Here is a 57,671-nt window from a genome sequence, read left to right as displayed (position 1 = left end):
CGAGCACCTGCTGGGCGGGCGCACCTCGTTCCTGATCGCGCACAGGCTTTCCACCATCCGCCACGCGGACATCATCCTCGTCGTGCAGGACGGGCACATCGTGGAGCAGGGCAAGCACGAGGAGCTCTTAAAGAAGCGCGGCTACTACCACGACCTGTACGTCAAGCAGTTCGAGCAGGAGGCGCAAAGCCGGGTGATCGGATAAGAAGCGCGCGGGGCGAAGCCGCCGGGCGCACACGCAAAACGGGGCCGCTGCGGAAATCCGCAGCGGCCCCGTTCATAACATCAACAAAGCAACGGATTGTCAGATGGGTTGCGTGAAAGGGCCCCCCATCATACGGGCTCTCTGCGCCCCCTCAGATCGCGCCGACGATCCTGTGCGGCACGTAGGGCTCCTCCAGGTAGGCGACATCCTCCGCCGTGAGGGGAACGGAGAACGCGCCCGCCGCGTCGTCCAGGTACGCGGCCTTCGTCGCGCCGACGATGGGCGCGGTCACGCCCTTTTGGAACTGCCAGGCGAGCGCCACCTGCGTCATCGTGACGCCGTACTTTTCCGCGACCTCGCTCACGCGCAGCACGATCTGGTAGTCCGTCTCCTGCGTGCCGTCGTACTTGGAGATCGCGGTCTTGTCGGTCTGGCTGCGCAGGGTGTCAGTCTTCCACGCGAGGCGGGAAAGCCTGCCCGCCGCCAGCGGGCTGTAGGGCGTGCGCGCGACGTCCATCTGCTCGCAGATCGGGATGAGCTCGCGCTCGTCCTCGCGGTAGAGCAGGTTGTAGTGGTTTTGCATCGACGTGAACGGCGTAAACCCGCCCCGCTCCGCCGCGAGCTGCAGGTTGTAAAACTGATACCCGTACATCGCGGAAGCCCCCAGCGCGCGCACCTTGCCCGCCTTCACGAGGCCGTGCAGCGCCTCCATCGTCTCCTCCACCGGCGTGCCGTAATCGAAGCGGTGGATGATGTAAAGGTCCAGGTAGTCCGTGCCCAGCCGCCTGAGCGTGCCGTCGATCTCGCGGCGGATCGCCTCCGCGCTCAGGCGCCCTTCGTTAAAGTACACCTTGGAGGCCAGCACCACCTTGTCCCGCGCGACGTTTGCGCGGATGGCCTGGCCCAGGTACTCCTCGCTCGTGCCCGCCGAGTAGGTGTTCGCCGTGTCGAAGAAATTGATGCCCAGGTCGAGCGCGTGGCGGATGATCGCCCCGCTCTCCTGCGGATTCAGCGTCCAGGCGTGCATCTTGCTCGCCGGGTCGCCAAAGCTCATGCAGCCGACGCACAGCCGCGAAACCTCGATGCCCGAATGCCCCAATTTTGCGTATTCCATAAAGGTCCTCCTTCTGCGGCCGACGCCGCCTCTGTTCTGCTTTACAGGATACACCCTGGAGCTTACTCCAGCGCAAGGGAAAAAACGCGGCTTTTTCGTAAAACGTAATATGAAATTCTCGTTTCACCGACAAAATCCGCGATTAAAAACGATATAACCGTCTTAAAGGGGCGGGACGCCGCACCCCGAAGGCGGCCTGCCGGAGCCTCCTGCCTTCGACTCCCCGTCCGCACGCTTTGAATGAAGTGGAAAATAGGGCGGAGATAGTGTACAATCTACTCAGGAAAAATCGCATGGAACCTAAAATAAATGTCCTGCACAGGAGGACAGATTTCCGCAGAATTGCCCATTTGCGCCGTGGAAGACGACCGCGCTGTCTTTGTGGCCGGCGAAAGCATCGCGTATACGGAGCAAATTCACTGGATCGACAAAGGGAAAATCCGGCCGCTTTCGCAGGGAAGCCCGACGAAGAAATTCTTTGCGGAAACGCAGGCAGGGTTTTACAGGATGGGGAGGAATGCTTGCGATGAAAAAGCTGAATTTGTGCGTCGATCTGTACGGCTGCCCCAACAGATGCAAACATTGCTGGCTGGGACAGCCGAAACATGTGAAAATGGAGGACCATGCCGATACAGATATCGTGGATTTCTTTAAACCGTATTTTGATCGGATAGCGTTTTACAGCTGGTTCAGAGAACCCGACATGACCGATCGTTATGAAGAAAGGTGGGAAATGGATCAAAAAATATCGGTCAACGCCAAGCCCCAACGGTTTGAGCTCGCCAGTTTTTACAGGCTTTGCAGAGACAGCGCATATGCCGGATTTCTCAGCAGGATCGGCGTAAAAAAAGTTCAGCTGACATTCTTCGGCATGGAAGAAATGACCGACAGATACGTTGGGAGAACGGGCGCTTTTAAGGAGCTGCTGTCCGCTACGGATATTCTGATAAATCACGGAATCGCGCCCAGGTATCAAGCGTTCCTTAACAGGGAGAACAAGGACGACATTGTCAGGCTGTTGGATTTTATCGAAGAGACAGATTTGAAAAAGAGATGCGAAACCACGGGGGTGCCGTTCGAGTTCTTTGTTCATGAAGGGTCCTGTGAGGGCGAAAACAGGAAACTATATGATATACGCATCGCAAAAGAAGAGATTCCGCGGGCGCTGATCGAATATCACATCGGATATGACCGCCTTCGCGCGGAAAAAGAGTTCTGCGAGCTGCTAAAGGACGACGCCTCCCCGTATGTCTATCATAACGAGGATGAAATTACGCTGTACATTACATCCGATTACAATGTGTATTATCATTTTACGAACCTGTCTGAAAATTGGAAAATCGGAAATATGAAGAGCGATTCCGCGGAAAGCCTTGCCGCGAAAATCATCCTTGAGGATACCTTCGCGCTAAATGAGGCGAGAAAAATTTCAATCGGCGAGCTCGCTGAACGATACGGGGATTTTCGGTCGGATAAAGCGTTCGCCTTGAACGATTACAAAAGTTATCTGCTGAACAGCCATATAGAATCGCTGGTTCGGTAAACCGAATCCACAAAGGTAAGCATTTACGGGCATTTTCTATTGACGCCTGGGCCTGCGAATCCCGTCCATGAAATCAAAAAATTCCCCGTCCCGCAGGAAGTGCGGAGACGGGGATTTGGGGCTTTGCTTACAGGCCGAAGTGGGCGTTGAGCAGTTCGACCGCCTTCTGGGCCGCCTCGCCGGTGACCGCCGCGCAGCGGGCCAGGCGCTTGGGATCGCTCATTTCCTTGATGCCGTTCTCCGACATGAACTTCGTGACGGAGTCTGCGCAGTTGACGGACTTGGCGACCGTCTTGGTGGGGGCGTTGCCGTCCGGATCGTAGGCCGGGAACTCATGGTCGCGGTACCAGGCGAACAGTTCCGCCGTCACGGCCTTCGCATCGGCGGGCTCGCACACCAGCGCGATCGCGCCCGCGCAGCCGCCCAGGGAGCCGCAAAGCGAGGCCGCGCCGTAGCCCGCCGCGCCGTTCGCGTACATCCGCACCGGGATCTGGTTGAAGGGATAGCCGACGTCGTCCGCCAGCTGGCCCACGATCGCGTCGAACGCGCCCGCGGCGCAGCCGCCCAGCTCGTAGAAGGACTTGTAGCCGCGCTCCAGCGCCTTCTGCGGATCCAGCTTCTGATACGTAAACGGATGCTCCGGCGCGGTCACCGCGTCGTCCGCCAGCGCCTTGTCGTACGCGCCGAGCAGGGGGCTCGCGACGCCCATCGCCGCCGCGCCCGCAAAGACCTTGCCAGCCGTGCGCATAAAGTCGCGGCGGCTCTGAAGCTTTTCATTGTTCTGCATGTGAATCTTCCTCCTCCGATTCAGGCGGCGGTGCGCCGCCTTGTTTGAGTGTGTTAACATTATAACACTTTCCCCCTGGAAGGGCAAGGGCAATTTCGGCATATGCCACAAAAGCGGGCGGCATCCGCTACGCCGCCGCCTACACCCTCAAGAGGCGCGGCAGGGGGACGCGCGGCATCGACGGCTTCTTCGGCTTCGTCGTGCCGCCCCCGGAGGGCTTCTGGGGGCAGGAGGGCGCGGACGGGGCAACCGAGCCGCGATAGCCCCCCGGACAGCAAAGCGCGGCGTCCGCACCGGCTTCATCCGGGGGCGGACGCCGCGCCTTAACATCCTCCGCGACCGATCAGCGGCCCGCCGCAAGGCGGCGGAACAGGTCCTCAAACACGCGGTCGCGGTCGATCTGATAGACGTACTCCATCAGGGGACGGTCGGGGCTGAAGCTGTAGTGGTGGTCGTACTGGGCGATGGGCCGGCGCTCCGCGCGCGAGCGGACGGCCTCCTCCTCCGCGTCCAGCAGCCAGGCGACGACCGAGATATCCCAGATCACGCGGCTCCAGGGCTTTCCCTTCGCGTAGCCTTCGGCCTCCTCCACCGTATGGGCCACCAGGTAGTCGCACAGCGCGCTTTTGCCGCCGAGCCAGGCGCGAAGCTCCGGCTCCGTGGTGCGCAGCGCGTCGACCACGCCGCCGCAGGGAAGCTGCACGAGCTGCGCGCCGCTGTTAAAGACCACGCGCACGGCCGCCACGTCCTGCTGGCAGTTGAACTCGCGGTTGTGCGGGTAGTGGAAGGCGTGGCCGCCCAGCCAGACGACGACCGTGCTGCGCGCGATTTCCGGCGCGGCGAGGAAGGCGGAGGCGACGTTCGTGATCGCGCCGATCGCCAACACGTAGAGCGGGTTTTCCGGCGTATACGCCCGTGCGCGCCCGATCAGGTCGCGGACGGCGTCCGACATCACGGGCGTGCGCTCGTCCGGCAGGTAGCGCTCCGCGCCCCGATACGTCACGGCGCACAGCTCCTCGCGCCCGGCGAGGCGAAGGAGGTTGTGAATCTCCCGATAGCTCTTCTCCATGCCGTCCGCGGGCGACGTGGACTTTTCGTTGAGGAACGGCGCCGCGTACAGCGCGCGCAGGTTCACCCGGTCCCCCGCGCAAAGCAGGTAGGAAACGGCGAACTGGTCGTCGATCTCGTTGTAGGCGTCGGTGTCGATCACCGCGTCCACGATTCCCCGCGGACGGTCTACGTTGTGCATGTTGCTCCTCCTCTTTCATTGCGATTCAGGCCCTGCCCCGACGCCTACAGACGCGAGAGCACCTCCTCGTGCAGCGCGCGGCGCACCTTTGAAAAGTCGCCCGTCTCCGGGCACTGCACCGCCACGACCAGGCCCGCGCGCGGCAGCACGGTGGTGATCTGGCCGAACGCGCCGTCCGCGCGGTAGGCGTCCGGATAGGGCGAGCGCCAGAACTGATAGCCGTAGCCGTAGCGCCACAGGTTTTCCACGCGGCGCTCCTCGCTGCCGTCCTCCGGCGCCGGCGGGGTGTCGATGTGCCTTGCCGTCGCCTCGCGCAGCCAGGCGCTGTCGATCAGGCGCGCCCCCTGCCAGCGCCCCTGCGCGAGGCAGAGCTGGCCCAGCTTCATCATGTCCGTCAGCCGCATGAACAGGCCGCTGCCGCCGTTGGGATGGCCCCTGGGGCAGCACTCCCAGACGGGAAGCCCCTGCCCCAACGGGCGAAACAGCCGCTCGTACAGGTATTCGAGCAGGTTCACCCCGGTGCGCCGCTCGACCATGCGGCCCGCGAGCACGCTGTCCGCCGTGGAGTAGGAAAACGCCTCGCCCGGCTGCGCCGTCATCGGGCGCGTGAGCATGTAGCGCAGGTAGTCCGGCGCGCCCTCGCCCTGCCGCCGCCCCGCGATCATGAGATAGGGCCGGCCAAAGCCGCTGGACATGGTGAGCAGGTCGCGCAGGGTGACGCGAAGGAGCGCGGGCGGCGCGCCGTCCGGCACGGCCTCCGGGAAGCAATCGCACAGGCGGTCCGCAAGCGAGAGCTTGCCCTCCGACACGGCGAACCCCACGGCCAGGGCCATGTAGGATTTGGTGTGCGAGTAGATGCAGCGCGCCTGGTCGGGCGCGAAGCGGCGCTCCAGCAGCACGCTTCGCTCGTCGCCCACCGCGATGCCCTCCACCTGCAGGCCCTCGGCCTGAACGCGGCGGGCAAAAGCCTCCAGCAGCCTTTCCATCGTCAGTTTTCCTCCTTGCCGTCCTGCGCCCATGCGCGCGCGAGCGCCTCGTACAGCCTGCGCATGTCGATGGGCTTGGTCAGGTAATCGGTCATCCCCGCCTCGCGGGCGCGCGCCTTCTCCTCGGAAAAGGCGTTGGCCGTCAGCGCGAGAATCGGCACCGCGGCGGCGTCCGGCCGGGGCAGCGCGCGGATGCCGCGCGTCGCCTCCAGCCCGTCCATGACGGGCATGCGGATGTCCATCAGCACGGCGCTGTAGGCGCGGGGGGCGCTTTGCGCAAAGCGCTCCAGCGCCTCGCGGCCGTTGACCGCCTCGTCCACCACGAGGCCGCGCTCGCTGAGAAGCGTGCTGGCAATCTCCATGTTGAGCGCGTTGTCCTCCACGAGCAGCACGCGCTCGCCGTGAAAGCGCGCCTCCTCTTCGGCCCCTGCGGCCGGCTCGGACGCGACGCGCGAATGCGCGCGGTAAAGCGGCAGGCGCACGGTAAAGCGCGTGCCCCGGCCGGGCGCGCTCCTCACCTCAATGGCGCCGTTGAGCAGGTTCACCAGGCTATGTGTGATCGAGAGGCCCAGGCCCGTTCCCTCGAAGACGCGCCCGCCGCCCGCGTTCTCCTGCTCGAACGGCTCGTACATGCGCTTGAGGAACGCCTCGCTCATGCCGATGCCGTCGTCCTCCACCCAGACGGTCAGCATCGCGTCGCCGCTGGCCTCCTCCTGCACGTCCGCCCGGAGCGCCACGTGCCCGCCCTCGGGCGTGTACTTGACCGCGTTGGAAAGCAGGTTCATCAGGATCTGGCGCAGGCGCAGGGGATCGCCCACGTACATCGTCTCAAGGGCCCCCGGTATCTGTACCCGGAAGCGCTGACGCTTCTTTTCGGCCTGCCCGCGGATGATCTCCCCCACGCCGCCGAGCAGCTCGCCCAAATCGAAGGGCTCCTGCGACAGGCTGAGCTTGCCGCTCTCGATCTTGGACATGTCCAGGATGTCGCTGATGAGCGAGAGCAGGTAGCCCGCCGACAGGTCGATCTTCTTCAGGCAGTCGCGCACGCGCGGCGGGTCCTCCGCGTTTTGCAGGGCGATGGCGGTCATGCCCAGAATGGCGTTCATGGGCGTGCGGATGTCGTGGCTCATGCGCGAGAGGAAGTCCGTCTTCGCGCCGGAGGCCTGCTCCGCCAGGCGCAGCGCGTCCAGCAGCTCCTTACGCTTTCGCTCCTCCTCGCGGCGCGTGTCGTCCAGGTCCTTGAAGTAAAACATCACCTGCCGCTGATCGGGGCCGCAGGCCTGCGCCTGCATCGCGAACCAGCGGTATTCGCCGCCGTGCTCGCGGCGCGGGGCCTCGAAGTAGACCTCCGGCTGGCCCGCGGCAAACGTCGCCCTGAGGCGGTTGACGTCGAAGCGCCGCAGGAATTCCTCGCGGTAGTCCGGATGCAGGGCGCTTTGCGCGTCCTCGTGGATGTACGCGGAGAGCGACCGCTCGCCGCGTTTGCGGCAGACGCGCCCCTCCTCGAACGTCCAGACGTACACCTCGTCGCGCAGCAGGTCGCCTTCGAGCACGACGCTGTACAGCCTGCGCACCGCGTGCGCAAAGCGCTCGTTGGCCAGCCGCTGCTCCTCGCGCGAGAGGCGCAGCTCGTGGATGTCGCGGTAGGTGCACAGCACCTGCATCGCGCCGTCCGCGTCCTCCGGCATGGCGACCACGCACAGCTCCGTCCAGCGCCAGTCCCCATCCGCCGAAAGGTGGCGCAGCTCCGCGCTGATGCGCGTGCGCCCGGCCCCGACCGCCGCGCGCAGCGCGGGCAGGCTGAACTGCGCGCGGAACATCGCGCGGTCGTCCGGGTGAATCTGCGTGCGCTCGTACTGCTCGTTCAGCTCCGTGTACGCGCCGCCCGAGGGCAGCGAGGCCCAGGTGTCCGAGCGCTTGCGCAGGGTGAACTGCCCTGTCTTCAGGTTGAGCAGGATCAGCTCCTCAAACAGCGCGCTCGCGCCCGCGAGAAACTCCGCCCCCCTGTGCTCGACCGCCTTGCGCTCGTCGATCGTCTGCACCAGGCACATGCCCATCACGTCGCCCGCCGCGCTGTCCTCCATGCGCAGCAGGGTGACGTTCAGCCAGTGCCAGCGTCCGTCCCGCCCCCTGCAGCGCGCCTCCGTCGTGATCGCGCGCTCGCCGGAAAGAAAGCGGCGAAGCACCTCCTCGCTGTTCAGCGTCTCTTCCCAGGCCGCGCGGTCCGCCTCGTGCACCAGGCCGTATTGCGACGTGAGGCTTTCGTTGATGAGCGACTTGAGGTCGTACGCCCCGCTCTGGCGCAGCATTTCGATGCGGCGCTGCGTGAGGTTGAAATAGACGATGCCGTCGTACACGCGCTGCATCGCCAGCTCCAGGCTGCGATCCGCCATCTCCCCGCGCAGGCGCGCTTCCTGAATCTCGCTGATGTCGCGCAGGGTGGCGACCAGCGTGCGCGCGTCCCCCGGCATGCGCGAAAAGGAGAGCGCCGTCCAGCGGTAGTCCCCGTCCGGCCCGCGCAGGCGAAAGCGCAGCGCGTATTCCGCGTCGCCCCGGTCGAGCGACGCGAGGATTTTTTCGCGGGTAAAGCCGGAGAACGCGTAGTCCACGTCGTTCGGGTGCAGTTCGGGCAGGCCCTCCGGCCCGACGTCCTGCATGGTTCCGTCCTGCGGCATGCCCGGCAGCATGCCCAGCCCGCGGCGCAGGATGAAGTGGTACTGGCCCGTGGCCGCGTCCACCGTCGCCAGGGAGAGGTAGTCCTTGCGGATGAGAAAGCTGGTGAGCCGCTCCCAAAAGGCGCGTTCCTCGCGGCTCTTTTGGAACCTTTCCTCGATCTGGCGCTCGCCGGGCAGCGCCGCGTGCGGCGTCACGCAGACGAGGAAGGCGGGCACGCCGCCCTCCCACTCCATGCGGGTGGCGGAAAGATCGACCACCGCGCCGAAGGGGTCGTCATAATTGACGGTGACGTTGTACTCCTTGCCCTCGATGCCCAGGAGCGGGCAGTTGTCGCAGGTGCCGCGCCAGACGTCGTGACAGGCGTCCCCCAGCCGCACGCCGGGCGTCACCTCGCGCACGCGGTCGTTGAAGTAGAGCAGCGCGTGATCGTCCTGGCGTATCACGTATACCGCCGTGCCGGCCAGATGGTTGAGCATGGCCCTGACGTCGACGCCCATGCGGCCGCCTCCCTTCTTTCGTGTCCCCGGTACCGATAATCCACACACAGTGTAGACCTCAGAGCGGCGCCTGTCAATCGCTCGGGCTCTTCCTTTTGAAAGGAAAAAGCCGCCGGAAGGCGAATTTTCAAAAAAGACCCAACCTTTTCCCGCCGGAGGACGTCTAACGGATGAAAAAAGCGGAGAGCCGCGACGCCCTGTGCGGACGGCGCGGCCCGGGAAAGCGGTATGATTGCATGGACAAGGAAGAATTCACGCGCAGGCTGCTTCAAAGCGAGCAGATGCTCTATCGCATCGCGCGCACGCTGCTTTCGAGCGACGCGGACTGCGCCGACGCGGTGCAGGAGGCGGTTGCGAACGCATGGCAGCACCGGGATACGCTGCGCGAGGAGGCCTACTTTCAGACCTGGCTGACGCGCATCCTGATCAACGCGTGCCGCACGCAGCAGCGGCGCATGCGGCGGCTCGTGCCGGTCGCGCAGCTCCCGGAGCGCTACGAGGCCCCGCCGCCGGACCCCGGCGTGCGCGAGGCGCTCTTCGCGCTGCCGCCCGCGCTTCGCCTGCCCACGGTGCTGCATTATATCGAGGGGTTTTCCCTGGAGGAAATCGCCCGCAGCACGCGCACGCCGGTAGGCACGGTGAAGTACCGTCTGTATCAGGCAAGGCGGCGGCTGCGGCTGGAAATCCAGCCGGACGCCGCGATGCCCATCGGAGAAAGGAGCCGTTAAGATGAAACCCGAAGAATTGAAGGATGCATTCTCCCCCGCGCCCCATGCCTTTCACGAAGCGCTGACCCAATCGGCCGCCCGGCTTGGGGCGCCCCGCGCGCGGCACGCCCGCCGCCTCCGCCGCGCCGCGCTGCTCGCGGCGGCGCTGGCGCTCGTCTGCTTTTCAGCGGCGGCCGCGGCCATTGGCTTTGACGACTTCATCGCGCGCGGCTGGTCGCTGTTTGGCGGGCCCGAGGTTCGCCCTTCGGACGTGGAGGCCCACGCGCTCACGATTGAAAACCAGTCCTGCTCGCTTCAGACCGTGAAGGCCGAGATCACGCAGGCCATGTGGCTGGGCGGTCAGCTCCACTTCACGGTGCAGGTGCGGGCCGCGGACCCGGCGCGCGACGCGCTGCTCTACGCGATGGAGGTCGGAACCGACGGCGAGCGCGCGGACTGGGTCTTCCCCGACGGCCAGGAGGCGGGCGCGATGCCCATCGACGAGTGGACGCCGCAGGGCAAGCGCGCGCTGCTGTGTGCGGACGGCTACCGCATCTCCGCCCTCGCGCCGGGCGACGACCAGACGCCGCTGTACACCTGGGAGACGGCCTGGATTCGCCAGGGCGACGAGTTCGTGCTCCGGGTGAGCACCGCCGTGATGGGCGAGGAATCCTACGACTGGCAGGCGCTCACCCACGAGGACGGGCTGCTGCACCTGCAGTTCGGCCTCTACGCGGAATATTGGCAGGGCGAAATGGAGGAGGGCACACTCGACTTTTCCGTGCGCCCGCCGACGGCCGGGGAGATGGAGGCCTACGCCGAAGACCTGTAACCTACGCCCTCGCCCAGCGGTCGAGCACGTCGCGCGCCGCGCGCACGGCCTCGCGGTCGGTCCGAAACACGTCCTCCCCCAGGCCCGGCAGCCCCATGGGCACGCCGGGCCTTTGAAACGCCATGCCGCTTTCAACCCGCCGCTTGGCCGACAGGTGAAAGCAGGTGATGGCGGTCGATTCGAGCAATTCCCCGACGACCGCCGCGTCGACGCCCGCGCCCGCCATCACCGAAATGCCCCGCGCCCACTGCGAGAGCATCGCAAGCATTTCCGCGCCCGCCCGGGCGCTCGCCGCGCAGCCGGACGTCAGGATCGCCTCGACGCCCAGCTCCTGCGCCGCGCACAGCGCGGGCAGCGGGTCCGCGCACAGGTCGAACGCGCGGGAGAGCGTCACGGGCAGGCCGTCCGCCGCGCGCATCAGCGCCTCCATGCGCGGGACGTCCAGCGCGCCCTGCGGCGTGAGGCAGCCGAGGACGAGCCCGTCCGCCCCCGCCGCACGATACGCACGCGCCTCTTCGACCAGCACGCCAAACTCCGCCTGGGTGTACAGGAAGTCGCCCGCGCGCGGGCGCAGCAGCACCCGCACCGGCAGGTCCACCGCCCGGCGCACCGCGTCGAAAAGCGCGCGGGTGGGCGTGAGGCCGCCCACGGGCAGGCACGCGCACAGCTCCAGCCGCGTCGCGCCGCCCAGCTCCGCCTCCACGGCGGATTCCACGCTGTCCACGCAGCATTCGAGCACAAAAGATTTCATCACGGGCTGTACCCTCCTCCGCGGGCTGGGCCCGCCTCCGCCTCCGAACGTACGCTTCCTCCACATGCTTTTGCGCACGCGGCCGCGGCCTGTCTCTTATTCCGGCTTTGACGGGCTGGGTCCGCCTCCGAACAGCCGCTTCCGCGTCATGCCTTTGCGCACGCGACCGCGGCCTGTCTCTTATTCCGGCTTTGACGGGCTGCACCCGCTTACAGGCGCTGCGCCCACTCCGCCTCGCGGAAGCCCACCAGCACGAAGTCGTCCGCGACGAGCAGCGGACGCTTTACCAGCATGCCGCTCGAGGCGAGCAGCGAAAGCTGCTCTTCCTCCGGCATGTCCGACAGGCGCTCCTTCAGATTCAGCGCCCGATACTCCAGCCCGCTCGTGTTAAAAAAGCGTCTGAGCGGAAGGCCGCTGCGCTGCTGCCAGGCGGAGAGCTCCTCCGCCGTGGGCCTCTCCTCCTTGATGTCGCGGACGGTAAACGAAGCGCCGCGCGCTTCCAGGAAGCGGCGCGCCTTTTGGCAGGTGGTGCACTTGGGATAGCAGACAAACAGCATGGCGATTCCTCCGGTCTTGGTTTTGTTTTCTTATTATATCCCGCCGTCTGGGCCTCTGTAAAGCGTTTACAGCCGTCTCCGGCGCGTTCATAGGTCTGTTCTGTCTTTTTTCGTATTTTTTATGCCTAATTATGACGAATTTGGTCTATTTTTGCGAGAATTATGTATCCTGTAAGCACCGATACAAAGGATGGTGCTTTACAGATGAAAAATACCCTACCGATCGTCATGACGTTGGGCGGGCATATCTCCCGCTGCGGGTACGCATATCTCGCCACGGCCGTCTCGCTCACCCTCGAGCGGGGACAGTATCCATCCCGGGCGTTGATGCGGCACCTTTATCCGGATGTGGCGGCCCTTCACAGCACGACCACCGCGCAGGCGGCGCGCAACATCGCGCGCGTGGTCGAGGACATCTGGATGCACGGCGACCGGCAGCGCCTATGCGAAATCGCGGGATATACGGTGGTCGAAAAGCCGACGCCGGGCGAGCTGATCCTGATGCTTGCCAATTACATTTCCGGCGGGGACATGGCCGCGATGTAGCGGGCAGTACCCGCCCCCCTTTCCGAACCGCTCCTTCCGCGCCGCGCGTGGCCGCGGCGATCCCTTCCCGATACGCGGCTCGTGCGGGCAGTGCCCGCCCCCTTTCCGAACCGCTCCTTCCGCGCCGCGCGCAGGTGCGCGTGGCTGCGGCGATCCCTTCCCGATACGCGGCTCGTGCGGGCAGTGCCCGCTCCCCTTTCCGAACCCCTTCTTCCGCACCGCGCGCGGGTGCGCGTGGCCGCATCCCTTTCCGATACGCGGCTCGTGCGGGCAGTGCCCGCCCCCTTTCCGAACCGCTCCTTCCGCGCCGCGCGCAGCCCATGTTTTCATAAGAACCCGACGACAAAGGCGCCCGCCCCGCGAAACGGTTTTCGCGCGGCGGACGCCTTTTGATTCGGTTCAGTTGAGGCCCAGCCAGCCGAGGATCGCCTGCTTCGGCCGCGCGCCCACGGCGGTGGATACGGCCTTGCCGTCCTTCAGGACGACCAGCGTGGGAATGCTCATCACGCCAAAGCGCGCCGCGAGCTCCGGCTGCTCGTCGATGTTGACCTTGCCGACCTTGAGACCCGGGTGGTTCTCCGCCGCGATCTCCTCCACGATGGGCGAAAGCATGCGGCACGGGCCGCACCAGGGCGCCCAGAAGTCCACCAGCACCGTCTCCTTCGCCTGAACGGCCTCCCGCTCGAAGTTCTGCAAATTGAGTCCCATCGCTTTCATATTCCATGCATCCTTTCTTCGTCTCTGTTGACTTTCCCGCTTATCTGCGCACGCCCGAGAGGGTCTGCTCGACGATGTCGTCCATGATGTCCGCCGTCAGCGTGCCCGTGATGTATCCGAAGACGTTGCCGTCCCGGTCGATCATGAAGGTCGTGGGGAACGCGCTGATGCCGTACTGGGCCAGCACGTCGCCCGTCACATCCATCACCGTGGGGTAGGTGTAGCCGCCGTCCGAAAGGAACTGCGTGATCTCCGCAATCGACTTGTCCGAATTGTACGGCCCCTCTTCCGTCTTGGGGTTGGCCACGCCCAGCACCACCACGTCGTTTTCGTTCAATCCATGCTTTTCGTACAGCGCCTGAATCTCCGGCATCTCCTGGCGGCAGGGGCCGCACCACGTCGCCCAGAAGTTCAGGAAGACCACCTGCCCCTTGTAGGCGGAGAGCGTGTGCACCTTGCCGTTCTGGTCCGTGAGCGTGAAGTCCGGCGCGGGAATCTTCTCCGGCGCATCCGTGGGGGCCTGGGTCGGGGCGGGGGGCAGCACCGCCGGGGCCTGCGCACCGCCGGGGCCTGCGTCGCGGACGGAGCCTCCGTCGGGGACGGGGCTTCCGTCGGGGACGGAGCCTCCGTCGGGGACGGAACTTCCGTCGGGGACGGGACTTCCGTCGGGGACGGAACTTCCGTCGGGGACGGAACCTCCGTGGCAGCGGCCGTTACCGCCGGGGACGCAGACTTCGCCGGGGTGGGCGCGCTGCCGCCGGTCAGGCCGGAGAGATAGCCCGTGACGCCGTTCATCCAGCCGGTGATCATCATCACGCCCATGAGCACCATCAGCACGCCGCCGACCTTGACCGTGTAGCGCACGACGTTGCGGTGGCGCTTGAAGAGGTCCAGCAGCGAGGAGGTAAACAGCCCCACGCCCAGGAAGGGCAGCACGAAGCCCAGGGTGTACACGCCGATCAGCCCAAAACCCGCCGCCGCCGAATTCGAGGAGGACGCCATCAGCAGCACGCTCGCCAGCGCCGGGCCCACGCAGGGCGTCCAGGCGAAGCTGAACGTGAAGCCCATCACCAGCGCCGTCACCGGGTTCATCGTGAGCTTTTCCAGGTGCAGCGGCAGCCGGTGTTCGCGCCCGATTTCGCGTCCGCCGAAGAGCCCGAGCTGGAACAGGCCGAATACGATGACGATCGCGCCGCCGATGCGGGCGAACAGCAGCCGGTTTCCGCTGAAGAACCGGCCCAGAGCCGTGAACCCGAAGCCCAGCAGGAAGAAGGCAAAGGAAACGCCCAGCACGAAGAAGAGCGTGTTGACGAGCACCTTCTTGCGCCCGAAGCGCACCGTGCCGTCCGCGTCCACCGTCTGCGTGCCGCCCGCGAGGTAGCCGATGTACAGGGGCACGAGCGGAAGCACGCACGGGGAAAAGAAACTGACGAGTCCCTGCAAAAATACGGTCATGGCCGATACGCCGGCCTCGATGGTAAAGCCCATAAGCGCCTCCTTAGATTGCTTTTTCGCCCCGCGTGGCCTCAGCAGAGCATCCGAACTGCATTTTCTTTTGTTTCAGTTCTTTACTGCAATTTTACCAATTACAGTTTCATCTGTCAACCCCTTTTCCAATCTTTTTTCAAAAATCTTTTCGTCCGTGCGCGCCGGTTGACAGGCCGTCCCGGTATGCTATAATGCGAAACGGCAGGCCCGCGCGGCGCGGGACAATACCGGGAAAGCGGGGATCAGCATGGGTTTACGGCAAAAGCGCCTTTTTCTGCTGGACATCGACGGCACGGTGTCGCTGGACGCGACGCTGCTGCCCGGCAGCATGGACTTCTTCCGCCACGTCCTTGAAAGCGGGGGCAAGTACGTCTTCATCACCAACAACTCGACGCGTTCGGTCGCGGACTACGTGGAGAAGTTCCGGCGCATGGGCGTACCGGCGGACGAGAGCAGCTTCGTCACCGCCTCGACCGCGACGGTGCAGTACCTGAAGGCGCGCCACGCGGAGGACAGAATCTTCGTCGTGGGCACGCGCTCGTTTCGGTCGGAGCTTGCGCGCGCGGGCCTTTCGGTGACGGAGGCGCTCTCGCCGGACGTCTCCTGCGCGCTGGTGGGCTTTGACGACGAATTGACGTACGAAAAGGCGCGCGCGCTCTGCGAGCTGCTCTGCACCCGGCCCGGCATGCCCTACCTCGCGACCAACCCGGACCTCGCCTGCCCGGTGGGCTTCGGGGCGATTCCCGACTGCGGGGCCATCTGCGGGATGATCCGCTGCGCGACCGGGCGCGAGCCCGTCTACATCGGCAAGCCGAACCCGATCATCGTGGACATGTGCCTCGCGCAGACGGGCTTTTCAAAGGAGCAGACGCTGGTGATCGGGGACCGGCTGTACACGGACATCGCCTGCGGCATCGCGGCGGGCGTGGACACGGCGGTGGTCTTCACGGGCGAGGCGAAGCCGGGCGACCTTGCGGACACGGCGTTCCCGCCTGCGTTTGCGTTCCCCTCGATCCGCGAGCTGGACGAGGCGGTATTCTAATCCGATTCTCATGATGCTTTCAGCCTTTTCCAAAGCAGTTTGTCCGATTTTGCGGTATCCTATAGTCATTCCAAGGAACCAAGAAGTACCGCATGAAATTGCGAGGAGGAAAGACCATGACCACTTTTCAAAATGACCAGCTTGAAAGCATCGAATACCTGCGCAGCCACGCGAACGTCACCTACGCCGAGGCGGTGGAGCTGCTCGAGCGCTTTGACGGCGACGTGACCGCCTGCCTGATCGAGCTGGAGCGCCAGGGCCGCATCCGCGACGAGGCCTCCACCGCCCAGCAGGAATACCAGAAGACCGAGGAAGAGAGCGAGCAGCGCAGCGCCGCCCGCCGCCGCGTGCACGGCATCCTCTCCACGCTGCTGCGCAACCGCGTGAACATCGTGGCCGACGACGCCAAGATCGCGGACTTCAGCGTGCTGTTCATCATCGTGCTCGCCATCCTCTTCCCGCAGTTCATGCTGCTGTGCGCGCTGCTCCTCCTGCTGCTGGGCTATCGCTACAGCCTCAGCCGCCTGGACGCCGAGGACATCGCGATGAACGTCGGCGAGGTGCTGCGCGGCACGGGCCGCTCGCTGTGCACGCTGGGCCGCAGCGTGGCAGGCACCGTCCGGGGGCTGTTTAAGACGGAACAGCCGAACGGTTGATATAGATTTCGGTTTCTCCATTTTCCCCTTCCATCTATTTTGCCCGCAGCGGAAATCCGCTGCGGGCGCTTTTTATGTGGAAATGGCAGACGATCAGCGTCCCTCGAGCGCGATGATTGCAAGCTTCTGGTCGAGCGCGGAGGTGAACGCCCGCGCGTCGATCTGGCGCGCCGCGTACTGGTCGATCAGCATTTTGACGGAGCGGTAGCCCTCCGATTCGGGCGATCCCAGCGGATGATAGGCCGGAACGAAGAACATCCCCGCCCGCGCCTCGTACGCCTCGATGTCCGCTTCGGAAACCCGCCAGCGCCCTGCCTTAAGCCGTTTCAGCCGCGCCGTCGCCTGCTCGATCTGCCCGGCGATTTCCTCCGCCTGCTCCTCGTCGGCGGGCTTAGCGGCCTGCAGCGCCTCTACCTCCGCCTGCGCCGCATGAATCTCCCGGCGCACGGAGGCGTCCTCCACCGGCGCATGCGGCCCCTTGCAGGCGGCGATCGTGAAGGTTCCGTCGAGGCCGCACAGGTACGTTTGCAGGTACAGCGCCGCCTCGTCTGGATGCGGGCTGTCGGCGCTGATGAAGAAGAGGCGGATTTGCACGGGGATGCGAGGTTCCTCCCGCTCGTCTAGTTGAAGAACCATCGGTTGAAAGTCGCCGGCTTCCGCGTCGGATTCCAGCTTCATGACGTCGTAGGCCATGGCAAACAGGGCGGGCTCGCCGTACTGATCTCCCTCCTGCAGGGAGGAAAGGTATTCGTCCAGCCGCGACGTGTCGAGCGCGTCCAGCTTTTCATAGATGCGCAAAACCTCCGGCGAAGAAAAACGCTGCGGCTCCGGCGCGCTGTAATACCGGTCGATGAGCGCGCGCGTCATCATGTTCGCCAAGGTGCCGCGCAGGTTCGCCGTGCCGTACACCAGATGGACGCCATCCGGCATCTCCTCCTCCAGCCGCGCAGCCAGAAAGTCCAGCAGCTCTTCGTAGGTCGAGGGCACGTCCTCCTCGCTCAGGCCCGCCAGCGCGAACGCCTGCGGCGAATAGGCGCACTGGCTGCCGAAGAGCCGGATTGGAATGCCGTACAGCCGCCCGTCAACCGTCACCGCCTCGCGTAGAAACGGGCGAAGGCTGGCGGCAAAGTCCTGAAGCGCCGGGTATTCCGACAGGTCGCGGGCAAAGCCCTTTAAGACGATCTGCTGAAAATCCCCGTCGACGCAGTTGATCGCGTAAAGGTCGTACGGCTGGCGCGCTGTGAGCGCCTGCACGATGTCCGTCCCGCCGCCATTCAGGGAATCGCCCCCGCGCCATGTCAAATCCGGGTGCTCTTCTTCCAGCACAGGGTTGTCCCGTATACGTACAGGCTCGCCTCCCCCGCCGCGCCCGCGCAGGCCATGCACAGCAGCAGCGCCCACGCGAGCGCACAGCATCCCTTTTTCATCCTCCGCACCGCCTTTTCTTCGCTCACGACACCCATTCGCCGCTGACGGCGTTCAGCATGAAAAGCGTCGTGTTGGCGTCCTTTGCGCTTTCAAATGCCTGGGCGGGGCCCAGAAAGATGTCCCGGTCGATGCCCCGGAAGAACCAGCAGGGAACGAGCGAAAAAACATCCGGCCCGTCGTCCGTGGCCTCAAGCCCATAGGCAAACGAGATTTCGTAGACGACCATGGGCGCGCTCGGCGGCTCCTGCGCGAGCCTTGCGGCCAGCGCGCCGGTGGCTTCCTGCAGGGAGAGGACTTCGGCCGCCTGCCGCCGCACGGCCGCCGCCTCACAGGCGTTCATCGCGCCAAAGCTTAAAAGCTCGTCCGATGCGACGATCACCTCCAACGGGCGCGCCGTGATGTGTTCCCCGTTCGCAGGCGAGATGTAGAAAAAATCCTCCAGCGCCAATCCCTCATACACGGCCGGGAAGGTGAATACATAGCAGCCTTCGCCCAGCCGCTCGGCGAGCGTATCCAGCTGCTGAAAGGCGCTCTTGGGGGCATCCTGTGAAAACCGTTCCAGGTAAGCGGCAACCGTTTCGGCGCTCAGAAAGGCGCAGGCCCAGGCGTCCCGCGAGGCCGGAAACCCCACCGCCTCCGCGGCCTGCAGCGCCTTTTCCAGCGCGCGCTCCGCGCCCGCCGACGCTTCCGGCGGCAGCATCTCTATTTCCGCGCGGTATAAATGCCAGACCCGGCCAACCGCGTCGCCGTGCGCGTCCCAAAAGCTGATGTTGCCGTCGCTCCACCTGTACAGGCTGGCGCCGCCCTCAAAGTGCTGCGCTTTCCCGTACACGTCGTACGTATAGCAAAAGTGCATGTCCTCTTCCCGCACGACCGGTGCGGCCGAAAAGATCGAAGGCGGCGTGTCCAGAAAGGAAAGCAGCCGCGCATCGCGCACCGAAACCGCAGTGATCCCGGGCAAAAGACCCATGCGAACCGGCGCGTCGATGCGCACGTGCGCGCTTACGTCCTGCGTCACGCGCGCCGGCGTTTGGGCCTGCAGAGCCTCAACCGGGCACGCCGCCAGCGCGGGCGCGCCGCTGAGCGAGACGCTGAGCAGCGCCGCGCAAATCAATCCACAAACCCTTTTCATGACCGTCTCCTCCCTCTCATGCGAAGCGGCACAAAACAAAGCCCACCCCTTCCATTCTCTACCTAATAGACGGATGAAAGGGGCGGGGGATTGCACGGATTTATCTTTTGTGTTCATGGGAGGGTTACGTGCCTTCCAATGCGATCATGGCCAGCTTCTGATCGATGCTGCGAAGCAATGTCACAGCGTCGATCTGGTGCGCCGCGTACTGGTCGATCAGCGTCTGAATGGAGCGGTAGCCCTCCGAATCCATGGAGCCCAGCGGGCTGTAGGCGGGCACGTATAAGGAAGGTTCCAACAGGTCCATCCGGTCAATATTTTCCTGCGGCACGAGCATGCGCTGCGCTTCCGTCCGCTCCATGTAAAGCTGGTTGCGGTCAAGCTGCTGCGCGATGCCCGCCGCGTCCGCATCGGGCTGGGCGAGCGCGGCCTCCAGCTCTTCCCGCTCCTTTAAGAGCTGCTCGATCTGTTCCTGCGTCCGCGGGTTTTCAATGGGCGCATGCGGCCCCGTCTGCGCGACGATGGGGAAGGATTTGTCCAGCCCGCGCAGGTACGCGTCCAGGTATAGGGCCGCCGCATCGGCGTTTGCGCTGTCGGCGCTGATGAAGAAAAGGCGCATTTCCACCGGCACGCGGGCCGTTTCATTCTCCGTAACCCGCAGGGAGATCGGGACAAAGCCCGCGTACTCCTCGTAGCTGTGTACCTCCAGCCCGTCGAAGCTGAGCGCGAACAGGGTCGGCCTGCCGTAGCTTTCGCCTTCCTCTAAAGAGGAAAGATAGGCGTCCAGCTTGGTCGTATCCAGCGCGTCCAGCTTTTCATAGATTTCCAGTATCTGCGGGGAATCAAACGGTTCCGGCGCATCTGAAGCGTCGTAGCGCGCGATCAGCTCATGCGTGATGATATTGGCCAGCTCCGCGCGCAGTTCGCGCGCCCCCCGCAGAAACTGAACGTCCGCATCCGGGGCCTCCGCAAGCCACCATTCGAGCAGGTCGAGGAATTCGGCGTAGGTCTTGGGCACATCCGTCTCCTGCAGCCCCACGAGGGCGAACGCCTCCGGCGAATAGGCCCACATGGAGGTAGAAAGGCGAATCGGAACCCCGTAGAGCCTGCCCTCAAACGTGAGCGCATCCCGCAGGTAGGGGCGCAGGCGCGCACCATACTGCGCAAGGGCGGGGTAGCCGGACAGGTCGGCGGCGAAGCCCTTCTGGACGACCTCCGTGAAGTTCTGGCCCGTATAGTTCATGGCGTAGAGGTCGTAGGGCTGGCGCGCCGTGAGCGCCTGCACGAAATCGTCCGCGCCGCCGGAAAGCGCGTCCCCGCCCTGCCAGGTGATCTCCGGGTGCTCCTGCGTAAGTATGGGGTTGTCCCACTCGCCCGCGCCGCCTTTTCCGTAGACGTTCAACACAAGTTCCTGCGCACCAGCGAAGCAGGGAATGAGCAAAAAGCAGAAGAAAAGAATAAAATAAGCATGCTTTTTCATATTAATAGACCAGCATCCTTCCATCTATAGCGTTTACGCAAAAATCAAAGCTCTTGCGGTTGCTCGTGCCCAGGCTCGATGAGAAATAAAAATGCCAAGCAGGCAAAAGCTCATAGGACGACGCGCCCTGCGGATTGGCATACCGATATGGAACGTACTCAAACGCAATTCGATCGATCACCTGATCCCTTAAATCAGGATCTTTCTCCAAAAGCACATCCATGTGCGCGCGCAGCGTTTCCAATGCGTCCTGCAATGGAACGACCTCTGTGACCGTATAGAGGCTTTCAAAGCCTTCATACGCGCCCATGACGTCGATAATCTGAAAGCCGGAATTCGACAAGGTAAAATCCAACGTGTTGCCCACCACGTATTTGTCGATTTCCATCATGTGTAGCAGCCCGCAGGAAAGCGGCACGCCGCCCACCATTTGCCCCAAACGGAAGCGATATAAATCAAAATCGTCCTGATGATACGCTGCGCGCTCCGTCACGGTGCAGTTTGGAATCCCCATTTTCTCTATCTGCTCCATCAAACGGCGCTCCGCTTCTTCAAGGCCGAAGGATGCCGCCGACTGCGCTTCCTGCTCGCCGCACGGTTCTGCGTTTTCCCGCAGGCTGCTGCACAAATCCCCCTCCGGTCCAAAGTAATACAGCATGCCGCCATCCGTCATGTTCACCCAGGAGCCGTCCGAAAAGTCATAAATCGTAGCGTCCAGCAAAAAGTCCTGGTCCGCCTTGACGACATCATGCGAAGAGAATACATCCAAATCGCACGCAGTACGGAACGGTATTTGCCGGGCCGAATATACGGCCAAGGGCTCCCGAATGTCATCGGGTACGATCACCTCTGCGTCGATCTTGACGTGCCCGTGGTATTCATCGTCTCGCAGCGAAGGGCCCATGCTTTGCAAGGTTTCCCGTATGCTCGCCTGCGCAGAGACGGCGGGGCTGCCCAAAAGAAAGACGGCCATCAAAATAATGCATTGCCTCGTTGCTTTCAGAATCGTTTTCATCCTATCCGCTTGCTCCTTCCCCCGGCACACAACCTCCAATCCGCGTTGCCCCGACGCCCACGGGCCTAGTCTAAATAGATGATTTCGGTACCGCTTAAATAGTGCAGTTCACCCGTGCCCATAGGAATAAAGCACGTTTTCCCAAACGCGGTTTGTCGGCCCGTCAAAAATTCCGCATCCGGAATATAATAGGAATGAATGACCCAGCATGGCGAGTATACGCATCTTCCTTCCGTCTCTTCAGCGTAATAGGCGAGGGCGATCCGGTCAATCGTGCTCTCCCGCAGGCTCTGCTGTTGATCCTCCGCAAAGGCGGTCAGCACATCCTCAAGCGATGAGACGGGCACGGCCGCCTCTTTCCGGTATGCCCCGCCCGCGCTGTTTACCTCTACGCAAGAGATGCCCTCGCTGGAAACGCATAGCAGGTCATAGCGCGGTTCCAAGACCGTTTCCCCGTCGAAGGTATACCCCAAGGTGTCCAACCCGTCAAAGGAATGACCCAACGAGATGTAGTATACTTCATGCTCCTTGCGGACTTCGGGAAAATAGGACGAGACCTCGGGCGCGACGGACCGCATGTGCGCCGTCAGCTCCGCCAGCTGCGCTTGGTTCAAGGAGTAGATCTCTTGAATACACGGGGACGATATTTCATGCGCTTGCAAAAAACGAAGCGCTTCGTCCTTCGCCTGCGCCGCCGTCATAAAATCCAAATCCTGCGCCGGCAGCGCCTGAATCGCCTCCTTTTCCAGCAGCCACAGCTGGGCGTAATAATCGCCATTGTTGGTGCGGTAGCTCAGGGTATTCCCGTACAGCAAGGAGAGATACGTTCTGTTTTCCATGTAGTACACGACCGACCCATACTCGTCCTTTTCATCGTCCCAAATCTCGACAACCCTGTACTGCGGAAAGTCCTCCGGCCCTATCCGGTCATCCAGGTCTTCATATACCTCCCTGGAATATTCAAACAGCGAGGCTGGCACGGTGTCGGGCCATTCCAGACCGGCGGCCAGATGAACCCAATCCGTAAGCTTCGTTTCCACGTGGTTTTCTTGGTTTCGCCTAATCAAGTCCGCGTCTATCTCGCCTTGGCAGCTCCCCGGCGCCGCGAGCGCAAGGGCCATGAAAAGCAGCCAAATGGGAAACCTTTTCAACGTCAAATCCCCCTTTGCTTCACCTCGTCAGTTCGGATGGGTACCCCGTCAAACGCGTTCATATCAAATGTCCGATCCAACTTTCATTTTGCGCTCCCCCCTTTGCATCCGATTCGCCTGTGTTCATCGTACCCTTCGTATTTGTTGCCGCAAGGCGATTTGAGGCGCGAATAAGCAAACGCCGCGCCCGCCCCTTCCAATCTCTACCTAATAGACGGATGAAAGGGGCGGGGGATTGCATGCGGGCATTTATAGTCTTCAAGTCCCTCCATTCATTCAAATATTCTCCATCTCAAACATCATGATCTTCTGATCCAATTCCTGAATGAATACTTCACAATCGATTTCCCCGTGTAAATATCGTCGAACTACAGTATCTAGGGTGTCACCCGTTGTACCATCAGCTCCGTACATTCCCGGCTTTAATATGACTAGATTGGGGCCAATACACGCCTTGTATCTCGCCAGCATATCCGGTGATACGTTATATAAAAACAGTTTTTCCAGCTCAATCCGATATTGAATTTTATCAATATTATCTTGGATGCTCTTTTTTTCTGCATCATCCGCCAGTTCTAGCTGTTCGACAAGCGCGTTCTTTTGCGGGGTCAAAACGTCATCCATGTATGCTTTAGCTTCGTCATTTGGGATGGGTTGATCCCAGGTTTGGTAAATCGCAGCTTTGTCTAGATCTGTCATATTTTCTAAAGCAAACCGTACGAAGGCTTTTGCCGTATCTATATGATTGCTTAATGGATTGATAATATAGGCCGTTAATCTCCCTGCCACTAATACAGGTGCTCCTTTAAAAAGTCGAATGGGGTTTACAATGGAACCAGGCACAAACGGGTCCGAACCAGAATTTGTAAAAAGTGTCCGTTTATACTCCGCGTTTTTTAACGCTTCATCAAACTGAGAGCTGACTGATTCAAGCAAGTTTAACGATTCGCGAAATAGCGTAGTATCATATCTTAGTTCTTTTCCTTCAAAATTATTGTATAGTAAATACTGCTCCATAAGTGTGGACAACAGCCAGTCTTTTGAATCTTCGGTCGGAAGCAATGTGTATTCTTCCTGTACATCTTCGCTCAGTTTTTCCCAGATCAAATAAAGATTGCAGTAGTCTTCGAAGGTTTCCGGCAAAATCGATTCTGTAAGGCCCATCTCTTCCAATATATTTCCATGGTATATATCCGTAAAGACAAATGCCGAACAAGGTACGGCATATATTTTACCATTATAGGAAATTGCATTTTGTATTGCAGGATACATGTCTTTTACTGATTCCTTAATAAACGCGTCATCAAGTTCCACACAAAATTCTCTTTCCATTAATTCAGTGAAATTAAAGCCAGAGGTATTGATCCTGAAAATATCGTAATCCGTTCCACCGGTAATTAGTTCTTGCAAGAGTGTTTGGGTATCTGAAATTCCATTATCCCCATTTTGAATGGTTATCTTTACATTAGAGTTTTCCTCCATGAATAAGGATGCCATCTCTGAATCCATGGAATAATCCATAATTTTTAGTTCGATAACGGTATCTTGTAGTCCGATTGCTGGCAGGATGAGGAGTAGGCAAAGAGCAAAAAAACATATGTAAGCTTTCATCATGAGCTCCTTCCGAATAGACGTTAAAACTGTACAGCGCGTCGTCGCCCTCCGCAAGACGGGAAACGGCAACGTCCAGCGCCCTTCCTTCCTCCGCGCTCAGCCGGTCATATTGCGCCGCGTACACGTCCGGCAAGGGTGGGCATGAGCGAAAAAAGCAGCAGGGAAAGCGTGAATACGAGCCGCAGGGACGTTTTCATGCAAAGTTCGCCTCTTTCATCCGCCATGCGCCGGAAGGGACGCAAAACAAAGCCCGCCCTTCCAATCTCTACCGAATAGACGGATGAAAGGGGCGGGAGATTGCACGCGGGCAAATTTATTGTAGCTCCATAACAACTATTTCGAGCACGCCAATGACGTCCATTTTGAATAGGCGGCCCGCACGCCCTTTTTTATACCCTGTTCTCCGCATACACCATCTGAACAAATTGGTTTGCCAAGTGGATAAACTCGTCAAGCGTAATATTACCCTGCGACACACGATTACATAGGCTTGCTAAGTTTTGATTATAAAGAATGAATGCATTTTCTAACACTGTCATTTGCTTTGCAAAAACTTGATATTTCGCAATGGCTTCCTGCGGAACGATGTAAAGGTCTTCCTCAAATGCGGAAATTTCATTCTGTAAAGCCTGTAGCTTTCGTTCATGATCGCTTTTTTGATCATCCGGGACGACTTTGCCTTCCTCCTGTGCGAGGGCGCCCCTCGCGATCTCCAACTTATCCAATACACTTGCATTGCATAAAGGCTCGTTCATACTCGCATAAAGAGCGTAATCCTCCACCGTTCGCTTCGATGCCATGTACTCTAAATAAGACAGAGCTTCTGCCTTATGGTTGCTATAGGGATTAATGACCAGCACTTGTACCGAAGCATAAATACCAGCAGGGGCCTCCTTCTCTATTTTGAGCGGTGCCAGTTGGTCTTTATTGATGATATTACTGACGGATTCAAGTTGTATGACTGAGCCCTCAGTACCGTCCATACGGGGAAAGGGATCCTGAACGGGCACCTCTGTCAAAATGCGTCCGGCAATCTCACGAAAAACGTCCGTATCAAACGTCATTACTGCCTGCTTGCTTTGCTCACTAAATATATATTGCTGCACAAAAAATTCAAACACACCGGCTCGATCATAAGAAAGCGAGCCAAAAGGAACACAGCCGCTTTCCAAAAACTTGTCGCAAGCAATAAGCTTTGGCATCAGGTCAAGCAGATCATCCCAAGTTTTGGGGGAAGACAGATTACAAGTCTCTAAAAATACAGTGTCCTCCATCCTTAAACTTGGTTGTATGCGTACAGGCCAGGCGACGAGATCCGCTCCCATCATCAAGGGCTTTGCGATGTTGGGATACAATTCCCGATATGCACCATATAGGACTTCGCTGTCATTCAAATTTACGTAAAACCCTTTTTCTTTTACTGCCTGCAATCCTTCTTCCGTCCAAAATGAAAAAATATCCACAGAGCCATCCCGCGTAGAAAGCGTACGTGAAATGTCTTCCATAATGTCGCCTTCCTGGGGTTCGCGTAGTTCGACAGCAATTTTATTTTGCTGCGTAAAACCACTGTTATATATTGTTTCAAAGCCCATAACGGTTATACGGCCAGCTTCCGGGTTGGTTGGGTTATAAATGCCCAACTGATGATTTACAATACCAGACAGTTTTCCATCTTGCGTGACAATAAATCCGCCAAGTGCCGGAACGCCTGGTATGTCGCTTTCGACACCATTGTGATCCAGAACACTCATTCCAGAATTTCTGTTAAAATAAATATTCTGCGTAAAAGTGTCATAGGCAAACGCGGTAGAACGCTCCGGAAGATCTGTCTCAAATTTGTCCACCACTACGTCGTTAATAGGATCGTACGCAGCCATGTACCATTGATTTTTTCCTGTATCATGCATAAAACCAATGAGCACCCCGCGTTGTTCGTCATAAGAGCACCACGAGATATCAAATAAAGAGGATCGGGTGAATTGCTTCGTTTCAAAATCATACGATGAAAAAACCACGTCGTCATTCACGTCTTTAAACAGATAGTATAAGGCGTCAGGCGTCCAAACCGCGCAGCAGCGAAAAATCTTATCGTCGGCCTTCCCCCATGAAGGCTGGCCTAACGGCTCCCACTTCATTCCATTCCAGGAACAGATCTCCTGCTCATCCGTTACGGCATATAGTTTTTCACCCTTTGCCGTAACGCCGACAATATTTAGATCATTCTGACAAACGACAGAAACCCATGATTCTTTTTGGTTCGTCGCGGGATGCCACTGATAAAGCTCTTCCGAGGTTAAAAGGTAAACGCTGCCGTTTCCGCCCTCACAAAGTGTACGAAATGCTTCGGTACTGCCAAGTGTGTACACGATATGCTGATCCTCCGCGATAACCGGAACACAAAGCGCGTACAGCAGAAAACAAAAAATGATCAGGAAAATGGAGCGTGAAACGTTATTCTGTTTTTCCCTCATAAACAGAGTTCACCTCGTTTCATGAAATTAAAGGAGGCGGGCGAAGAAGCAACGCCCGCTATTGGTTTACTAAAATCCGGAAAACCACACATAATTCTAATTTATAAATTTCTGATTTCCAATCTCCGTATTTATCTTTATACTCAACACTTATCAATCATGTCCAAACAGTGGGCACTAGGTTGCATAAAGCAAATACTTATATATCCTCTGCTTCAATCATAAAAACAACATCGTTAGCCTTTTTTATAAAATTCTCCAATGTAATTTCGCGTCTTGCATACTGCGTAATCGTGTCTCTGATCTCCAGTTGCCCATCCGTAAAATTGCGTTCCATTATGTTTTGTTCTCGCACAAACATATATGGGACCATATCTTTATAGGCACGTATATTATCCTTGGTAACATACCATCTATTGTTCTCAATTTGTTCAACGCCTCGTTTTAGCATGTCAATATCTTCCATAATCTGTGCTGCTTGCGCATCGTTATCGCATAAAGCAAGGCGTGACTGTGCCGCGGACAAAAAAGCTTGGGCTTCTTTCATTTCGGCTTCATAGTTTGGATTTTCTATAGGCTCCTCATAATCGCGGAACAATATAATTTTCTTTTCCGCATCCAGCCCATCCAAAAAGCACAAAAGATATTGAATGGCTTCCGGTATATGTGTGCTTTGCGGATTAATTATAAATAAGCGAATTTCAGCACTAATGTCCGCTTGCTCATCGTCGAACGAAAGAGGCATGGGCTTTGATTCTTTTCCATGTTGCATGTAAAAGTCCAGATAATTTCGTTGTGTCTTGAATAGCGCATTGTCTCCATACGCCAAACCATCTGTATGGGCCGAAATCTGCTCGTCCAACAAGTCCGTATCGATTTGATCCAGTCTCCTCATAACATGATAAAAGAGTTCATTATCAAACCGCAATGGGATTTGCTTTTGCTGGCAATACTCTACATAGCGATAAACAATACTATTTACCAATCGTTCCCTGCTTTGCGTGGCATCCAGGAAGAAGGCGTACTCCGGGTTTAAGTCATAACCTTCATCGAGCCACCATTCCAGCAAATCAAACAGCTCATCATAGGTTTTCGGTATTTTGTCGACGTCCAAGCCCACACTTTTACAGTTCTCAACGTCGTATTCCCAACCACTTGCATCTACGCTTATAGGGACCCCAAATAATTTACCTTCTCGAAAGACCGCATCCTGGAGATAAGGGTGCATTCGCTTAACCTGATTTAACAATGCCTCACTTTCCGATAGGTCTAAACAGAATCCTTTTTGTGCTAAGAAATCAAAACCACCATTCGCATAACCTATTGCAAATAAATCAAATTCCTGATTCCCTGTCTGTATTTCAAAGGCCATATCCCTTGCGCTATCAAAGCCCGTTACATCATTACCTTCCCATACAATTTCCGGGTATTTAAGTTCTAATATAGGATTATCAAAATCTCCCGCAATACCTTTTCCATAAACATAAAGCCTTGAATCCTCTGTTTTACACGGTAGGGTAAAGAGCATCGTTAATATTATAAACAACGAATTAACCAACAGCTTATAACATTTATCCATGCAGTTTACACATCCTTCCTTTATTAAATCCAGCCTTCACTGTATTTATGCTCCACAACAACAGTATACAGATCAAACTTCCAACTATAAAAAAGATAAAACAATACGGAAGAGAGAGTCCCACACTGTTTCTACCTTTATAAAAAGTAGCACATTGAGCCAAAGTTACGGGGGATATCGCATAAAGATAGTCAAGGCCCAAATTATAAGCTGACACATCAAGTAATATAAAGATAAGCGCAATAATTGGGCCCAATCCATTGTGTATAACATTTCCCAAAGCACATACAAATCCTAAGAACGAAGAACATCCCATAATCAATAAAACCGATATAAGTAATCCACACAAGGGTGTATATTCTTGCAAAAAATACAGTGGAACCGGAAACTGGAGGCCTCCTGCACCTAATGAACCATTGATGGCTAATGACATCCATACATTTCCCCATTCTATCGAACAAAGCGCATGAGGCAAGCATACAACGATAGAAATTATCATCCCTGTAATTATATAAGCGCTCGAAATCACCAACACATCTTTTACAATATCCATTGTTAAAGATTTACGTCCCACGATATACTCCTGTTTGCGAGGCAAATCACAAAATAGTGTGAGTATTCCACTCATATAAACCATTACGAAAAAGCTTTCACTGGTTATTAGCGGATAAGAAAACGGTGTAATTTTCGCGCTGAACTGATTAGCATATTGACAAACTGGCCACATATAAAAATTTACCATTAACAGGACAAAAACCGAAACCATTATGAACCGCCACTTAATTGATGGCATGATCCGTTGATTTCTCCATTTTTCATGGTGGAACACAGAGCATCGGAGTAATGTAAACTCCAAATAGTCCGCCATATGCAATAGAACCAAAAAAGAAATAATAGACCGAACCTGTGCCTGATTTCAAAAAAGGCACAAGATCTATACAGTTATCCGCAAGAATACACATTGGAATTATTAGTATGGATACAGCAAACGAAATCAGCAATTTTTGCATTGAAACAGGATATTTTTTGTGTACTTACCATAATATTTCTCCTGTAACAGCATCCATTCTCAATATTTTATAGTATCTTTCAGGAAAACTCTCATATGTCACATCAAAAACCATATAAAAATTCCAAAATGGCCTATATTCCATGTCGTCTTCATAATAATCGCCGATCGGAATGTAAGAAACATACACTTGAAGACAAGTGTATTTGTTTTCCAAATCGTTGCTCAAAAAACTACTCACTTTTCCCTTAGCCTGTTCAAAAGTTAAAATCTCTTCTTGCTTTCCATGCGAGGCCCGTCTTACGATATTCTGAGCATTAATCGATGAAATTCCTTCTTTTGTATATATAACTTGAATGGTTTGGGGAAAAGCTATTTCGTTTTCCATTGTCAAAGGTAAGGCTTGTTCCAGAGGCCCGTAAACCCACAATCCATTTTCAACAATTCCGAATGTTAAACAATACAAATCAAGTTTTTCGTCAAAATTACAAATATCCGTCGCTTTACCATTCTCAAGAAATAACGCATACATCTCGTCTTCACGTGCCATTTGCTCCGACCATGAAATCAAATCCTGATAAGTTATGGCATCAAATCGGGCCAACGCAACCTGTTGCTCAATTCCCATTTCTTGAATAAACGCGCGGCATTGTTGTACAGCGTCTTCTGGCGATATAAAATCTAAGCTTGCTTCAAACATCACGTCTTCTGATGGGGCATGCGTTGTATCCCAGCAGCTGTTTTCTACAGGACCAACGTTTGGAATTGAAAAATATGGCAGAGCATGTCCTAAGACTTCGATATAAGATCTCATGATCTTTGTCGAATAAGACACATCGCCGTCCTGCACACGTAGCCAATCATCAGAACTGTTAGAATAAAAAGTGTCGGGAGTCGTGGACTGTATCCCGATAAACGGACAATGAAATAAGAGACCTCCTGTTGTAGAATGTAAGAAGCAAACTACGACAGGAGGTTTATTGTATGAGGCAAAAATACACGAAGGTACAAGGCCTTATTGAAACAATACGCGAGCGGAAAATCACGGGCGAAACGAATCGTGAAATCGGAGCCAGCCTTGGGCTAACGAAGAAACAGGTTGAGCAACTAGTCAATCGAGAAAACCGTAGAGAACGATTAATCGCAAAGGGCGATGTACCTCGCCCTAAAGGCCGTCCGCGTAAAATGCCGGAGAACGAGGAAATCCAGCAGAATAATGAATTGGTAAAACTGCGTATGCAGGTGGAACTGCTGCGAAATTTTCTGTTAGAAGTTGGAAGGAGGTGAAATTGAAATATCGAGTTATAGAACGTTTTCGCAACATTTATCCTATCGTCACAATGTGTGAAGTATTTGAAGTTTCCCGAAGTGGGTATTATGCTTGGCGTAAAAAGCAAGAAAAAACGCCGAAAGATCAGTGGTTGGTCGATCTGATTGTGGAATGTCAACAGCAGTGCAACCAGACCTACGGCATCCGCCGTGTTCGTCTCTGGATCCAGCGGAAGAAAAGAAAAAATGTAAATCTTAAAGCACTTCTGCGCGTCATGCGCAAGACCAATCTGCTTGCACAGATTCGGCGGCAAAGAAGATATACTCAACATCAGCAAAACGTGTACAAATACCCAAACCTATTGCAGCGTGCCTTTGAACAGCAACGGCCCAATCGTTTCTGGTCAACAGATATCACCTATATCCCCACACCACAGGGAATGCTGTATATGTGTGCGGCGATTGACCTTTGTGGTCGAATGGTGTTGGCCTATCGCATTGGTGGCGACATGGCCGCATCGCTGGTTACTCAGACGATCCGAGACGCTATGATAACAGAGAAGGTCACTGATGGACTCGCGCTCCACAGTGACCAAGGGTCTCAATACACCTCCGAAGCATACTTCGACCTAAGCAAAGAATATCACTTTCAACCCTCTATGTCCAGTCCCGGTTGTCCATACGACAATGCTGCTATGGAGAATTTCTTCGGAACGCTTAAATCGGAATGCCTTTATCGTGCCCATTATTCTACTCGCGCAGAGGTAGAGGAGTTGGTTGCACAATATGTCCACTTCTACAACTTCGAACGCATTAACCTGAAATACGGCCTTACTCCCTATGAAATCAGGAGCAACGCCGCGTAAGGTTGCGTAATTCTACAATATCCTTTTATTTTCCTGTCCGTTCAACCGGATACAGTCCATGCATGCGTGGGAGACAAAACACGTCTTTACAACGCCGCCTCCAGCTCGATCATCCTTCTTTTTTCTTCCATTCGAGAGATGCAGGCGTCCAAATCGATCTCCCCATGATCGCATTGCGCGAGCAGCTCATAGAACAAGGCGATGCTCGGGCTGCGCTGCACGGCGGAAAAGCCCGTCGTGCGCACGACGAGGTATCGCGCCAGATCGCGGTAAGCGGCGATGTCCTCCGCGGAGATATACCAGCGCCTTTCCTCCGCCGTGGCAAGCAGCTGCTCCTGAAAGTCAATCGTCGCCTGTATCCGCTCTGCCGCGTCGCCCTCCGCCCGCTCCCTGGCCTCGTATAAATAGGCAAGATTGTCTATTAAGGCCGCTTTTTCCTTCGCAAAGTTCGGATACTCAACGGGCTCGTTCTGCGCGGGCTTCATCATGCAAAGTTCTGCCGTGGAACGGTTTTTTGCCGCGTATTCTAAAAAGCGCAGGGCAGGCTCCGGGTTAACGCTGCCCGCATGGAGGAAATAGACCGTGAGGTCGGCGCTTACGACCGGCGGGCGTCCCGGCTCAAAGACCGGCGGAATCAGGGGCGTTCCAGTTCCGTCCTCTCCGAAAAAGGAGACGTTATCCGTCCGCAGAATGGGATAGCCGGACGGCGGCCCTACCTCCGCCGCCTGTCCCCCATAGCGCGCTTGAAGGGACAACACCTTGCCCAACGCCTCGCGCAGCACCTCGGCATCGAAGGTGAACGGTTCGCCCGCGCGGTCGTATTGATCCATGTACAGGTTCAAAACGTCCAGCATCATCTGGCCCGTCAGGCTTTGGCCCGGATAGCGCAGGGTGAAATCCTCGACCGCTTCCTCGCCGCGCTCCAGCCATGCCGCGCATAGGTCGATATACGCATCGACCGTTTCCGGCGGCGGCGCGTCCAGAATCGTCCGCCAAGCCTCCGTGTCGTATCGCCACGTGTGCACCGTCATCGTAGCCGGAACGGCGTATAGCCCGCCCTGCCGCATGACCGCGCCCTGCAGCGCGGGATACAGCGCCCCCGTTTCCCGCGCGAGCTCGCCATCCCCCGGCAGCTTTGCAGCGTATCCCTTATCGATCAGCGCGCCCAGCAGTGCCGCGTCCACCTCGATCACGTCGGCCCTCAGCGAGCCGTCGATCAGCCCCTGCGCCAGCGCCGCGGCATCCATGCCATCCGCCTGTATCATCCTGATGTCCAGCTCGGGATAGGCCTGCGCAAACCCGGGCACTCTGGACGCATCCCGCAAAAACAGGGTCAGCGTCTTCTCGTTCTCTTCATCATTCGACAGGGCGCGCACGTAAATTCCCTGCGGCGTTACGAGCGCGCAGGCGTCGTCCGCAAACGAATACAGCGACCAATCCGGCATGCTGACGCCGGTGGGCATGCGCCCGACGGCCGAGACGTTCCCGGCCGCATCCAGGCAGTAGACCACGCCCGCTTCCACAAAGAGCAGGCATTGGCGCGCCTCCGAAAACCCGAGGCCGCCGATCTGCCGATCCCGAAACGCCTTGAGCGGCGCAATACGCTCCGTCCGGCGGTCGAAGACCGCGATTTCATAGCCCGCCGCATCCGGTTCCAGGCCGCGAAGCAGCGCGAGGTCCCCATCCGTATAGCCGCAAAGCCCGTACACAAGCCCCGCCTGCGTGCGGCTCACCTCCCCGGTTTGAAGGTCATAGCAGCACAGCGCGTGCGACGGTTCCTCCGTTTCCTCCGGCAGGAGATAATAAAGCCGCTGATCTCGCAGGAATACGTTGCCCTCGCTCTGGGCAATGCCGCTCGCCCCGGCATCCATCTCCCCATAGGGGATGAAGCGCCCATCCTCCCAGCGCCGCAGGGAGCCCGTCTGCGTATTCAGGGCGTACACCGCGCCCTCGCCGGAGACGAGGCGGTCGGCGCGCGTATCGCTGAATTCTTGCAGAAGTTCCTCCCGGGGCTGCCCGCGATTGAGCCCCGCAAACACGTCGTCCCAATCGACGCAAAGGCGCTTATCGTCCAGCGCCCGCGTGTATTCATACATGCGCAGCGCGCTCAGCATGTACAGTCCGTTCCCGTCCGTGGCCGTCGAAAGGATGTAGTCTTCCTGGTTCCCCTCTGCGTCGACCACAAAGAACGTGCGGGCAGACGCCCCTTCCGCCCGCGCCATCGGGCACAGGATAAAAAGGGCGCACAGCCACAGCGCGCAGCGCAGGCATCTCTTCAGCATTTTTGAGATTCCCCCCTCCTGGCGTTGGGCTTCCCTTGCAAGCCCTTTCACCGCTTCCCTTCGCTATCCGGTGTCAATCGCCCCTGCCTGAGCCAATAGCGCCTGCCGCAAATGCGGGCGACATTTTGATCGTGGGTAATCATCAGGATTGTTTTGCCGCCCTGGTTTAATTCCTTCAATATCTCCAGGATTTCCTCTTCCGATTTTTCATCTAACGACCCGGTCGGTTCGTCCGCCAGAATCAATTCCGCCTTCTGGGCCAGCACGCGCAGGATGCCCACCTTCTGCCTCTCTCCCCCGGACAGCCTGGACGGCATTTCATCCAACAGCGTCTCTATTTTCAAATGGGAAGCCAGCTCGAATATATCGTTATCCTTTACTTCATGATTTCGACGGTATTGCAGCGGCAGCTTTACGTTCGCAAGGACCGTCCTATCGAACAGCAGGGGGATGTTCTGCGGAATATAGCCGATCTTCTGGTTCCGCAGCCTGCGCCTCACCCGCTCGCTTCGATAATCGATTTCTTCGCCGGAGAACGCATAGCTCCCGCAATCCGGCACGACGAGCCCCGCCATGACGTTCAGCAGCGTCGTCTTTCCCGAGCCGCTTCTGCCCATGACGGAGACCCTATCGCCCCGCTCGATCTCGAAATCGAGGTGATCCAGCACGTTCAATGTGCCATTCCCATTCTTATATGCCTTGCAGATGCCGCGCAGCTCGATATACGCCATTACCTCAGCTCCTTCACGATGCTTTCAGGCGTCATCAGATAGATTTTTATCAGGGCTGGCAGCGCGCACACGAGATAGCCCGCCAGCAAAGCGAGAAGCCGCGCCCCGTTCAGGCCCGTATAGACGTTAAACAGCCAGAAGGGGAAGAGGAGGGAGAGCATACACGCCAAAATGCAGAGGATTCCCCATTCCCCCAGGACGTAGGAGCACAGCGTCAGCCTGGACGCGCCGCACGCCGCCAAAATCGCGTAGGATCGGGCATTCGCCAATACGCCAGCGTACATCCCGACGGACAGGATCAGCGCGGACAGCGCCGCCAGCAGGATGGACAGCCGCCTGATATTTTGAATCTGTCCATCGGAAATGAGGTGCAGGTAGGCCATTTGCGTTTCATCGCTTTGGGCGATTTCAATGGGGAATACGCCGTATTTTTCCTTTGTGGCTTCAAAGTAAGCCGCCAGGGCGCCAAACGCCCCGTCGTCCTCAGCGCGGAAGTAGCCGGAGCAATGCTGCAAATAGTTGGCTTTTTGAAAAAACGCTTCTTCTTCATCTTTCGGCGGCGCGTCAAAATGGAGCGCAGGCATCATCACATAGCGATCCAGATACTGTATTTGCGCTTGGAGCACGAGCATCGCATCGCGCTGCGCGATCCCCACGACTTTGCAGCGCACAGGAATCGTCATGAATTCGGCGGAAAACACGTCCCCGACCTCATAGATTTCTTGAAAAGCACTGCCGACGATGACGGGGATGAAGTCGCCCCGATAGATATAATCCGGCGAGGCGAAGCTTCGCCCTTCCGCCAGCGCGATGGGAAAATCCTGAACGTACCTTTCGTTGAATTGAACGGCCCCGACGATGTGATTCCCCGCGCCGTCAGGCGTGAAGAGATGAAACTGCCCCGGAAGGCCGCAATCGGGAATTTCCAGCTGGTGCCTGCCGTTGATGTAATACGGGAACCGGTCGTTTTCCTCCAACGCATTTAAATAGCGCTTGATCCACGGCAGCGAAGCCTCCGATTGAAAATAGTCCCTTTCCGCCTGCGGATCCATAAAAAGGCGATCGTTCACGGCGTAGATGGAGCCCCGATCCCAAACGCTCTGGTAACGCATGCCCTGCGCAGCGACATCCCGGGCGTTTTGAACCAGCAGGTTGCACAGCGTCATCGTCGCGGTGACGAGCAGCAGCATCACCGCAAAGGAATACGGACGCCGCAAAATGCTTTTTTTCACCTCAAAGAGCCACACGTCACATCACCTGCCCCATACGCCCATTTCGCAGCGCACGATAAGCCCTGCACATCGCCAGCGCAAAGATCGCCGCCAGCACCCCAAGGCAGCCGAGCACGGCCTGCCAGGAGATATAGGCGACAGCATCGCGAAAGGCCAGCATGGCGACGAAGCCGCCGAGAAAGCTGCCGCCAGCCAGCAGGGGAAGAAAGCGTTTTCCCAAATGCAGAAGAATTTGCCGATCGCAGACGCCCGCCAAATACAGCACGAAAACGAGCGTCCGGTTCCCATAAAGCCAGGCATCGGCCATGACGCCGTAACCCAATAATGCGAGGAGCAGCACGGCCCCTGTGAGGATGGGAACGGCAGCGCTCTGGCGGTACATGCGCATGGTGCCCGTGTATTCGGTGGGGATGACCTCTATATGCGCTTCGCCCAGGCGACTTTTCAGCCGCGCCCAATCCTGCTTTACGTGCCCGCGCCCATCGATCACCCAGTTCCCTCTGCGCAAAACATCGCGCTCCCCCTGCGTGGGAAGCACAATCCGCATAGAATTGAGCCGGGAAGGAAAGGAGACGCCCAGGACGCCTATCGTCTCTATCCCCGGCGCATCCCCCAGGTCTGCACCGGAAAGCTGCAACGCCGCCGCGCTGGAAAGGTCGTCGGGCGCAAACTGGCGGCCAGCGGCTAAGTCAAAATCCGTATGGCCGTTGTATGCAAACAGCAGGAGGGACGAGCCGTCTGCATTGAGCCGAAACAGCCTGTTGCCCGGGGATAAAAGCGCGCTGATTTCGCCCGAAGACACCGCGCGATCCTCCGTCAGCACGAAGGTCAGCGCATGCGAAGAGACATAGCCCGAGTTGATGCGATCCGTGTGCTGTATTTGCGCCCCGATCCCGAGGCAGAAGTAGAGCAGCGCGCCGATACAGGCGGACATGAAGAGCAGCGGGAGGTCGCAGGCCCGCCACGATACCGCCCTTCGGGTTTTCCGCATCCCAGCTTTCATAAGCCCCTCCCTCGCCAGCGGCACAGGGCCGTTCCCCGCGCCCCGCCAAACGGTCAAAGTTGACCCTTCCATTCTCTACCTAATAGACGGACGAAAGGGGCGGGGGATTGCACGCGGGCAAATTTACCGCCCCTCCAGATAGATCATTTCGAGCACGCGCGAAAGCTCCCGCAAAAAGCCGTCCCGCGCAAGCTGCCCCTGCGCGTATCGCTCGCACAGCGCGCGCACCTGCTTTGTGCCGCCCCCGCCGTCCCCGGACGAAAAGTAGGGGTTGTCCAGGCGGAAGTCGATGGCGGGCGCGTAGGCGCGATAGGCGGCGATGCTGCCGGACGAGATCAGCCACTTATTGCGATCCCCCTCGGCAAGGGCCAGCTCCCCCCGATCGATCAGCGCCTGCAGGCGGGCGGCCTCGTCCAGGTCGCCCGCCGCCTCGGCCCTTTGAAGATCCCCGCGCAGTTCTTCGCCAAAGGCGCGTATCTGCGCTTCAAGGCCCGCGTAATGGGGATCGACGTAAGGCTCCATCGCGTCCGGATGCAGCGCATAATAGCGCCGGGGATCGGATTCCAGCCGCCCGACGGTCTCCAAATAGCAATAGGCGAGCTCCTTGTTCGCGGAATGAGGGTTTACGACCAGCACGTACAGATGCCCCTGCACCACGCCGTCGCCCTCCTGCGCAAAGGAAGGCGGCGCAATATCCTGAAATACGCTTTGGTACTCCGTGCTTTCCGTGTTTGTCAGGAAGGGCCGACCGGAAGACCGGAAGAAGACGACGTTCATCGGCTGCGCGCCGCCCGATTCGTCCGGCAGCACGGCGTCCCCCGCGTGCGCGCGGGCGTCGTCGCGCACCTGCTCATAGGCGGCGAGCACCTCGCGCAGCGCCGGATCATCCAGGCGTAAGGGGCCGCCCTGCGCGCCCCGGCAGGCGATGTAGGCGTCCACGATGTCCTCCGCCATGGCCGTCTCGTCATAGCCGTACAGGAAGGCAACGCCGTCCTCCCGCGCGGCGTCGTTCCGCGCAAAGCGCAGCATCGCGGAAAGGAACGCCGCCCAGGTCTGCGGCAGGGGTTCATCCCCGAAATAGCGCGCCCAAAGCGCCCGATTCACCGACCAACGCTCGACATCCATAAAGTAGGGATAGGCGACGAGCTCGCCCGCGCCGTCTGTCAGCGCGGCCTGCACCGCGGGATACATGGCCGCGACGTCCGCCGCCAACGTCCCGGCGTCGGTGAGTGGCTGCAAATACCCCTTTTCGGCCAGCGCGCGGTATTCGCTGTCGGCGTACAGCAGGTAGATGTCATACCGGCTGTCGCCCTGCCGCACATGCTCTGCGACCGTCGCCGCGCTTACGCGGTTCGCGTTTACGAGCGCGCGCGCCTCCGGGTGCTCCGACAAGAAGGCGGCGTGCGCGGCATCCGCCCCGGCGCCGCTCAGGCGCAGCACGTTTTCCTCCGGCAGCGATTCCTTGGGCACGCGCACGCACACGCCATCCGTCTGCACGGCGTAGCGTCCATCCGGCAGCACCCAGCCCGGCCAGGATTCGATCATGATGTCGCCGGGCAGATAGGCGCAGGGCGCGAACGGCGCGCCCGCGCGGGAGACAAAGACCTCCCCCGCCGTGGCATAGTAAATGCAACCGCGCGCCCCATCGCAGGCGAGGCCGCCGATCGTCTCTTCCTGACCCGGCAGGCGCAGCGGCAAATCCTCCATCCGCTGCGACGCAATATCCAGCACGCTGAGCACCCGGCGGATGCCGCCCGCTTCGTCCGCCGCCCAGCGCATCAGCAGCAGCTCGCCCGGCGCATACCGGCAGAACGCCTGAATGCCCGTCATGGGCAGTACGCTCGCCTTGCCGCCGGAAAGCTCGCAGCGAACGAGGCGCGCATTGCAGGGCAGCTCCGGCGCGTCCGTACCGTAATCTACCAAAGCATAGAGCGCGTCCGCGACGACGCAGGCCTTGAAGATCGCGCGCGGATAGGCGCCGTCCCCCCAAAACGGGGAAACGTCCAGCGTCCCCTCCATCCACTTGACGCCGTCGGGCGTGACGCGCCCGATGACGCCCGAATGGACGTTAAAGCCGTACAGTGCGTCGCCGCCCTCCGCAAGGAAGGAAACGGAGGCGTCCAGCGCCCTTCTTTCCTCCGCGCTCAGGCGGCCGTATTGCGCCGCGTCCACGTCCGGCGGGGGCGGCAGCTCGCAGAAGACGCGCTGGGTGTCCTCGCGCGCGTCCCACACGCACACGCTTCCGTCCGTCATGTAGGCGTACAGGCTGTCGCCAGACGCCGCGACCTGCCGGATGAAGCGCGGCGCCTCGGGGCGCAAGACCTCCGCGTCGCCGGACGCGGCGAGCGCAGGCCGCGCGGCGAGCGCGAGCGAAAAAAGCAGCAGGGAAAGCGTGAATACGAGCCGCAGGGACGTTTTCATGCAAGGTTCGCCTCTTTCATCCGCCATGCGCCGGAAGGGACGCAAAACAAAGCCCGCCCCTTCCAATCTCTACCTAATAGATGGATGAAAGGGGCGGGGGATTGCAGGGTGATTTAGCCCGCCGAACGCCTTATATTTCTTCCAATTCGATCATTTCCATTTTCTGATCCAGCAGAGATATGAATGCCTCGTCGCTCAGCGAGCCGGAGAGATATCTGCTGATTATATCATACATCATTTCGCCATTTTTGCCGGTAAAGCTCAAGAAACCGGGCGCCGGAAAATACAGGTACGGCGCTATTTCCTCGTCGTAAAAATCGAGCTCTTCGTGCGTCACCTCGTAGTATTGTTCAAGTATATCATCTTGCAGGGCCCGATGAACGTCGAATTCATATTGCGCATCCCGTCTCGCTTCCTCGGTCGAAGCGCTTTGGAGACGATCCCACAGCCGTTCATCTTCCGTTTGCCACGCCTCCAGCTTGCTCGCCCAATACGGGTTTATCACCTCCACCTTTTCAAAAGGGTATAATTGATTTTTCTTCGTCTGGTTTAAGCCCTCAAGGCAGCATTCGATATATTCAAATGCCAATTCCGGATTTTTACAGTTTGGATTTACGATGAACACGTCCAGGTCTGCGGCAATGAACGGATCACCGGTTTCCGTCAATCGCCTTGCAAAGATATTGTCTATCACCACTTCATCCGCTTTATCGAACAGGGAAGGCAGCGCGCCGCTGTGCTGATCGGGGGCCGCGTCAACGGCCCTGGCAATAAGCCCAAGAAGTTCCCTAAATGTTTCCGTGTCATACGCAATGTCTGCATTTTGCCGTTTGCAGTCATTGGTGTATTTCTCCATAGCCATGGTCAGCAGCCATTCTTTCTGATCGGCCTTCCCGCCCGGCAATGCAGAAACCTGTTCAGCCCCTTCCGACTTCGCAAAATCGACGATAAAACACAGAAATGCCGTCAAAGAATCCGGTACATCCCCTGCGTCAAAGCCCATTTTCTCCCACAAATCCCCGTCGTACACATCAAATCTTCCATTTACGCCGTGGGGTACCGCATAGAAACCTTCATCAAACACGGCCGCCTGTATTGAAGGATACATTTGCGAAATCTCGTTTGCGAGAAAAGAACCGCTTGGAATGGGCAAACAGTAACCTTTCCTCTTTAATAATTCAATATCGAAATAAGTCGTATTTACGTTCAGCACATCGTAATCCAAACTGTCCGTCAGCAGAGCAGAAACGAATTCCTCCGATGATAAGTAGGCTATTTCGTCTGCATGAATCAAAGTTACGTCAGAATTTTTCTTCATAAAATTCATGAATTCATCGTTAGGGGGAAAGATGGACGCGACTATCAGCTCTTCCTTTGCATCCTCGGCAAACAGATCGACCACGATCATTTTGTTACCCGTACCGCGGCATAGGTAATATCTGCTCTCAAAGAGCGCGCCTGTGTATTCAGACAGTTTGGGAACATAAAGAGAGGATTCGCGTTCGACAGCGCCGTCCATTTGAAGGCTCATCACAGTTCCTTCGGACACAAAATACAGCTTTTCATCTTTCGGATCAAAAGCAAAGCCATTGGCATCCAGCGGAATGGTCGCGATACGCCTGGCCTCTTCGCCATTCGACAATAGAAATACAGCCTGACGGCGGCTTTCATCCTCATACTGCGTATAAAACAGCGAATGATCGTCCGCGGCGCAGTATCTTCTTAAGCGATTCGCCTTGGCAATCGTCAATCGTCCTTCTTCCACGTCGTATTGACAAAGCATCTTTTCATCAGAATACCCGACGTATATTTCAAAGTAAATGGAACCGGCAGAGGCTTGAAAATCCTGCACCTCCCAAGTCTCCGTTCCGTTTGCCGCCTCCCGGGTAATCGGCAAATCGATCCGTGTTTCATTCGCTTGGGGATAGATCTCTATCAATCGCTCCTGCGCTTCATCCACCCTATAGAGCCTGTCGCGAAAGCAAACGATGTTTTTGATCCGTGCGCCCGGTTCAGGGGCCAGCACATTCCACACGTCGCCGCCATCCCTGTCATAGGCATAAATCGAGCTGTCGGAAAGAAGGAAAAAAGCCGTCGTTTCGGAAAAGGCCGAATCTATTATATGCTCGCCCTCCGGCCCTATATCGATCCATTCCGAATCCGCCTTGACGAGAAGTACGATGGACAAAAGCGCCATGCTGAGCAGTACGCCAAATATACACTTTCTCATAGACGTTATAGGGCTGAAAGCCCTTTACCCTTTCCTTGTATTTAGCTTTAATTAATTTTTTCACTTAAACCTTCTGACGTTTTTGCTGTCTGTACATAATAGGAATAAGAAATAAAAAATAGATAACAAAAACTACCAGAAACATTACTTTAGCCGTATAGCTAAACGAAATTCCTAATTTAGCCTCCTCTCGTTGATAACTAGTAAGCATAGCTAAAGTAACCAATGAAAACTTTTTAACCCATACAGGGAATAAATTATATATTGAACTATCGAATAGAAGAATGAAAACGACGCAAAGCCCACCAAGAGATATTTTTCCACAAGTCCCGAAAGTAAACATAATTAACGCAAAAACGAAAATTAACCAAAAGTCAAAAAGTAGTTGCAGCATTGTTGCTTCAATCGGATTATAGGCATTTATTAAAAACTCATCATAATCTAACACATAATGAAACTGATCTGCGAGTTTTTGCGTTTTTAATGCACTCCATCCTGACCAATCACACTTTAAACTTATTACTGGCACCGTCCATATCGTGCATGCAATAAAAATAATAATTTCATAGATTAAGCTCAATATAAATATATTAATAGTTGCCTTTATTAAATTATTTTTCTCTAACTTTTCAATATCAGCAAACATAATAACAACTGATGATAAAATGATTAGATGTCCTCTACTATTTCCAGCCACTAAGACAAAAGAAAACGGTGTCAGCTTTATGTTATTATTAATAGCAGCAGAAATAAATGGATTTATTAATACATAAGACTGAAAAAATGTATAAATAGCAATAAAAACAAGGCGTTTAGGCGGAATAACTTTTTGGGGCAGCAATGCTTTCATTAAGATCGTTTCCTTTCTTTATATGAATGTATGTATATTATTCCACAAAACATTACTAATAAAAACGATCTCATTATAGATAAACAAACAGTAATTATCTCATTTTGTAATATATAAGTCATACTTAACCAAAAATCGAGTCTATACCCCTCTTCAATCCATATTAGTCTATAAATTTGCATTAATGTTATCTTCCCTATAAACGGAACGAAAAGTAAAATGCTCTTGTTCTTTGTAAATGCAGATACTGTTATACACAAGGCACCCCAAATTGCCCCTTTCAAAAACCCATACAAAACCACAACAACTATATGTAAAACAGTAAATCCATTGAGCGACAACACAAAATAGGGAAAAGTATATAATCCAGAAGCCATATCTTGACTATTTGTAAAAGATGTAAACGGCAGCAATATCATCACAAATAATAAATAGCCTAAAGAAAGCGTTCCCCCTGATACCATAACCTTTTTAACAAAAAATTCAATTCGTCCAATTTGGCATTTCGAGCATCTGGAGTTAGTGTTATGCAAACTACTTAAAAAAGGTATAACGCAAAGAATTGATGAAAAATAAGGTCCAAAGGTTCCTCCATATATGATAGAACAAAAGAGTAAATAAAAAATAGAAAGCTCTCCGGATAGTGCATATGTTATTTCCATATTATTATCAAGCATCATCATAAGACAGATTGCACTTGCTGATAAAACTACCGTTAATATATTCTTACTTATTCCATATCTCAATTTCATCACCAAATTAATTGCCGTATGCCCGGTATAAGTTGCCAAGCCATGGCTAGAACCTATAATTAGACATACGGCATTTTTTATTACAGCTTGACAGTTCCTTTTAAGTTAAGCGTATCATTTTTATATGAATCATTTTTCCTCATTCGCCACCACAAATTCTCACTGGAGGTGACCTCATCTCTAAAGGGTTTTTCCGAGGTCGTTTTAGACTGATATGATGAATCATACACATAAAGCGACGACCCATAATTATTATAATCTCTAACAACCCTTCCAACTGCATGACCAGTTATTGTTTCAAAATAAATTCTAAAACCAGAACTGCTTCCTTTTGTAAAAGCACCGCTCTTAATCCATGAACTTTCTGTATAACCAACATTGGTACCTGAAAAACTTGGTTCATCTGCATATCCACTCGTTAACAAACACGATAATATTGTCATTACTATTAACACCATTACCGATAACTTTTTCATACAAATAAACCTCCAATCATGGTATAACTATTAAACTTACAATATTTTCTTCAGACAGACAAACATATTCAATGGTATCACATCGCCTTCCTCTAAATAATCAGGCTTTCAATCTTTCCGGCACTTCCGCCTCAAAAGTCCCATGACAGCTCGGCACACCCGCGCCGTACCGCCCATAAGCACATACCCACCGCATCAGCCTGTCCAGAAGCCGTTTCATTTGACCTCCTCCTTTTCGTTCCATTTATTTGTGCTTATTATATCCCCCACATAGCAAATCATGGTGCACTTGTCATAAAAACCCGTTTTTTGGCACGAATACACGCCGTGAGGAGCGCTTCCGTCCGCCATCTCGAGATTGACAAATTCTAGTGAAAATGGTAGAGTGAAACTGTCCCCAAAGCAACCTTTCTTTACTGAAGGGAGCGTGGTCTTGCATGCGCATCGCGGTATGCGACGACGAAGCCTCTTGCACGCAAGGTCTGCGGCAGATGATCGAAAAATGGGCCCGTGAACGCAGGATTACGAGCGTCGATGTCGCCTGCTTCACCTCCTCGGAGGATCTGCTGGAGGACTGGCGCAAGCGCCCCCGTTACGACGTCTTCTTTCTGGACATCGATATTCCCAAAGAGATGAACGGCATGGAGCTCGCCCGCATCCTCCGAGATGGGGACGAGAAGGCCGTTATCATCTTCGTCACCAACTTTGCAAACTACGCCAGCGAAGGCTACCACGTGAACGCCCTGCGGTTTCTGGGCAAGCCCTTTGACGGGCGGATGGTCTTCGAGAGCCTGGACATCGCCTACCGCCAGTGGAAAGCGCGGCAGGAGCAGGTACGAATCCCCATCCGTCAAGGCGAGCAGACGCTCGTGCTCTACGCGCAGTCTATCCGCTACGTGGAGGTGCGCGGCCACAACCTGGAGATTCACCGGCTGGAGCCGGATGCCCCGGCCGTCGTGCGCATGCAACTGGACGACCTGCTCGCGCAGCTGCCCAAAGAACTGTTCGTCCGCTGCCACCGCAGCTTTGCCGTCCATCTCGGCTTTGTGCAGCGCGTCAGCCGCGCGCAGGTCGTGCTGTCCGGCGGCGCGCAGGTGCCCGTCGGGAGCCGGTATCAAAAGCGGACGGGCGAAGCCCTCGTCCGCTTTTTGCAGGGAGGCGCAAGATGAACCTGTGGCTGCCCTTTGAAATGCTCGTCAACCTGTATCAGGGTTCCCTGATGGTCTACTTTCTGCGGCGCCGGCTGCGCATGAAGCGCGGCGTTTCTCTGCCCGACGCGCTCTGCGCCGGGGCAATCGCGCTCTTTTATTCGCTCTATCTGTTTTGGGAGCTGCCGCTTCTGGACACGGCCGTCGTCGTCATCCCCATCTTGTACACCCTGTACAGCTCCGATGAAAAATGGTACGTCTGCGTGTTTTGGAATGTTGCAATGATCGCCATCTTTGTCGCAATCGCCACGCTCTCAACCGCCTTCTACCAAAGCCTGCCCGGCGTCACCTGGGAGCGGCTCATGCAGCCCACGGGCCTGCGCATCGCGTTCGTCATCTCGACCAACGTGCTCATCACGCTGGTGCTCTTTTGCGTCTCGCACTATCACAGGAGCGCCAACGTGGTCGCGCGCGTGACGCTGTTCCTCTTTTTGCTGCTCATCGCGCTTCTTCTGGCCGTCACCGAGCTGCTCTTCACCCTGCGGCTCTACATCCCCAAGGAGCACGACGCCCTCTTCATCGCCGCATGCCTGTGCGTGCTCTTCTGCTGCGCGCTCGCCCTCGCGCTCTACGAAATCTTCGCTCGGAATACCGAACGGCAGATTCGAATTCAGACCGAGCTGGAGCACGTGCGCATGGACCAGAAGTACCAGGGCGAGCTGCGCGGCCTGTACGAGCGCCTGACCGCCTGCCGGCACGACCTCAAGCACCAGATGCAGGTCATCGAGCAGCTCCTGGCGGACAGAAACGCCCCGGACGCGGAGCGCTACTTTCAAAAGCTGCGCACGGCGGAGGAGGATTACCCCGCCTATCTGACCGGCTGCACCGCCATGGACGCGCTGCTCACGGCCAAGTCGCTCGTGATGCGGGAGCGGGGCATCCGTTTCCAATACGACCCCTGCCCGCTCGTCGAGCTGCCCATCGACGAAACCGCGTTCTGCGCCGTGGCGGGCAACCTGCTGGACAACGCCATCGAGGCGACGGAGCGCCTGCAGGGCGAGGACGTGCCGCGCGATATCCGCTTTTCCCTCGCCCGCAGGTACGACACGTTCGTCATGACCTGCGAAAACAGCATGAACCCCGCCACGCTGCGGCGGCGGGGAGGGCGCTTTGCCACCTCGAAGGCGGACTACGACGCGGAGGCGCACGGCGTCGGCCTGCGCAGCGTCGAGCGGATCGTCCGGGAATCGGACGGCATCTGCACGTTCACGCCGCGCGAGGGCCGGTTTTACGCGTGGATCACCCTGCCCTATCCCAGGAGGGCCTCGTATTCGTAGCGGACGGACGCGCGCAAAGGAGGGACGTGCATGCAGAGGATCGCCGGCCGGCTCGCGGGGTTCTTCGCCGCCCGCGGATACCTGGACCCGGAGCAGCGCGAGGTCGCGGCCTACGGCTTCGACCTGCTCATCTACACGCTTTTAAGCACGCTGGGGCTGCTGCTTGCGGGCGCGGTGCTGGGGCGGGGCGTGCAGGCGGCGCTGATCGTCGGCCTCTTTTACCTCAACCAGACGTTCGGCGGGGGCTTTCACGCGCGCACGCACCTGCGCTGCTTTGCCACGATGCTGCTCTTTCTCCTGCCGGGGGTGCTCACCGGCCCCTGGCATCCGGCCGCGGAGGCGGGGATCGCGCTGCTCGCGCTCCTATGCCTGCTCCTAAAGCCGCTGGTGCTCCACCCGAACAAGCGCTATCTGGAGGGCAAACGGCAGGCCTTCGTCCGCCGCTCGCGCCGGATCGCGCTCGCGGAGGGGCTCTTGTTTGCGGCCGCGTTCGCGTTTCTGCCGCCCGGGCTGCGCCACGCGGCGGCGATGGGGCTTTTCGCCTCGGCCCTCTCGCGCGCGGCGGGGGCCTTGCAGTCGCGGGGCCGGGCGCGCCGCCCGCGGCCATGAGGCGCGCAAAAAAAGCGCCCCTCGCGGGCGCGGAAGGGAGCCGGTCGAACGCAAGGGGCGCGAGGGCGAAACGCCAGAAGGAAATGAAACGAAAGTCGCGGCCGGAAAACACCGGCCGCGACTTTGTCTTATCGTCCATGTAATTTACCCGGCCTGAACGCCGGGCGCCCTCATCCCCGCACCGCGCGGTCCTTTCCGCCCTCCTTCGCCTCGTAAAGCGCGTGATCCGCGCGGGCGATGGCCTCCGACACGCGCGCCTCCGGCCCCGGCACGCCCCAATGCCAGCCGACGCTCACGCGCACGGCGTCGTAGCACATGCCCTCGCGGCCCTCGATGCACAGGCCGCGCACGTGCGCGCAGATTTCGTCCGCGAGGCGCGCGGCGCGCGGCTCGTCGATGTCCGCCGCGAAGAGGGCGAATTCCTCGCCGCCGTACCGCACGACCAGGCGCTCCCCGACCTCCTGCACCGCGCGGCGAAGCACCTCCGCCACCTCGCGGATGCACCGGTCGCCCATCTGGTGCCCGTGGGCGTCGTTGAACGCCTTGAAGTCGTCGATATCGATCATCAGGGTGGCGAACGGCCTGCCCTCGTCCCGGCACCGGCCGAAGAGCGCGGGCAGCGCCCCATCCAGCACGCGGCGGTTGGACAGCCCGGTCAGCTCGTCCGTATCCACCAGATAGCGGAGCCGGTCGTTGATGCGCTCGATCTCCTCCTTCTGGCGCGTCATGATGAGGCGCGAGCGCATCTCGCTCACCCGGTAGCCGTAGCGCGTGCAGGCGATGGCGATGGCCGTCACGCACATAAAGGTCGTATTGAGGTAATTGCCCGTGTTGTTCACGCGCTCCGGCTGAAACCGCGTAAAGAAGAGCAGCAGCGCGAGCTGGCTCGCGCCCAGCACGCAGACGCTTTGCATCGGGCGAAAGCGCGCGAGCACCGCCACCGCCATCACCAGCGTCACGTAGACGCTGACGTTTTCGGTCGCGCGCTGATCGTAAAGCGTCACGAACGTCCCCCACAGGCACAGGAACGTGACGTACACCACCTGGCCGTTCAGGATGGCGCGCGGGCGCGTCTGCACGTCGCCCCGGTGCACGTGCAGGTACAAAAAGCAGGCGACGGAGGCCGCGAACAGCGAGACGTACAGCGTAAAGTAGACCCGCCGGGAGGCCGAGCGCAGCCAGCCGTCCACGCAGACCATCAGCAGGATGTTGATCAGCTCTGCCGAGGCGATGCACGGAAGCACGATGCGAAACGCGCCGCAAACGTCCGCCGCGTCCGCTTCGTCTACCATGCGGCCGACCTCCGGCTCCACGGTGTTCATGTGCTCAAGCCAGCCCCGTAGTTTTTCCAATCCGCAATCCCCTCCGCCCAGCCGTTTCTCACCCATAGCCATTTTATTTTACCACACTCGGTTTCAATTTACAACAAATGTAGCGTAAAGGAAAAGGGGCGGCATATTTTTGCCGAAAACTCAGCACGATAACGCCGTAAGGAGGGCGCTCACATGCTGACGGTTTTCTTTCGCACCACGCTGCTTTTCGCGCTGACGGTGCTCGTCATCCGGGCCATGGGCAAGCGGCAGCTCGCGCAGCTTCAGCCCTTCGAGGTGGTCATCACCCTGATGATCGCGGAGCTGGCCGCCGTGCCGATGGGCGACGTGGGCATCTCGCTGTTCAGCGGCGTCGTCTCCATCCTGACGCTGCTCTTTTTGCACAGCCTGATCACCATCTTCTCCTTCCGCAGCGAGCGCTTCCGCGCGTTCATCTGCGGCAAGCCCAGCGTGCTCATCCGCAAGGGCAAGATCCAACTGGGCGAGCTGGAGCGGCTGTGCTTTGACCTGAACGACCTGATCGAGGGCATCCGCTCGCAGGGCATCCTCAACATCGCGGACGTGGACACGGCCCTGCTGGAGACGAACGGCACGCTGACCGCCTTTCAAAGCGCCGCGTCGCGGCCGGTGACGCCGACGGACCTGAACCTCACGACGGACTACGAGGGCATCCCGCTGATTCTGGTGCTGGACGGCGCGGTGCAGCGGGAGGCGCTGCGCCTGGGCGGTTTTGACGAGAGCTGGCTGCAAAAGACGCTCGCGCCGCTCGGGTTCGAGGGGCCGAAGGACGTGCTGCTCTGCTCGCTGGACACGCAGGGGCGCATCTACGTCCAGTCGCGCAAAAAAGACGGGCGGCTTTGCGTGCGTCAGGTCCTGAAGCCCGAGCAGGTGAGGTGGTGACGGCATGAAGCAGCGCATCCTTCTCGTCATCTTGCTGCCCCTGCTGATCGTGGGAGCGGCGATTTCTTCCATGGTTTACACCCACAGCGTTTCCAAGTCCCTGCTGCTCTCGTGCGAGCTGACGCGGCAGGCCATCCGCGCGGAGGACTACGCGCTCGCCGCCGAGCGCGCGGAGGACATGCAGGACGACTGGCTCGACCGGCGCGAACGGCTGCGCCTGCTCATCGACCACCCGGACATCGACGAGGTCACGCAGACGCTCAAGGCGCTGTCCGCCGCGATCGAGGCCGAGGAAAAGGGAGACGCGCTGACGCAGGCCGCGCTGTTGGACGAGGCGCTGCGCCACCTGTCGCACCGCGACGACCCCACGCTTTCCAACATCCTCTAGCGCCCCGCGCGGGGCCCGGCCTGCCAGGCCGCGTACCCCATCGGCCCGGGTACGGGATGCTGCCCGCCGGCGGCAGGGGGTTTTCCGCCGTCCCTTCGAGGAAGCGCGTCGCCGCTTCCTTCTTTTTGCTGTTCGGGTTGAGAAGATACGCGCTCATTCGCGCGTCCGCGAGCGTCGGCGCGTCCTCCAGCGCGGCCGGGCCGAAGAACACCGCGCAGGGCGGCAAGCATCGCGGCCGAAAGGCGCGCGATTTGACATTCCCCCCAGCGGAAGCTACAATGGAAGAAACCCGTCATTCCGGCACACGGCCGGAGCACAACCAAACGAACGCCGCAGGGGGATCAGCAGGATGGAACTTATCAGGATAACCCACGAAAACATCGGAAAAGAACATATTTGCTGCGCGATTTCAAACGAGAAGGATTGCCAGGTCGCGTCGAAGAAGGCGTGGCTCCGGGACCGGCTGGACGAGGGGCTCGTCTTCCTGAAGGGAAACGTCCGGGGAAAATGCTTCATCGAGTACATCCCCGCCGAATACGCGTGGACGCCCATCGAAGCGGACGGCTACATGTTCATCGACTGCCTGTGGGTGTCCGGCCAGTTCAAGGGCCAGGGGCACTCAAACCTGCTTCTGGAGGAGTGCATCCGGGACAGCCGGGCGAAGGGAAAGAAAGGGCTCGCGGCCCTGTCCTCGCCCAAGAAGATGGGCTTCCTTTCAGACCCCAAGTACATGCGGCACAAGGGCTTTGAAACCGCCGATACGGCGGACCCCTATTTCGAGCTGCTGTACCTCCCGTTTGAAAAGGGCGCCGAAAAGCCCCGCTTTAAAGCGGCCGTGAAGGAGAGGGCGCGCGGGACGCAAACCGGGTTTACGGTCTACTACACCAGCCAATGCCCCTTCACCGCAAAGTACGTCCCCCTTCTCGAGGCCCTGGCGAAGGGGAGAAACGCGCCGTTTCAGGCGGTTCACCTGCTCACGAAGGAGCAGGCCCAAAATGCCCCGGTCCCCTTCACGACGTTTTCCCTCTTCTATGACGGCGAATTTCTCACGCACGAGATTCTATCCGAGAAGAAGTTTGAAAAGCTCCTGCTCGAAAAAGGGTTTTGAACGGCAAAAAGGATGCGATCCGGCGATTGCATCCTTTTTTGCTTCTTCCTTTCAGATCCCCCGCCTGTGGAGGAGGTACGAGTAGGCGCACGGCACGAGCGCGAGCACGAGCAGCACCGCCAGCCCCGTCCAGGCGTACGCGGGGAAGGCGAGCGCCGAGACGATCATGTACAGGCCGCCCAGCACGAAGCACACGCCCGCGACGCGGTGGGTGCGCCGCCAGTTTTCCTCGCTTTTCAGCGTCCAGGGCAGGCGGATGCCCGCCGTGTAGCTGCTGCGCGTCTTGGGCAGGTAATTGCCCAGCACCATCATCAAAAGGCCGGCGGACGCGGGCAGGAGCATGCCCACGGGCACCTCGCGCCCCAGGCCCGCGAGCAGCATCACCGGCACGACCAGCAGGCAGACGGCAGGCACCGTCCACTGGGCGATCAGGGCGATGGGCCGCGCGATGTTCCGGCGCCTGGGGTCGTTCTCGAGCGCCACGTGCACCACCCCATTGATCGCCGCCAGCAGCAGCGGCATGCCGAACCCCGCAAACGCCTTGGACGAATAGCCGTCGATCTCGCCCGCGGGGCCCCAGTGCGTGGGCACCTGGTCCGGCAGGCGCGTGTAAAGGATGGCCGCCATCGCCATGGGCAGCAGGCAAAGCGCCGTGGTCAGCGCAAGCGTCCTGTCAATGCGTATCCGCTTCATGTCCGTCCCCTCCCATGAACTGCGAGATCCAGAGCATCAGCTCCTCAAAGACCGACGTGTTCAGCTCGTAAAACACGAAGTTCTTCTGCTTCGTCTCGAAGACGAGCCCCGCCTTTTTGAGCTGCGACAGGTGATAGGAGATCGTCGCGCCCGTCATGTCAAAATGCTGCCCGATCTCCCCCGCGGACATGCGCCCGCCGCGCAGCATCATCAAAATTTCGCGCCGCGCCGGGTCGGAGAGCGCCTTGAACGTATCGGGAAAGGCCATGCGCCCCGCCTCCCTCGTCCGAGAAATTAGAAAGTTATCTAAATATCAGTGTAACAGGAAAGCGCCGCCCTGTCAAGCGGCGCCTTATCGGCCCCGGGTTTGTCATTGCCCCCTGCCGGGCGCGGCGCTCACAGAAAACGCGATCCCGTCCGACACGTCGGCCACCACCGCGTCGAAGGACGCATCGTCCAGGCCGCCTTGCGGCTCGCGCAGCGTCAGCAGGTACTCGGCGTACTCGGGCGTGTCGCTCACGATGGCGACATCTGCGCGCAGGCCCTGCGCGTCCAGGGGCTCCGCGGCGTCCGCGGACGTCAGGACGATGTCCCCCGTCCCCGTCAGGACGGACGCCTTCACCTCGGCCCAAACCTCCTCCGTCAGGGGGGCGGGAGAGGCGACCGTCACGCTGACGAAGCGCGGCGCGGCGCCCTGCATCCCGTCAGGGGCGACGTCCATGCCTACGGCGTCCATGTCCGCGGCGTACAGCGCCCGCGTCGAAAGGGTGAGCGAAGCGGTCTCCTGCGGCGCGTAGGTCAGGCTGGTCGCCGCGAGCGCTCCGGTCATGGTAACGCCCATCAGCGCGCAGGCGGCGAGCCCGGCGAACGTGGGCCTGCGCCACTTCATGATCGACATGACGCGCTCTTCCACCGCGCGACGGCCGAACGAGACGCAAAGCGGCCCTTCCGTCCGGCAGCGCTCCGCCAGCGCGATCAGGGAGAGCGCGTAGCCGCGCCGCGCCGACTCCCCCCGCGCGCGAAGCACGCGCTCGTCGCAGCACAGCTCGATGTCCCGCTGACACAGGGCGTACATCACCCAGGCCAGCGGGTTGAACCAGTGCAGCAGCGCGGCCGAGAGCAGCAGCAGCTTCTTGAGCACGTCGCGGCTCTGCACGTGGCTCAGCTCGTGGGCGAGCGCGTCCGCCAGCGCCTCGCCCGCCAGCGCGAGGCCCGCGGGCAGCACGATGCGCGGGCGCACCGCCCCATAGGTGAGCGGCGTGCGGATGCGGTCGCTCTCGTAGAGGGGCACGCCCTGCGCGCGGCGCCCCAGCGGCAGCGCCGTCCTCAGCAAACGGCGGCTTCTCACGTACGCGCGCGCGAAGTAGAGCGCCGCGGCCGCAAGGCCCAGCGCGTACAGCCCCCGCAGGCCGCCGCCCGCCAGGAAGGCGCGGCCGTGCGCGGCGAGCGCCGAAAGGGCGTCCGCCGTGCCGGGCACGGCCGCGCCGGCGGCCTGAGGCGCGTACGCCTCCTGCGGAACCTGCAGCACCGGCAGCGAAAAGGGCAGAAGCAGCCGCAGCGCGCAAAGCCCCCACAGCAGCACGAACACCCGCTTGGGCAGTCGGTGCAGGCACAGCGCCCGCAGGACGAGCGTCAGCGCGATCATCAAGGAGCCGCCCAGGCTCATGCGAAGCAAGGTCATCGCCGCATCACTCCAATTCGTCCACGAGCTTTTTCAGGCGGTCGATCTCCTCCCGGCTGAGCCTGCCCGGGCGGAGCATCGCCGCGAAGAACGCCGACTGCGAGCCGTCGAACATCTTGTCGATCAGCTCGTCCGTCTCCTGGCGCTGCACCTCCTCGCGCCCGATGAGCGCGTGGCAGACGAAGCCCGGCTCGCGCCGCTCGATCGCGCCCTTCTCGATGCACTTCTTGATGACGGTGTACGTCGTGTTGCGGTTCCAGCCGATCTCCGAAAGCAGCAGCTTGGCGATCCGCCCCGCCGGAAGGTCGCCGCTGCGCCAGAGCGGCTCCATCACCTTGCGTTCCGAATCGAATAACTTGACGGGCATGCGCGCCCCTCCTGACTATCCAAATAGTATAGAAGAATCTTAACACAGGCGAAGGGCGCTGTCAAGGGGGCGCTCACCTGCGCCGCGCGACGGCCGCCGCCGCCGTCACCGCGCCCGCGACCATGAGCCCCAGGCCCGCGAGGAAGTTGCCGGCGTAATGTCCGGCGCGCTCGACCACGTCGAACTCGAAGTTCCAGAAGAGCCGCAGGTCCACCGCCGCGCCCGAGAGCACGCACTCCACCCAGGGGTTCATGCAGGCGACGAGCACGCCCAAGAGCATCAGCACGACCGCCGCCTTCATCGTCCCGCCGACGCGGCGCGCGCGCAGCGTCAGCGCGCCGAGCCACGCAATCGCCAGCGGAAAGGCCGCGATGGCCGCCGCGGTCGCGAACAGCGACGCGTCGCCCAGGAAGCGCGCGACGGAGAAAAGCAGCAGAAGGAGGCTGACGGTGACGCCCGCGAGCGCGCTCACGAGCCGCTCCCGCCGGACGAGCAGCGGCAGGTTGGTCACGCAGAAGGCGAGCAGGATCGACGCGAGAACCACCGGGAACCAGGTGAGCGCGCGATGGAGCGCGACGTCGCAGATGAAGCAGGCGGCGAGGGCGACGGCGTACGCGCAGAGCGTCGCCGCGTGATAGGCGCGCAGCGCGCGCGATGACGGGTTGTTCATCCTTCCTCCTTATCCCCCGCGAGGGGGCCCTCCGGGGACGTCCCTGCCGCGCCGGGCACGGCGGAACGCCCGCGCGCTTCGCGCGGCCCCCGGAAATTCGTTTGCCTCCTATTGTAACACACAGGAGGCGCGGACACAAATGAAATCGGCGCGGCCGAGGGCCAGAAGAGGGGCCGTAAAGCCGGCATTCGGCTTTACGGCCCCCCGTATCGTCTATCCCCGTCAGACCGCGCGCTCCACCGGCTTCATCTTGGTGAAGATCATGCGGCCCGCGGCGGTTTGCAGCACCGTGGTCACGGTGACCTGCAGCGTCTCGCCCACGTAGCGCCGGCCGTTTTCCACGACGATCATCGTGCCGTCGTCCAGGTATCCGACGCCCTGGCCCGGCTCCTTGCCCTCGCGCACGACCTGCACGCTCATCTCCTCGCCGGGCAGCACCACGGGCTTCACCGCGCCCGCCAGCTCGTTGATGTTGAGCACCCGCACGCCCGTCACCGCGGCGACCTTGTTGAGGTTGTAGTCGTTCGTCACCACGATGCCGCCGGTCTGCTGCGCCAGACGCAGGAGCTTCACGTCCACCTCGCTCACGTCCTCGAAGTCCGTCTCCGGCACCTCCACGCGCAGGTTCGTCTCCTTTTGCAGCCGCGTCAGCACGTCCAGCCCCCGGCGGCCGCGGTTGCGGCGCAGCGCGTCGCCCGAATCCGCGATGTGGCGCAGCTCCGCCAGCACGAACTGGGGCACCACCAGCGCGCCCTCCAGAAAGCCGGTCTTGCAGATGTCGTAGATGCGCCCGTCGATGATGACGCTGGTGTCCAGGATCTTCGGGCGCGGCCCCTCCTTGGCCTCCGCCCGCTCCGGCCGCCTGTCCGCGCGCTTGCCCAGCAGGCTGCCCACCGGCCATTCCCTGTAGCGGCGCGCGCCGACCGACGCGCCCAGGTAGCCCATGACGATGTACACCACCACCGACAGCGCCATGAACAGCTCGCGCGGCTGCGACGTGCGGAAGAGCTGCGTCGTCAAAAGCGCGATGATGAGCCCCACGATGAGGCCCACGACGCTGGTGAGCACCTGCTCGGCGGGCGCGCCGTCGAGCGCGCGCTCCGCGCGGTGCACGTTCTCCTGCACAAAGCGCAGAATCATGCCCGAAAAAATGCCGCAACCCCCGAAGCCCAGCCCGCCCAGGACCAGATAGAGCGCCATGCGCGCCCCCGCGTGCGGGAAGGCCACCGCGCCGTCCGCCGCGAGCATCTCCCACACGCCGAGCGCCAGCGCCGCGACGCCCGCGCCCACCAGCGCCCCCATCGCAGCGCACAGCACCCGGAGCCACCGCTGTATGTTCTTCTTTTTCACCCACATCCCCGCTTTCCATACGCATTTCGGATGTCTATAGGATAACCCGCGCCGCCGCGCGTATACAGGGAGGGACGCGCTTTCGGGAAAGCGGCTAAAGGCCCTCGCCCGGCACCTCCTACCCGATCAGGATCGCGATCGCCTCCGATACCGTGTCCACGCCGTACACCTTCATGCCCTCCGGCACGCGGATGCGGCGCAGGTTTTCGCGCGGGATCACGCAGGTGGCAAAGCCCAGGCGCAGGCACTCTGAAAGCCTGCGTTCCACCTGGCCCACCGCGCGCACCTCGCCCGCGAGCCCGACCTCGCCCATGACCGCCCAGTCCGAGGGCACGGGCGTGCCGCGCACGCTGGAAGCGACCGCCGCCAGCAGCGGCAGGTCCGCCGCGGGCTCCGTCAGCTCCAGCCCGCCCGCGACGTTCACGTATACATCCTGGTTGTACATGGGCATGCCCGCGCGCTTTTCCAGCACCGCCAGCAGCAGCGCCAGCCTGCCCGTATCAAAGCCGTTGGTCGTGCGGCGCGGACTGCCGAACGGCGTCTGCGCCACGAGCGCCTGCACGTCCACGAGCATCGGGCGGGTGCCCTCCATGCCGCAAAGCACGGCCGAGCCCGCCGTATCCTTCGCCCGGGCGGACAGGAGCATCTCCGAGGGGTTCTCCACCTCGGTCATGCCGCTCTCATGCATCTGAAAGAGTCCCAGCTCGTTCACCGAGCCGAAGCGGTTCTTCACCGCCCGAAGAATCCTGTACTCGTGCTGGCGGTCGCCCTCGAAATAGAGCACCACGTCCACCATGTGCTCCAGCACGCGCGGGCCCGCGATGGCCCCCTCCTTCGTCACATGGCCGACGAGGAAGACCGCGCAGCCCGTCGTCTTGGCCATGCGCATCAGCAGCGAGGTCGCCTCGCGCACCTGCGAGACGCTGCCCGGCGCGGAGGCCATGTCCGGCCTGTACATGGTCTGGATGGAGTCCACCACCATGTAGTCCGGGGCGATCTCCTGCCAGCGCGCCTCCGCCGCGTCCAGCGCGTTCTCCGCGAGGATGAACAGGCTGTCGGACGTGACGCCGAGCCTGCGGGCGCGCATCTTGATCTGCCGGGCCGATTCCTCGCCCGTGATGTAGAGCACCCGCGCCCCGTCCTTTGAAAGGTGCGCGCACGCCTGCAGCAGCAGCGTGGACTTGCCGATGCCCGGGTCGCCGCCCACCAGCACCAGGGACCCCTCCACGATGCCCCCGCCCAGCACGCGGTCGAGCTCGCCGATGCCCGTGGAAGCGCGCGCCGTCTCGTCGTCCGGAATCTGGGAGAGCGCCATCGCCCCCGCGCCCGTTCCGGGCCGCTGCTTGTTGGGCTTTTGCGCCTGCGCGGCGGCCGCCTGCTGCGAGGGCAGCGCCTCCTCCAGCGTGTTCCACGCGCCGCAGTCCGGGCACTTGCCCATCCACTTGCCCGTCTCGTAGCCGCACGCGGTGCACTGGTAAACCGTCTTCATCTTCGCCATGATTTTTCCTCGCGTCATCTATCGTGTTTCCTGAAACTTTTTGCTCTTATGTTTCGTCTTATTATCGGATTTTACGGCGCCGGGGGACGCGCCCCTAAGCGCCCTGTCGCGCGACAAGATGATTATACCATATGCGCCGGGCTTTCGCCATGTCAAAGGCGCACGGATGCTGTCGAACCGGGCGCCAATCGTTCGCGCCGCATTTCCCACGATTCTACAAAAACGGCGACAATTTCCAGCGAATTTGGACGTTTTTTTCGTTGCGCCGCCCGTGCGGTGCGCTTATAATGAGAGTATATCCCGGAAAAATGACAGAAAAATGACGAACCAGCGTCACCTTTACGGGGCGCTGTTGCTCTTATAGATCGGAGGGGGCCGCATGAACCGCAGGCAGGACCGCTTTCAGAACCCTTACCAGAACTTTTCCACAAATTATGCGGGGAAGCACAAGGCGGTCTCCGCCAGCTACGAGATGTTCACCCCGCCCCGGCGGAACTTCAAGCCCCTGCTGCTGATCCTCCTCCTATTCGCCCTTCTGATCGGCGGGTCGCTTCTTTACAGCGCCATCGTCGGGCGCATGGTGTCCGTCAGCGAGGTGAGCGCCCTCATCCCGGGCCTGCCCAAGGAATTCGAGGGCTACACGATTTTGCACATTTCCGACCTGTACGGCGCGCGCTTTGGGGAAAAGCAGGCGGACATCGCCAAGGCCGTCGCGGGCAAGAACTACAACCTCGTGTGCATCACCGGCGACATGCTGGCCGACGACGAGGACCCGCAGCCCTTTTACGAGCTGCTGACCGCGCTGGGCGAGAAGCGCCCGGTGCTCTTCATCGCCGGGGAGAACGACCCGAACCCGCTGGAAGGCGAAAACTCCCTGGCCGACAGCGTGCTGGCCCCCTTCATCCTGGGCGCGCAGCAGCGCAGCGCCGTCTACCTGGACGCGCCCTACTGCGTGGAATCGGGCGAGCAGAGGCTTTGGTTCACGCCCGACTCGGCGCTGAGCCTGGACCTGGACGCGGCGGAGCAGACGTACCAGGCGCAGCTCGGGCGCGCGATCACCCCCGTGCAGCAGAAGACCGCGCTGTACCAGCTCGACCGCATCGAGCGCATCCGCGAGGCGCGCGAGCGCATGGCGGCGGAGGACACCTACGTGGTGCTCTCGCACATGCCGCTCAAGGCGAGCTTCGTGCGCGGCATGACGACCACGCGCACGGAGGGCAAGAGCGCCACGCTCATCGGCATGATCG

53 protein-coding genes and 1 pseudogene (2 of these 54 only partly in view) are annotated in these 57,671 nt (G+C 59.1%); 16 read left to right on the top strand and 38 right to left on the bottom strand.

All coding sequences use genetic code 11. The features are described 5' to 3' along the window. A protein-coding gene (locus C1725_RS04510) for an ABC transporter transmembrane domain-containing protein (RefSeq protein WP_102410479.1) crosses the window boundary here: on the top strand, positions 1–205 show its end. It extends 1,622 nt beyond the left edge of the window; the window shows 205 of its 1,827 coding nt (coding positions 1,623–1,827); the start codon falls outside the window, past its left edge; it ends in the stop codon at positions 203–205. A gap of 151 nt (positions 206–356) precedes the next feature. Here the strand turns inward: C1725_RS04510 and C1725_RS04505 are convergent, their stop codons facing one another. Continuing rightward, positions 357–1,319 carry an aldo/keto reductase gene (locus tag C1725_RS04505; protein WP_102410478.1) on the bottom strand — a complete coding sequence of 321 codons (963 nt, stop codon included), beginning with the start codon at positions 1,317–1,319 and terminating at the stop codon, positions 357–359. 526 nt (positions 1,320–1,845) lie between these two features. Between C1725_RS04505 and C1725_RS04500 the strand changes: the two genes are divergently transcribed. Next, positions 1,846–2,862: a radical SAM protein gene (locus tag C1725_RS04500; RefSeq protein ID WP_146009152.1), complete on the top strand. Its 1,017-nt coding sequence runs from the start codon at positions 1,846–1,848 to the stop codon at positions 2,860–2,862. Positions 2,863–2,989: 127 nt separating this feature from the next. On the opposite strand, the gene C1725_RS04495 is transcribed toward C1725_RS04500, so the two are convergent. The 4 genes from C1725_RS04495 to C1725_RS04480 all read right to left on the bottom strand — a co-directional run bounded on the left by C1725_RS04495 (position 2,990) and on the right by C1725_RS04480 (position 9,057). Further along, positions 2,990–3,649, bottom strand: a complete 660-nt coding sequence (locus C1725_RS04495; RefSeq protein WP_346026343.1) for a C-GCAxxG-C-C family (seleno)protein — start codon at positions 3,647–3,649, stop codon at positions 2,990–2,992. Positions 3,650–3,992: 343 nt separating this feature from the next. Next, positions 3,993–4,898 carry a nucleoside hydrolase gene (locus C1725_RS04490; protein WP_102410475.1) on the bottom strand — a complete coding sequence of 302 codons (906 nt, stop codon included), beginning with the start codon at positions 4,896–4,898 and terminating at the stop codon, positions 3,993–3,995. A 44-nt stretch (positions 4,899–4,942) separates the two neighbouring features. Beyond that, positions 4,943–5,884, bottom strand: coding sequence for a serine hydrolase (locus C1725_RS04485; RefSeq protein WP_102410474.1), 942 nt, complete (start codon positions 5,882–5,884; stop codon positions 4,943–4,945). Between the two features lie 2 nt (positions 5,885–5,886). Further along, positions 5,887–9,057 (bottom strand): ATP-binding protein, encoded by a 3,171-nt coding sequence (locus tag C1725_RS04480; RefSeq protein WP_102410473.1) that lies wholly within the window; start codon positions 9,055–9,057, stop codon positions 5,887–5,889. Positions 9,058–9,227: 170 nt separating this feature from the next. Between C1725_RS04480 and C1725_RS04475 the strand changes: the two genes are divergently transcribed. Both C1725_RS04475 and C1725_RS04470 read left to right on the top strand, forming a co-directional pair. Beyond that, positions 9,228–9,785 carry a sigma-70 family RNA polymerase sigma factor gene (locus C1725_RS04475; protein ID WP_102410472.1) on the top strand — a complete coding sequence of 186 codons (558 nt, stop codon included), beginning with the start codon at positions 9,228–9,230 and terminating at the stop codon, positions 9,783–9,785. A gap of 1 nt (position 9,786) precedes the next feature. Further along, positions 9,787–10,596: a hypothetical protein gene (locus C1725_RS04470; RefSeq protein WP_102410471.1), complete on the top strand. Its 810-nt coding sequence runs from the start codon at positions 9,787–9,789 to the stop codon at positions 10,594–10,596. A gap of 1 nt (position 10,597) precedes the next feature. Here C1725_RS04470 and C1725_RS04465 read toward each other — a convergent pair whose 3' ends face one another. Continuing rightward, positions 10,598–11,347 (bottom strand): copper homeostasis protein CutC, encoded by a 750-nt coding sequence (locus C1725_RS04465; RefSeq protein WP_102410470.1) that lies wholly within the window; start codon positions 11,345–11,347, stop codon positions 10,598–10,600. Positions 11,348–11,556: 209 nt separating this feature from the next. Continuing rightward, positions 11,557–11,904 carry a Spx/MgsR family RNA polymerase-binding regulatory protein gene (locus C1725_RS04460; RefSeq protein WP_102410469.1) on the bottom strand — a complete coding sequence of 116 codons (348 nt, stop codon included), beginning with the start codon at positions 11,902–11,904 and terminating at the stop codon, positions 11,557–11,559. Positions 11,905–12,108: 204 nt separating this feature from the next. Between C1725_RS04460 and C1725_RS04455 the strand changes: the two genes are divergently transcribed. Beyond that, on the top strand, positions 12,109–12,450 hold the full coding sequence (locus C1725_RS04455) for a sporulation initiation factor Spo0A C-terminal domain-containing protein (RefSeq protein WP_346026342.1): 342 nt from the start codon (positions 12,109–12,111) through the stop codon (positions 12,448–12,450). A 399-nt stretch (positions 12,451–12,849) separates the two neighbouring features. Here C1725_RS04455 and trxA read toward each other — a convergent pair. The 3 genes and pseudogenes from trxA to C1725_RS04445 form a co-directional block, all read right to left on the bottom strand. Further along, a pseudogene (gene trxA, locus C1725_RS04450) lies at positions 12,850–13,179 on the bottom strand (thioredoxin); the annotation flags it as partial. A 28-nt stretch (positions 13,180–13,207) separates the two neighbouring features. Then, a complete protein-coding gene (locus C1725_RS19185; RefSeq protein ID WP_346026341.1) occupies positions 13,208–13,621 on the bottom strand; it encodes a TlpA family protein disulfide reductase in 414 nt (137 codons plus the stop codon). Beyond that, positions 13,579–14,655, bottom strand: a complete 1,077-nt coding sequence (locus tag C1725_RS04445) for a cytochrome c biogenesis protein CcdA (protein ID WP_346026340.1) — start codon at positions 14,653–14,655, stop codon at positions 13,579–13,581. The genes C1725_RS19185 and C1725_RS04445 overlap by 43 nt, the downstream gene beginning before the upstream one ends. Before the next feature lie 247 nt (positions 14,656–14,902). Here C1725_RS04445 and C1725_RS04440 point away from each other — a divergent pair, with 247 nt between their 5' ends. Then, complete coding sequence (locus C1725_RS04440; protein ID WP_102410466.1) at positions 14,903–15,697, top strand: HAD-IIA family hydrolase; 795 nt, start codon at positions 14,903–14,905, stop codon at positions 15,695–15,697. A 116-nt stretch (positions 15,698–15,813) separates the two neighbouring features. Further along, positions 15,814–16,353, top strand: coding sequence for a UBA domain-containing protein (locus C1725_RS04435; protein WP_102410465.1), 540 nt, complete (start codon positions 15,814–15,816; stop codon positions 16,351–16,353). A 93-nt stretch (positions 16,354–16,446) separates the two neighbouring features. Here the strand turns inward: C1725_RS04435 and C1725_RS04430 are convergent, their stop codons facing one another. From C1725_RS04430 to C1725_RS04390, 11 genes are all read right to left on the bottom strand, one after another. Continuing rightward, positions 16,447–17,655, bottom strand: a complete 1,209-nt coding sequence (locus C1725_RS04430; RefSeq protein WP_102410464.1) for an ABC transporter substrate-binding protein — start codon at positions 17,653–17,655, stop codon at positions 16,447–16,449. Then, positions 17,652–17,780, bottom strand: a complete 129-nt coding sequence (locus tag C1725_RS19180; protein WP_346026339.1) for a hypothetical protein — start codon at positions 17,778–17,780, stop codon at positions 17,652–17,654. The genes C1725_RS04430 and C1725_RS19180 overlap by 4 nt, the downstream gene beginning before the upstream one ends. Positions 17,781–17,803: 23 nt before the next feature. Next, complete coding sequence (locus C1725_RS04425; RefSeq protein ID WP_146009150.1) at positions 17,804–18,913, bottom strand: hypothetical protein; 1,110 nt, start codon at positions 18,911–18,913, stop codon at positions 17,804–17,806. 124 nt (positions 18,914–19,037) lie between these two features. After that, positions 19,038–20,315, bottom strand: coding sequence for an ABC transporter substrate-binding protein (locus C1725_RS04420; protein ID WP_346026338.1), 1,278 nt, complete (start codon positions 20,313–20,315; stop codon positions 19,038–19,040). A 79-nt stretch (positions 20,316–20,394) separates the two neighbouring features. Continuing rightward, positions 20,395–21,408, bottom strand: a complete 1,014-nt coding sequence (locus C1725_RS04415) for a hypothetical protein (protein ID WP_102410461.1) — start codon at positions 21,406–21,408, stop codon at positions 20,395–20,397. Positions 21,409–21,473: 65 nt separating this feature from the next. Further along, a complete protein-coding gene (locus tag C1725_RS04410) occupies positions 21,474–22,559 on the bottom strand; it encodes a hypothetical protein (protein ID WP_102410460.1) in 1,086 nt (361 codons plus the stop codon). Positions 22,560–22,835: 276 nt separating this feature from the next. Continuing rightward, the gene (locus tag C1725_RS04405; RefSeq protein ID WP_146009148.1) at positions 22,836–24,173 is read right to left on the bottom strand and encodes an ABC transporter substrate-binding protein; all 1,338 of its coding nucleotides are present in this window, start codon (positions 24,171–24,173) and stop codon (positions 22,836–22,838) included. A gap of 389 nt (positions 24,174–24,562) precedes the next feature. Continuing rightward, entirely contained in the window at positions 24,563–26,644 is a 2,082-nt protein-coding gene (locus tag C1725_RS04400) for an extracellular solute-binding protein (RefSeq protein WP_102410458.1), read from the bottom strand. A 199-nt stretch (positions 26,645–26,843) separates the two neighbouring features. Beyond that, positions 26,844–28,223: a hypothetical protein gene (locus C1725_RS04395; RefSeq protein ID WP_102410457.1), complete on the bottom strand. Its 1,380-nt coding sequence runs from the start codon at positions 28,221–28,223 to the stop codon at positions 26,844–26,846. Next, entirely contained in the window at positions 28,216–28,797 is a 582-nt protein-coding gene (locus tag C1725_RS18925) for a hypothetical protein (protein ID WP_346026337.1), read from the bottom strand. The genes C1725_RS04395 and C1725_RS18925 overlap by 8 nt, the downstream gene beginning before the upstream one ends. 460 nt (positions 28,798–29,257) lie before the next feature. Continuing rightward, entirely contained in the window at positions 29,258–30,067 is an 810-nt protein-coding gene (locus C1725_RS04390) for a hypothetical protein (RefSeq protein WP_346026336.1), read from the bottom strand. A 149-nt stretch (positions 30,068–30,216) separates the two neighbouring features. Here C1725_RS04390 and C1725_RS04385 point away from each other — a divergent pair, with 149 nt between their 5' ends. After that, positions 30,217–30,519 carry a hypothetical protein gene (locus C1725_RS04385; protein ID WP_102410455.1) on the top strand — a complete coding sequence of 101 codons (303 nt, stop codon included), beginning with the start codon at positions 30,217–30,219 and terminating at the stop codon, positions 30,517–30,519. 2 nt (positions 30,520–30,521) lie between these two features. After that, on the top strand, positions 30,522–31,367 hold the full coding sequence (locus C1725_RS04380) for an IS3 family transposase (protein WP_102410454.1): 846 nt from the start codon (positions 30,522–30,524) through the stop codon (positions 31,365–31,367). A gap of 86 nt (positions 31,368–31,453) precedes the next feature. On the opposite strand, the gene C1725_RS04375 is transcribed toward C1725_RS04380, so the two are convergent. The 9 genes from C1725_RS04375 to C1725_RS18915 all read right to left on the bottom strand — a co-directional run bounded on the left by C1725_RS04375 (position 31,454) and on the right by C1725_RS18915 (position 43,344). Beyond that, on the bottom strand, positions 31,454–33,649 hold the full coding sequence (locus tag C1725_RS04375) for a hypothetical protein (RefSeq protein WP_102410453.1): 2,196 nt from the start codon (positions 33,647–33,649) through the stop codon (positions 31,454–31,456). A 47-nt stretch (positions 33,650–33,696) separates the two neighbouring features. Further along, positions 33,697–34,380 carry an ATP-binding cassette domain-containing protein gene (locus C1725_RS04370; protein ID WP_102410452.1) on the bottom strand — a complete coding sequence of 228 codons (684 nt, stop codon included), beginning with the start codon at positions 34,378–34,380 and terminating at the stop codon, positions 33,697–33,699. Then, positions 34,380–35,627 (bottom strand): hypothetical protein, encoded by a 1,248-nt coding sequence (locus C1725_RS04365; RefSeq protein ID WP_102410451.1) that lies wholly within the window; start codon positions 35,625–35,627, stop codon positions 34,380–34,382. The genes C1725_RS04370 and C1725_RS04365 overlap by 1 nt, the downstream gene beginning before the upstream one ends. Before the next feature lies 1 nt (position 35,628). Then, on the bottom strand, positions 35,629–36,615 hold the full coding sequence (locus C1725_RS04360; protein WP_146009144.1) for a hypothetical protein: 987 nt from the start codon (positions 36,613–36,615) through the stop codon (positions 35,629–35,631). 123 nt (positions 36,616–36,738) lie between these two features. After that, positions 36,739–39,036, bottom strand: coding sequence for a hypothetical protein (locus C1725_RS04355; protein WP_102410449.1), 2,298 nt, complete (start codon positions 39,034–39,036; stop codon positions 36,739–36,741). Positions 39,037–39,166: 130 nt separating this feature from the next. Then, positions 39,167–41,224 (bottom strand): hypothetical protein, encoded by a 2,058-nt coding sequence (locus tag C1725_RS04350; protein ID WP_146009143.1) that lies wholly within the window; start codon positions 41,222–41,224, stop codon positions 39,167–39,169. A 106-nt stretch (positions 41,225–41,330) separates the two neighbouring features. Beyond that, positions 41,331–42,116, bottom strand: a complete 786-nt coding sequence (locus C1725_RS04345; RefSeq protein WP_146009142.1) for a hypothetical protein — start codon at positions 42,114–42,116, stop codon at positions 41,331–41,333. After that, positions 42,116–42,907 carry a hypothetical protein gene (locus C1725_RS18920; RefSeq protein WP_346026335.1) on the bottom strand — a complete coding sequence of 264 codons (792 nt, stop codon included), beginning with the start codon at positions 42,905–42,907 and terminating at the stop codon, positions 42,116–42,118. The genes C1725_RS04345 and C1725_RS18920 overlap by 1 nt, the downstream gene beginning before the upstream one ends. A gap of 41 nt (positions 42,908–42,948) precedes the next feature. After that, positions 42,949–43,344, bottom strand: coding sequence for a hypothetical protein (locus C1725_RS18915; protein ID WP_146009140.1), 396 nt, complete (start codon positions 43,342–43,344; stop codon positions 42,949–42,951). A gap of 437 nt (positions 43,345–43,781) precedes the next feature. Here C1725_RS18915 and C1725_RS04340 point away from each other — a divergent pair, with 437 nt between their 5' ends. From C1725_RS04340 to C1725_RS04330, 3 genes are read left to right on the top strand one after another with little or no spacing between them, the layout of a single operon-like run. Further along, positions 43,782–44,513 (top strand): response regulator, encoded by a 732-nt coding sequence (locus C1725_RS04340; RefSeq protein ID WP_102410446.1) that lies wholly within the window; start codon positions 43,782–43,784, stop codon positions 44,511–44,513. Next, the gene (locus tag C1725_RS04335) at positions 44,510–45,829 is read left to right on the top strand and encodes a GHKL domain-containing protein (protein ID WP_102410445.1); all 1,320 of its coding nucleotides are present in this window, start codon (positions 44,510–44,512) and stop codon (positions 45,827–45,829) included. The genes C1725_RS04340 and C1725_RS04335 overlap by 4 nt, the downstream gene beginning before the upstream one ends. A gap of 30 nt (positions 45,830–45,859) precedes the next feature. After that, on the top strand, positions 45,860–46,438 hold the full coding sequence (locus tag C1725_RS04330) for an accessory gene regulator B family protein (RefSeq protein ID WP_102410444.1): 579 nt from the start codon (positions 45,860–45,862) through the stop codon (positions 46,436–46,438). A gap of 170 nt (positions 46,439–46,608) precedes the next feature. Here the strand turns inward: C1725_RS04330 and C1725_RS04325 are convergent, their stop codons facing one another. Continuing rightward, positions 46,609–47,790, bottom strand: a complete 1,182-nt coding sequence (locus tag C1725_RS04325; protein ID WP_346026334.1) for a GGDEF domain-containing protein — start codon at positions 47,788–47,790, stop codon at positions 46,609–46,611. 153 nt (positions 47,791–47,943) lie between these two features. On the opposite strand from C1725_RS04325, the gene C1725_RS04320 reads away from it, so the two are divergent. From C1725_RS04320 to C1725_RS04310, 3 genes are all read left to right on the top strand, one after another. Further along, positions 47,944–48,669: a YetF domain-containing protein gene (locus tag C1725_RS04320; RefSeq protein ID WP_102410442.1), complete on the top strand. Its 726-nt coding sequence runs from the start codon at positions 47,944–47,946 to the stop codon at positions 48,667–48,669. A 4-nt stretch (positions 48,670–48,673) separates the two neighbouring features. Beyond that, positions 48,674–49,057 carry a DUF4363 family protein gene (locus C1725_RS04315; protein ID WP_102410441.1) on the top strand — a complete coding sequence of 128 codons (384 nt, stop codon included), beginning with the start codon at positions 48,674–48,676 and terminating at the stop codon, positions 49,055–49,057. A 349-nt stretch (positions 49,058–49,406) separates the two neighbouring features. Further along, positions 49,407–50,165: a YoaP domain-containing protein gene (locus C1725_RS04310; protein ID WP_102410440.1), complete on the top strand. Its 759-nt coding sequence runs from the start codon at positions 49,407–49,409 to the stop codon at positions 50,163–50,165. A gap of 51 nt (positions 50,166–50,216) precedes the next feature. Here the strand turns inward: C1725_RS04310 and C1725_RS04305 are convergent, their stop codons facing one another. The 7 genes from C1725_RS04305 to radA form a co-directional block, all read right to left on the bottom strand. Then, a complete protein-coding gene (locus C1725_RS04305) occupies positions 50,217–50,858 on the bottom strand; it encodes an SdpI family protein (RefSeq protein WP_102410439.1) in 642 nt (213 codons plus the stop codon). Then, entirely contained in the window at positions 50,839–51,126 is a 288-nt protein-coding gene (locus C1725_RS04300; RefSeq protein WP_102410438.1) for an autorepressor SdpR family transcription factor, read from the bottom strand. Before C1725_RS04300 ends, C1725_RS04305 begins: the two co-directional genes overlap by 20 nt. 102 nt (positions 51,127–51,228) lie before the next feature. Then, the gene (locus tag C1725_RS04295; RefSeq protein WP_102410437.1) at positions 51,229–52,539 is read right to left on the bottom strand and encodes a M56 family metallopeptidase; all 1,311 of its coding nucleotides are present in this window, start codon (positions 52,537–52,539) and stop codon (positions 51,229–51,231) included. A 7-nt stretch (positions 52,540–52,546) separates the two neighbouring features. Continuing rightward, positions 52,547–52,906 (bottom strand): BlaI/MecI/CopY family transcriptional regulator, encoded by a 360-nt coding sequence (locus tag C1725_RS04290; protein ID WP_102410436.1) that lies wholly within the window; start codon positions 52,904–52,906, stop codon positions 52,547–52,549. Between the two features lie 73 nt (positions 52,907–52,979). After that, on the bottom strand, positions 52,980–53,576 hold the full coding sequence (locus tag C1725_RS04285; protein ID WP_102410435.1) for a hypothetical protein: 597 nt from the start codon (positions 53,574–53,576) through the stop codon (positions 52,980–52,982). 222 nt (positions 53,577–53,798) lie between these two features. Further along, entirely contained in the window at positions 53,799–54,926 is a 1,128-nt protein-coding gene (locus C1725_RS04280; protein WP_346026333.1) for a PIN/TRAM domain-containing protein, read from the bottom strand. Positions 54,927–55,044: 118 nt separating this feature from the next. Further along, complete coding sequence (radA, locus tag C1725_RS04275) at positions 55,045–56,424, bottom strand: DNA repair protein RadA (protein ID WP_102413238.1); 1,380 nt, start codon at positions 56,422–56,424, stop codon at positions 55,045–55,047. Between the two features lie 379 nt (positions 56,425–56,803). On the opposite strand from radA, the gene C1725_RS04270 reads away from it, so the two are divergent. Beyond that, positions 56,804–57,671, top strand: the 5' portion of a protein-coding gene (locus C1725_RS04270) for a metallophosphoesterase (protein ID WP_102410434.1). Its footprint extends 239 nt past the window's final position; the window shows 868 of its 1,107 coding nt (coding positions 1–868); its start codon is at positions 56,804–56,806; the stop codon falls past the right edge of the window.

The sequence above is a fragment of the Beduinella massiliensis genome, from assembly GCF_900199405.1.
In the GTDB taxonomy this organism is placed as follows: domain Bacteria; phylum Bacillota; class Clostridia; order Christensenellales; family Aristaeellaceae; genus Beduinella; species Beduinella massiliensis.
The sequence above is the reverse complement of the archived record's forward strand: the minus strand, read 5'-3'. Positions and strand labels throughout refer to the sequence as shown.

What these genes read in the sequence shown, in the direction of transcription:
- C1725_RS04345 (WP_146009142.1), bottom strand. Translation starts at nt 42,116, where the DNA reads ATGAAAGCATTGCTGCCCCAAAAAGTTATTCCGCCTAAACGCCTTGTT.
- C1725_RS04330 (WP_102410444.1), top strand. Translation starts at nt 45,860, where the DNA reads ATGCAGAGGATCGCCGGCCGGCTCGCGGGGTTCTTCGCCGCCCGCGGA.
- C1725_RS04320 (WP_102410442.1), top strand. Translation starts at nt 47,944, where the DNA reads ATGCTGACGGTTTTCTTTCGCACCACGCTGCTTTTCGCGCTGACGGTG.
- C1725_RS04385 (WP_102410455.1), top strand. Translation starts at nt 30,217, where the DNA reads ATGAGGCAAAAATACACGAAGGTACAAGGCCTTATTGAAACAATACGC.
- C1725_RS04505 (WP_102410478.1), bottom strand. Translation starts at nt 1,319, where the DNA reads ATGGAATACGCAAAATTGGGGCATTCGGGCATCGAGGTTTCGCGGCTG.
- C1725_RS04370 (WP_102410452.1), bottom strand. Translation starts at nt 34,380, where the DNA reads ATGGCGTATATCGAGCTGCGCGGCATCTGCAAGGCATATAAGAATGGG.
- C1725_RS04470 (WP_102410471.1), top strand. Translation starts at nt 9,787, where the DNA reads ATGAAACCCGAAGAATTGAAGGATGCATTCTCCCCCGCGCCCCATGCC.
- C1725_RS04315 (WP_102410441.1), top strand. Translation starts at nt 48,674, where the DNA reads ATGAAGCAGCGCATCCTTCTCGTCATCTTGCTGCCCCTGCTGATCGTG.
- C1725_RS04465 (WP_102410470.1), bottom strand. Translation starts at nt 11,347, where the DNA reads ATGAAATCTTTTGTGCTCGAATGCTGCGTGGACAGCGTGGAATCCGCC.
- C1725_RS04400 (WP_102410458.1), bottom strand. Translation starts at nt 26,644, where the DNA reads ATGAGGGAAAAACAGAATAACGTTTCACGCTCCATTTTCCTGATCATT.
- C1725_RS04500 (WP_146009152.1), top strand. Translation starts at nt 1,846, where the DNA reads ATGAAAAAGCTGAATTTGTGCGTCGATCTGTACGGCTGCCCCAACAGA.
- C1725_RS18915 (WP_146009140.1), bottom strand. Translation starts at nt 43,344, where the DNA reads ATGAAAAAGTTATCGGTAATGGTGTTAATAGTAATGACAATATTATCG.
- C1725_RS04425 (WP_146009150.1), bottom strand. Translation starts at nt 18,913, where the DNA reads ATGAAAAGGGTTTGTGGATTGATTTGCGCGGCGCTGCTCAGCGTCTCG.
- C1725_RS04300 (WP_102410438.1), bottom strand. Translation starts at nt 51,126, where the DNA reads ATGGCCTTTCCCGATACGTTCAAGGCGCTCTCCGACCCGGCGCGGCGC.
- C1725_RS04440 (WP_102410466.1), top strand. Translation starts at nt 14,903, where the DNA reads ATGGGTTTACGGCAAAAGCGCCTTTTTCTGCTGGACATCGACGGCACG.
- C1725_RS04340 (WP_102410446.1), top strand. Translation starts at nt 43,782, where the DNA reads ATGCGCATCGCGGTATGCGACGACGAAGCCTCTTGCACGCAAGGTCTG.
- C1725_RS04460 (WP_102410469.1), bottom strand. Translation starts at nt 11,904, where the DNA reads ATGCTGTTTGTCTGCTATCCCAAGTGCACCACCTGCCAAAAGGCGCGC.
- C1725_RS19180 (WP_346026339.1), bottom strand. Translation starts at nt 17,780, where the DNA reads ATGAAAAAGGGATGCTGTGCGCTCGCGTGGGCGCTGCTGCTGTGCATG.
- C1725_RS04485 (WP_102410474.1), bottom strand. Translation starts at nt 5,884, where the DNA reads ATGGAAAGGCTGCTGGAGGCTTTTGCCCGCCGCGTTCAGGCCGAGGGC.
- C1725_RS04305 (WP_102410439.1), bottom strand. Translation starts at nt 50,858, where the DNA reads ATGAAGCGGATACGCATTGACAGGACGCTTGCGCTGACCACGGCGCTT.
- C1725_RS04375 (WP_102410453.1), bottom strand. Translation starts at nt 33,649, where the DNA reads ATGCTGAAGAGATGCCTGCGCTGCGCGCTGTGGCTGTGCGCCCTTTTT.
- C1725_RS04295 (WP_102410437.1), bottom strand. Translation starts at nt 52,539, where the DNA reads ATGACCTTGCTTCGCATGAGCCTGGGCGGCTCCTTGATGATCGCGCTG.
- C1725_RS04490 (WP_102410475.1), bottom strand. Translation starts at nt 4,898, where the DNA reads ATGCACAACGTAGACCGTCCGCGGGGAATCGTGGACGCGGTGATCGAC.
- C1725_RS04495 (WP_346026343.1), bottom strand. Translation starts at nt 3,649, where the DNA reads ATGCAGAACAATGAAAAGCTTCAGAGCCGCCGCGACTTTATGCGCACG.
- C1725_RS04290 (WP_102410436.1), bottom strand. Translation starts at nt 52,906, where the DNA reads ATGCCCGTCAAGTTATTCGATTCGGAACGCAAGGTGATGGAGCCGCTC.
- radA (WP_102413238.1), bottom strand. Translation starts at nt 56,424, where the DNA reads ATGGCGAAGATGAAGACGGTTTACCAGTGCACCGCGTGCGGCTACGAG.
- C1725_RS04285 (WP_102410435.1), bottom strand. Translation starts at nt 53,576, where the DNA reads ATGAACAACCCGTCATCGCGCGCGCTGCGCGCCTATCACGCGGCGACG.
- C1725_RS04480 (WP_102410473.1), bottom strand. Translation starts at nt 9,057, where the DNA reads ATGGGCGTCGACGTCAGGGCCATGCTCAACCATCTGGCCGGCACGGCG.
- C1725_RS04455 (WP_346026342.1), top strand. Translation starts at nt 12,109, where the DNA reads ATGAAAAATACCCTACCGATCGTCATGACGTTGGGCGGGCATATCTCC.
- C1725_RS04405 (WP_146009148.1), bottom strand. Translation starts at nt 24,173, where the DNA reads ATGATGAAAGCTTACATATGTTTTTTTGCTCTTTGCCTACTCCTCATC.
- C1725_RS04355 (WP_102410449.1), bottom strand. Translation starts at nt 39,036, where the DNA reads ATGAAAACGTCCCTGCGGCTCGTATTCACGCTTTCCCTGCTGCTTTTT.
- C1725_RS04415 (WP_102410461.1), bottom strand. Translation starts at nt 21,408, where the DNA reads ATGAAAACGATTCTGAAAGCAACGAGGCAATGCATTATTTTGATGGCC.
- C1725_RS04445 (WP_346026340.1), bottom strand. Translation starts at nt 14,655, where the DNA reads ATGGGCTTTACCATCGAGGCCGGCGTATCGGCCATGACCGTATTTTTG.
- C1725_RS04310 (WP_102410440.1), top strand. Translation starts at nt 49,407, where the DNA reads ATGGAACTTATCAGGATAACCCACGAAAACATCGGAAAAGAACATATT.
- C1725_RS04360 (WP_146009144.1), bottom strand. Translation starts at nt 36,615, where the DNA reads ATGAAAGCTGGGATGCGGAAAACCCGAAGGGCGGTATCGTGGCGGGCC.
- C1725_RS04475 (WP_102410472.1), top strand. Translation starts at nt 9,228, where the DNA reads ATGAAAAAAGCGGAGAGCCGCGACGCCCTGTGCGGACGGCGCGGCCCG.
- C1725_RS04335 (WP_102410445.1), top strand. Translation starts at nt 44,510, where the DNA reads ATGAACCTGTGGCTGCCCTTTGAAATGCTCGTCAACCTGTATCAGGGT.
- C1725_RS04395 (WP_102410457.1), bottom strand. Translation starts at nt 28,223, where the DNA reads ATGGATAAATGTTATAAGCTGTTGGTTAATTCGTTGTTTATAATATTA.
- C1725_RS04435 (WP_102410465.1), top strand. Translation starts at nt 15,814, where the DNA reads ATGACCACTTTTCAAAATGACCAGCTTGAAAGCATCGAATACCTGCGC.